We start from the raw sequence: 50,543 nt of genomic DNA, 5'->3' as shown, positions 1-50,543 counted from the left end.
TGAATATGAAAATTTAACTTCTTAGCGTTTTCTTACCCTTACCTAAAAATATAAAAATGAAGTGACAGAAAAATTATAAACATATGAAAAAAATAACTACGATCTTATTTTTTGCGGCTATTATATCCTGCATATATTCTTGTGGGGTGCGTGATTCCAGCAGTGATGGGGATAGTCTCTATCGGTTTAGAGAGTACATTAGACACCATACTTCTGGAAGGCAATCGGTAGTAGACCCTATTGTAGTTGAATTGGTTAAGCCGCTGGATCAATTTGATTTAACACAAGAACTGCCTGCTGATTACCTGAAGATTTCTCCTAAAACATCAGGGAAACTGGTTATAGAGAACGGGACAAACCTGATGTTTGTGCCGGATAAAAAACTGGAGTCCGGCACAGAATATACTGTCACCCTGAAGCTGGACAAGCTCTACGATGATCTCAGCAAGGAATTCAGATCATTTTCTTTTAGTTTCAAGACGCTTGCTCCAAATTTCAAAATCACTACAGAAGATCTACAGTCCTACTCGCAAGATTGGCAATACATCACGGGAACATTGGAGTCCAGCGATATCATTACACTGGAAGAAGCTACCGGGCTACTAGAGGTAAGCCAAAATAAACAAAGCCAAAAAGTCAAGTTTACTGAACCTCTTCCCGCTGCAAGACACTTCAATTTTGTTATTGACAGCATCAGACGCTTCGAAGAAGATTCTGAACTTCTCATCTCTTGGGATGGGAAGGCCATCAAAGCCAAAAACAAAGGAGAGACTGTTTTTCCTATTCCCGGTAAAAGCAATTTTTCTATTTTATCTGTAAGCGCCTCAATGGTACAGGGGACTTTTCTGAAGATTAACTTTTCCGATCCTTTGGTAATAAATCAAAACTTCAATGGATTGGTCAGCATTCAGGACAAGAATAACCTGAGGTTTGAAGTGAATGGAAATCTCCTCAGCGTTTATCCCGAAGATAGGATTACAGGAGCCGCACTCGTAGAGATTTTTGAAGGGATTTCGAGTATCTACGGCTATAAATTGAAGAAACCATTTTCTGAACTAATCGCCTTTGAGCAATTGAAGCCGGCGTTGCGGGCGGTTTCCAAAGGGGCAATTCTTCCCGGTTCGGCTTCTACCCCCTTTTATTTTGAAGCGGTCAATCTCAATGCGGTGGAAGTAAGGATCATCAAAATCTTTCAAAACAACATATTGCAGTACCTGCAGTCCTCCACCCTAGGAGATCAATACTCCTATAATTTGAATACAGTAGGAAGAAGAATTGCCAAGAAAACTATTCAACTGGAAAGCAACGGATTGGAAAATGACGGTGTTTGGAAAGCTTATGGATTGAATCTGTCAGAGTATTTCAAGGCTGATCCGGGAGCAATCTACCGTGTGGAGTTGAGTTTCAAAAAAGAACATACTGTCTACAATTGTGAACAGGCGGTAGACAGTACTGCTCAGGATGAGTTTGAGGATGGTTATTATTACGATGAATACGATAGCCCCTCTCAGGATTTGGATGAAGAAGAGCGGGAAGAACAGTATTGGAACAATAAGATTTACCGCTGGAGGACTTATTCTTACAACTGGGAGCAGCGGGATAATCCCTGTCATGATGCGTATTACAACGAAGAGAGAGTGTTATCCAGTAATGTGCTTGGTTCGGATCTGGGATTCATTGCCAAGATTGGTGGTAATAAAACCTATCGTTTTATTACCACCAATCTCCTGACAACCAATCCTGAGGGAGGGGTGAAGATCTCATTGTACAACTTTCAGAAGCAGCTGATCCGTGAACTGACAACTGAAGCTGACGGTATGGTCTCGTATGAGGAGAAGCAGCAAATTGCATTTGCAGTAGCTCAAAAAAACAACAACTATGCGTATTTGAAATTGGACGACGGGAATATGTTGTCGCTCAGTAATTTTGATATCTCCGGAAAAGAGCTTCAAAAAGGCCTCAAGGGATATATTTACAAAGATCGCGGGGTTCATAGACCCGGAGATACAATCCACTTGACATTTGCGCTGAACGATTTGGCAAATCCATTGCCGGCGGGGCACCCGGTGACACTGGAGGTATCGGATGCGCAGGGTAAAGTCGTGCAGAAAACCGTAGCACAGGGCGCTGAATCGAACCTCTATTACTTCCCCATTAGTACTGAGGCGGAATCACCAACAGGTAACTGGAGAGCAACAGTTCATGTAGGAGGAGCCAAATTCACAGAGGTGCTGCGAGTGGCTACTGTCAAGCCTAACCGCTTAAAAATCAATCTGGATTTTGATGGAGAAGTGCTTTCAGCAGCTAAACCCATCAAAGGGACTGCCACGGTAAACTGGCTGCACGGTGCAGTGGCCAAAAATCTGGATATAGAAATGGAGGCGACGATCAGAAGTACATCGACCGCCTTCAAGGATTTTCCGGATTATGTATTCACAGACCCAATCAGAACTTTTGAAGAAACAGAGGTGTCAATCTTAAAAGGGAAAGTGGATGATGCCGGGAAGATTGCCATCCATAAAGAGTTGGAACTTAATAAAAATGCTCCGGGAATGCTCCGAGCCAGTATTCTCACTAAAGTTTTTGAGGGTGGGGGTGACTTTTCTTTGGATGTGTTTACTAAAGACATAGCCCCGTTTAGCCACTTTGTGGGACTCAAGTCACCTAAAGCGGAAGGATATGGATCGTACTTCACTGATGAGAGTACCCGTTTTGAAGTAGTTTCTGTGGATGAACAGGGAAAGCCTGCAGGTCATCGCGATTTGCAGGTTAAAGTCTACCGTATTGAGTGGCGCTGGTGGTGGAGCCGTGGCGGTGACAATCTCTCAACGTATGAAAATGCAAGTTTGCACCGGCCATACAAAGACATCAACGTCAGTACCGATGCAAAGGGCAAAGCAAATTTTGAATTAACTATTCCGGAGGAAGAGAGCGGACGTTACCTCATAAGGGTCATAGATCCTAACAGCGGGCATGCTACGGGACGGGTTACCTATTTCTATAGAAACTGGTGGGCAAGTGCAGGTACTGCTGATGCGGAAAGTGCAAAAATGCTGATATTCTCAGCTGACAAAGAAAAATACAGTGTTGGGGATAAAGCAGTCATTAAATTTCCTTCGGGAGCCGCAGGACGGGCATTGCTGAGTATTGAAAATGGCACTGAAGTCCTTGCTACGAAATGGGTGGAAACACAAAAGGGTGAAACCCAAACTACGCTGGAAATCACCAAGGAAATGGCTCCGAATATCTTCGTGAATATTTCCCTACTTCAGCCCCATGAGCAAACTGCCAATGACCTTCCAATACGTCTGTATGGGGTTATTCCCATTTTGGTAGAAGATCCTTCTACGGTCTTATCCCCTGTGCTCGAACTGCCGGAAGTACTGAAGCCTGAGGAGAACTATGTGATTAAAGTCTCGGAGAAAAACCGAAAGCCTATGAGCTATACCATAGCCGTGGTAGATGAAGGACTATTGGACTTGACACGTTTCCGGACTCCGGAGATACATAGTGCATTTTATACCAAAGAAGCTCTTGGAGTGAAAACCTTCGATATGTATGACTATGTGATCGGGGCATATTCCGGAAGTGTGGAAAATATCTATGCCATAGGGGGAAGTGACGATGCTGCCGGAGCCAAGAATAGGAAAGCAGACCGGTTTAAGCCGGTAGTCACATTCTTGGGACCGTTTACGCTGAAAGCAGGAGAGAAGGTTTCGCATACACTGAAGATGCCAAACTACGTCGGTTCAGTACGCGCTATGGTGGTAGCGGCTGACAATTCCAATGCCGCTTATGGTTCGGCAGACAAAACTGTACCCGTAAGAAAACCGCTCATGGTCTTGGCTTCGCTACCCCGAAAGCTTTCCCCGGGGGAAAAGGTGACCTTGCCGGTGACTGTTTTTGCTATGGAAAACAAGGTAAAACAGGCGAAAATAACAGTGAAAACCTCAGAAGGATTGAAAGCTATCGGAGGAAACAGTAAGACGGTAAGCTTCTCTGCTCCGGGCGAGCAGATCGTAAATTTTGACTATGCCGTCAATGATGTCGGAATCCAGACGATTGAAATAAATGTATCCGGATCCGGTGAAGAGGCCAGCTATCAGGTAGAAATAGATGTGGAAAACCCAAATCCTGTTACTCATTCAGTAAGAGATCTGAATCTGGAACCCAACGCGACCCAGACCTTCTCGTTCAAGACATTTGGAGTGGAAGGAAGCAATGCTGCTTTTCTCGAGTTTTCCACACTTCCTCCGATGGATTTCACCAGAAGGATGCAGTATCTTATCCAGTATCCGCATGGCTGCGTAGAGCAGACCACTTCTGCTGCATTTCCCCAGCTGTTTCTGGCAGATGTATTTGATGTGACACTAGACCGGAAGCAGCAGATCCAGAAAAATGTGGAAGCCGCTATCCGTAAGTTAAACACTTATCAAAACCCTGATGGCGGACTAAGCTATTGGCCGGGAGCCAGAGAGGCAGATGAATGGAGTACCAACTATGTGGGACATTTCATGCTGGAAGCTAAGCGAAAAGGATATGCATTGCCGTTGACTTTCTTAAGTAACTGGCTGCGTTTTCAGCAGAACGAGGCAAGGCAATGGCGGACAACCAGTAAATCGTACAATACAACCCTCATTCAGGCATACCGTCTTTATACGCTGGCTTTGGCAGGTCAGCCGGAGCTTTCTGCAATGAACCGGCTACGGGAAGTTGATGGATTGAGCAATGATGCTAAATGGAGGTTGGCGGCCGCTTACGCACTGGTAGGGCAGGACCGCGTAGCAAAAGAACTGACATCTACCGCTGTTGTTGATTTCCAGCCGTCAACATATGATTATTATACCTATGGGTCTCCTTTCAGAAACCGTGCGCTGGCTTTGGAGACAATGGTGCTGCTAGGGGATGCAAAACAGCGGGATTTGGCTACCTCTTTGGCAAAGGAACTGTCCTCTTCAAGATGGTTCAGCACACAGGAGACTTCCTATGCGCTGATTGCCTTATCCAAGATGGTAGAAAAAAATGGTGGAAAAGATCTTGAAGTCAGTTTCGTTCAAAACGGTAAGACTACCGCCGTTAAGACATATCAGGCTATCTCACAGCGGGAGCTGATAACGTCCATGGGAGAAAATACAATCACGGTCAAAAACGCCAAGGATAATCTTGTCTATGTACGGTTGATCCAATCCGGAAAACTTCCGTTAGGAGAAGAGCTGGATGAGCGCCGCAAGCTACAGGTTGTCGCCACCTATCTCGATGGAGAGGGGAAGAAGATGGATCCTGCTTCTGTCAGACAAGGAACTCAGATCATAGCACAAATTCGGATAGAGAACACTTCGGCTGATTTTATAGATAATGTAGCCTTATCACAGCTATTTCCAAGTGGCTGGGAAATTGTCAACACCGACTTCACCGAGATGGGTGGAGGAGCTACAGGCAGTGCCAGGTATACCGATATCCGTGACGATAGGGTTTATTTCTATTTTGACCTCAGCAGCAAAGAGAGCAGAACATTCACTGTCAAATTGAATGCTTCCTATTTGGGTAGATATTATTTGCCGGGTTCCCAGGCGGAAGGAATGTATGACAATACGTATTTTGCCAGAACCAAAGGTCAATGGGTTGTTGTGGAAAAGTAAATGATTCGTAAAAAGGAACAACTCCCGGCGTTTTTGGTAGCGCACAAAGTAAAAGTTTTACTGGGGCTTCTGATTTTCCTGAGTTGGCTTTTTTGCTTGCCTAAACCGATTTTTGATGCCCCTACTTCCACCGTGGTGGAAAGTCGTGAGGGAGCACTTCTCGGTGCGCGCATCGCTAAAGACGGACAATGGCGTTTTCCTGCGCAGGATAGTATTCCGCGGCGATTTGAGTTAGCCATCCAATATTTTGAAGACGAGTATTTCTTTCGCCATCCGGGGTTCAATCCGGTGGCTATGGGGAAGGCAATCCATGGTAATCTGACGAGTGGCAAACGCCGGGGGGCAAGTACCCTGACGCAGCAAGTGATCAGACTCTCCCGGAAAAACAAAAAGCGGACTTATTTCGAAAAACTACTGGAGTTCTTCCAGGCTACCAGACTTGAAGCGGGGTATAGCAAAAGAGAGATTCTTAATCTGTATGCTTCACATGCACCTTTTGGAGGAAATGTGGTGGGGCTGGAGGCCGCAGCCTGGCGCTATTTTGGGACATCTTCGGAAGATTTGAGCTGGGGACAAAGCGCCGCCTTGGCTGTCCTTCCAAATGCTCCTGCACTGATATACCCCGGAAAAAACGAGATTCTGCTCAAGGAAAAACGAGACAGGCTACTTCTTAAGCTTTATCAAAAGGGAGTGATTGATGAGATGACTTATGAGCTGGCACTTTTGGAATCCTTGCCGGGCAAACCTTTGGCTTTGCCCGATGCAGCAATGCACTTTACTGAAAAAGTGAGGAAAAAGGATGAGGGAAAGCGGATAAGATCTACGTTAAACTCACTGCTGCAATCCAAACTTAATCAGGTCACCCGGGATCACCATTACCGCCTGAAGCAAAACCAGATCCACAACTTGGCCATCGTGGTGCTTGACGTACACACACGGCAGATCATCGGGTATGTTGGCAATACTCCTACAGAAACCGAGCACGAAAAATATGTGGATGTAGTAGATAAGCCAAGAAGTACAGGCAGTCTTCTAAAGCCCCTGCTTTTTGCCTCAGCGATGCATGCTGGGGAGTTGCTACCACAGACACTGCTTGCCGATGTGCCTACACGGATCAATGGATACAGTCCGCAAAACTTCGACAAGAAGTTTAATGGTGCAGTCAGTGCCGGCAATGCCTTAGGCAGATCCTTAAATGTCCCTGCCGTGAGACTATTGCAGAACTATGGACTGCAGCGGTTTTACAACCAGCTACAAAAAATGAAACTGGGCTATGTGACTAAGCCTGCTGATCACTACGGGCTCACTTTGATTCTGGGAGGAGCGGAGAGCAGTCTGCTGGAAGTGACAAAGGTCTATGCGGGATTGGCTTCCACGCTGAATGGGTATACCGCCAATTCCAGTCAATATCGGGCTGAAGAATTTATGTCACCCATCTATAAGTTGGGGCAGGAGGTGGATTTTGGCAGAACACAGTTTGATCCTCCGGTGCTCGGAGCCGGGGCAATTTATAAAGCATTTGAAAGCCTTCGGGAGACCAATCGTCCCAATGCAGATGAATCCTGGGGCTTTTATCAAGATGCCAGACCTATTGCCTGGAAGACAGGGACGAGCTATGGATTCAAAGATGCCTGGGCTGTGGGAACCACGCCTGATTATGCTATCGGTGTTTGGGTAGGCAATGCAGACGGAGAAGGGCGTCCCGGACTCACGGGGGTTCTGGCAGCAGCTCCGGTCTTATTTGATGTGTTAAAAGAATTGCCTACAAAAAAACTATGGTTCGACATGCCCTATGATGATTTGGTGCAGGCTGAAGTGTGTTCGCTCAGTGGACATCGTGCCGGATTGTATTGTGATGTGACTACGACGGAATGGCTGCCGGCCCAGGGTATCAAAACAGCTGCTTGTCCCTACCATAAGCCGGTTTTTCTGAATGCCTCAGGGACTTATCGGGTTAATTCTTCCTGCTATCCTATGGATGATATGCGGGCGGTCAATTGGTTTGATTTACCTCCGGTGATGGCCTATTACTTTGCTTCTCTCAACCCACAATATAAACTATTGCCGCCCCTAGCTCCAGATTGCGCTGCAGAGGATGAACCCTTGATGGCATTTATCTATCCTCGTAGAAATGAACAGGTGATTTTGCCGAAGAATTTTGATGAAAACGTCAATGATGTCGTATTCAGATTAGCTCATCGTAATCCCGACACCAACGTATATTGGTACCTCGACGAGACCTTTATAGGAAAAACAAAAACCTTTCACGAACTGGCAGTTGTGATCGCTCCAGGAGCTTATTTACTGACTGTCACGGATCAGGAGGGACATTCCATAAACGGGAATATTGAGGTGATCCAAACACATTAAAGCTTGTATTTTGGGCTAAACCGCTGTTACGCTTCCTGCCTGGATTCTTAGTAGCCCAAAAAACAATATCTCCACCCACCGATCTCTTCACACCATCAATAAACCGGAAATTCCCCTCAACAATAACTTGACTATGCCGATACGGGGTTGATAGCAAATACATCCCATACAATACCCTTTCACAGCGGATAGAGTTTTATGGCTAAATGAAGCTTTTCCGATTGAAGAGTTTTTAAATTTGAGTAATTCTGGAAATAAGCGGAGAACTAAAAAAAATGCCTGATTTGGTAGGGGTAAAAACGGTTGAATATGATTGACAAACAACTCACAGCATCAGATATTCAAAGTATCGTCCAAGCGGGAGAAGGGTATAATGCGGAATTTAAAATCCGTGTTCCCAATAAGCTCAAAGAGATCAGTGAGGAAATCTGTGCTTTTGCGAATGCTGCGGGAGGGGTATTGTTAATCGGCGTAAGTGATGATAATAGAATTCATGGAGCTGAAATAGATAATAGCAAGAGATCAGCCATTCAGAATTCCCTAAATGAAATAAGTCCCCATGTTCCGGTTGCCTTATATCCTGTGGAGGTTGGGGAGAAGACTGTTTGGGTGATTGAGGTTAACACCGGGTCTCAAAAGCCCTATGTATTATCCGGTGCCATTTATGTCAGACAAGGTTCCAATACTCAAAAACTTACGACTGTGGAGCAGATGCGTGATTTTTTCCAACAGTCTGACCGCATCTATTTTGATGAAGCACCCTGTATTGATTTTGACCTGAATTCGGATATTGACCTGAATTGGTTTATGGAGTTTCGGACGATGAGCGGACTTTCGCAGGCTGTAAGCCAGAAGCAAATCATTCATAACCTACAGCTTGTTTTACCGGATGGAATCATGAAAAATGGGGGAGTTTTATTCTTTGGTTCCGCACCCGAAAAGCTTGTCGAGACAGCTATTGTTCGCTGTATTTCTTTTGAGGGCAGTACTAAAACCCAGATCATTGATGATAAGTTATTTGGTGGTCCGCTGATGAAGCAATACGAACAGGCCATGAATTGGCTAAAAGGCAAGCTTGATGTACGGTATGAAATTGAAGGGGGTGGTCCCAGAAAGGAAATATGGGAGATTCCCGAAACGGTTTTGAAAGAGACTATCATCAATGCGCTCTCCCACCGTGATTATTACGACAAGGGAGCCAAAATAACTGTTGAGCTTTTCAAAGACCGTGTGGAGGTTAGTAATCCGGGTGGATTGACCAGCGCTGTCCCATTGGTCGATTTTGGTACCAAAAGCCATAGTCGAAATCCTTTGATTTTTGGGTTATTCGTCCGTATCCACATGGTGGAGCAAGTTGGCTCAGGTATCGGCCGCATTAGGGATCTGATGAAATCCGCCAAGCTTCCTGATCCTGTGTTCAAAACAGAAGGGATGTTTTCAGTTGTTCTCCGCAGGACCGTGGAAGAAACTGTGGAAGAAACTGTGGAAGAAACTGTGGAAGAAACTGTGGAGATAATTATAACTGCGATGAAATCAAACCCTAAGATTACATCAAAAGAGTTACAACTGATGACAGGCTTGACAAGAAGAGGAGTTGAATATCAGATCAGTAACTTGAAAAAGGAGAATAAAATCATCCGGGTTGGATCTACAAAGGCAGGTGAATGGAAAGTTTTAATTTAAAAGTAACAATACACCATTATCCACTGACAAACTCGCCTTTTTCGCGGACAACCCGGTTTCCCCATTCGGTAATTGCTTCTAGAATGGGGACAAAACTTTTTCCAAATTCGGTCAGACTGTAAACGACCTTGATAGGAGGCTTTTTACCATAGACTTTTCTCGATACCAAACCGTCTTTCTCTAATTGTTTAAGCTGCAGACTTAACGTCATTTCGGTGACAGACGGCATCTCTTTGTGAAGTTCGCTATATCTTTTCGGTTCGTCTTTTAAATGGTAAAGGATAACCGCTTTCCATTTTCCGCCAACCAAATCCATCGTAAGACTTACTGTGCAAGGGTAAATTTTCCCTTTCAGCTTCACATGCTCGCTAAGACATTCTGTTTTCATTTTACTGTTTTTTTGACCTATCAGTTTGGATAGTTATTGTAAATGTAATTGACTAAGAATAGTTTTGCAACTATAATATTTATAGTATGACGTTAATTATTCTTGCACACCCCACTTTTGATGAGTCACTGGCCAACAAAACTATTGTCGAAGAATTGCAGAAAAGCAACTTAGCTATAGAAATCCGAAATCTGCATGAGCTCTACCCTGACTTTCAAATTGCCTCTCAGACAGAACAGGAAGTATTATTGAGGCACAATACCGTCGTGTTTCAGTATCCGTTTTATTGGTATAATATGCCTGCAATTTTAAAACAATGGTTTGACGTGGTCTTCGAACAGCATTTTGCTTTTGGTTCAAAAGGAGATAAACTGAAAGGCAAAAACTTTCTGGCGAGCTTTACAGTAGGCGGGAAGGAAAAGGATTATACCACATTGGAAAAACATCATTTCCATGTGTATGAATTTTGCAAAAACTTAGAACAAACGGCTTATTTCGCACAAATGAATTTTGTGGAACCGATTTACACCTACAGAACCTCCTTGGCTGATGGTTTTACAAAAGATGAAATAAGGAATGTAGCGAAAGAGCACTCAAAAAAGCTGATAAATCGACTAATCGAAATGAATCTATATAATTATCCGCAATGATGCCTGTAGCCATATTCTCTTTGGTTTACGGGAGGGAAGACAGTAGACGGAAGACCGAAGTGGCCTTGACGATAAAGTTCACCAAATCCTTTGATGCTTTAATTTCTTTAGTGGTAGAAAAGCGGATATACATATAAATCTAGTACTACCGGTCGAATAAAAACCCCAATCCATTGGGGGTATCTCTCAAAGTTTCTAACTAGGGCTTGCTGAAAAAGTCTCAGTTATGCCAGCCCTGCCTGTCCGGCAAGGCAGGTTCAAGGCGGCCGAGTGAAGATGTATGCTTATGCCTCGAATGAGGCCAACGTAGAAGATGGTATGGCTGAGGCTAGCTTGAAAATCCCGATTTTGGGATTTTCTGATGCATGGATAAATACCTATTGTGGTCAATAAGCTTGCACTTGCTGAAAAACCGTTCGCATCAAAAATGGATTAATCATTTAAAATGATAGCTTTTGATCTATTACTGGCGTTTTTCAGCATGCCCTAAAAAACCGGGCTCTTGTATGGGATTGGGAATTCCGGTTCACTATAAGGACTGGAAGAAAAACACCGGCTTTTATCATCCCTTGGACTCAGTACTGCTATCCCAATTGATACGGCTCCACCTCTAAATCCTACATTTCCAGCCGTTTTTTTAACGGTTCGCAAAGATATATTTTCCGGTGATCCTACGGCGATCCATATTCACGGTATCAATTCCGGGAATGCCATGTCGATTTGGAACCGCCAATATACGCTAGTCATACTTTTCACATTAAGTTCTTTCTTCCCTGTATCAGGGCAGAGCCTGTCTTTCAGTTCTTGGGCTGAGGTTTATGAATATGCAAAAGACCATCAACCGGATTTCCTGATTTGGGAGAAGACGGCTGATCAGCAGACCTATGGAGTACGTAACGCAAAGGGAGGGTTAATGCCTCTTATTAAGGCGTATGGGAATTATGATAATTTCCTTCAGCTTCCCGTTCAGTTGATACCCTCTGAGGTATTTGGAGGAGAGCCCGGTACTTTTACCGAAATACAGTTTGGCACCCAATACCAATTGGATGTAGGGCTGGAAGCAAGTCTCCCCTTAGTCGATACCAAAGCATGGAACCGGGTAAAATCAGCCAAGCTGGAAAAACAACTCAGTAACGCTGAATTACAATCCGCCCGTCAAAATCACAAAGAACAACTGGCCCGTGCCTATTATCTGGCCATACTTAGTCAGGAAGCTTTGGAGCTCAGTGAAGCCAACTACAAAGCTGCTGACAGTATCCATCATGTTGCAAGACAGCAATTTGATCAGGGAGTTATGGAGCCTCTTCCTTACCGGCGTCTCAAGGCAGCTGCCTTCCTGGCCAAGTCCAACTATCATCGGCAAGTCTCCTCAACTTCTTCTAACTATAACAAATTAAAGTATCTAATGGGATTGGATCAGGAGGATTCTATTCACCTGACTGAGACCATTGTCTTTCAGGCCAGGCAGGAGGATATCCCCGGTTACTCCTTGGAAACACAGCCAGACTATCAGAAAGCCGCATCTTCATTGGAATTGGCCGAGCGGGACTTAAAAGCATCCCGGCAAAGACATCTTCCTACGCTGAATGCTGTCGGAAGGTATTCCCAGCAGGCCTGGTCTGATGATATGAGGATGGGGAATTATACATGGTTCAGCACGGCGATGATCGGATTGAGATTGGAATGGAGCATTTTCGGAGGTAATCTCACCCGGAATCAAATTAATTCAACAAAGCTGCAACGTGAGATTTCGGAAGCCGGACTGCGTCAAACTCAACAAAAGCTTGTCCAAGAGCGACATGATCTATCCACTGATCTCGCCCAAAATCTCGAAATACTAAAAAATTATAGAGAAACTTATTCTGTATATGAAGATAATTATCGCCTCGCCCGGATCCAGCTCCGGGAAGGGGAGATCAGTATAGACGAACTGCTTCAGGTACAACAGGAACTTTGGGATAACCAGCGGCAGTACCTAAACAGTCTGGCAGATTATCTGATCGCAAAAGCATTGATCGAAATTAAATCAGAATAATCAAATGAACAGTAAATTATAACCTTGTCCATAATGCATAATCTGTCCAATAAAATTACCTCTTGGGGATACCTGATTTTTCCCGCTTTGGTGTCATGTGGCAACGGAGAAACATTGAGTCCGCAGATCAAACCCCTAACGGAGGCGGTTTATGCTTCAGGTTATATCCAATCGAGGGGAGAATTTGAACTTACTGCCCAATCGGAAGGAATTCTGAAGAGGCAGCTTGTGGAAGAAGGGGATTATGTGGATGCAGGTCAGGCTCTATTTGAAATCGCCGGTATAGCCCAAGAAGCAAGATTGACCAACGCTCAAAACCTATATGATCTGGCAAACAAGAATTCGGGCAGCAACAGCCCATTACTGGCAGAAGCCCAAAATGCAGTTGGGCTAGCCTGGGAGCAATATCAGGCGGATTCGATCAACTATGTACGCTATACCAATCTGTGGAATGAAAAAGCAACTTCCCAAGCGAAATATGATGCGGCTGTCACTGCCTTCAATTCTTCCAAACTCTCTTGGGCCCAAGGCAAAAACAACCTGGAAAACAGGTGGGATCAACTAAAAAACGAACGGGATCAAGCTTATCAACAATTGCTGTCAGCAAGGGAAGAATCGGGTTTTTATACGGTGCGGGCCGAGCAGCCGGGGACTTTCTTCCAGCGTGGAAAAGAAGCCGGAGAAGTCGTACGCAAAGGGGACTTGCTGGCTGTGCTGGGGCTGGAAGGTGGATTTATCGCCAATCTGAAAGTAGATGAACAGGATATATCCCGACTGGAAACAGGTCAAAAAGTGCTGCTAAAGATCGATGCTTATCCTGATGGCATGTATGAAGCCAAACTGGAAAAAATCTACACCAAAGTGGATACGCGCGACCGGATGTTGCGGGTAGATGCTGCTGTGCAGGATCAGCTGCCCGGAAAATATACCGGATTGGCACTGGAGGCAAATATAGTGACCAGGGAAAAAGATTCTGCACTGGTTATCCAACGGAATTTACTGATGCAGGGAGACAGCGTCATGGTAGAAAAAGATGGCGAAGAAAAGAAAGTAAAAGTAGAAATCGGGCTAAGGACCCTTAGTGAGGTGGAGATTTTATCCGGAATTGACAGGGACACAAAACTTATTAAACCATGAGGGTGATTCTCTCCATAGCTAAAACCCATCTGCTGGCTAAACCCAAGCAGTCTCTGGTGGCTATGCTCGGGGTGACTTTTGGCATAGGCATGTTTGTGGCCATGGTCAGTCTGATGAGCGGACTTAATAATTTTACAGAAGAACTCACGATGACTTCCTCTCCGGATATCCATATTTACAAGGATATCTCCGAGCCCCAAGTTGCAATTATAGAACAGCTCAATCCCGAAGGGGTCAATTTTGTACATCATCCCAAGCCCAAAAATGAATCTCAAAAAATCCGGAATGCCTTTCAGATAGCAGAATTGATCCGACAGGACCCGGATGTTCTGGGAGCCGCTCCACAGTTGTCCAGCCAGGTATTTTACAATTTCGGTCCCATACAGCTCAATGGGAACATTGCGGGAGTGGACATACTGGAAGAGGACAAGTTGTTTGACCTTTCTTCCAAAATGAAGGGAGGAGAAATCGCCGGGTTGCTCACCACCACCAACGGCCTGATCATGGGAAGCGGACTTGCCAAAACACTTTCCCTCTCGGTTGGCGACAACGTAACCGTCACCACACCGGATGGGGTGACTATATCACTTAAAGTGGTTGGAATATTTCAGATGGGGCTTGGAGAAATTGACAATATCCGTAGTTATGCAAATATATCCACTGTTCAGAAGATTCTTGGCAAAGACCAGGCATACATCACTGACATCAATGTGAAGCTGATAGATCTCTATCAAGCAAAGGCCAAAGCCGTGCAGATACAGTCAATTTTCGGATACAAAGCTGAAGATTGGGAAACAGCAAATGCGACGTTTTTGGCAGGGGCGGTGATCCGTAACATAATGACCTATTCTGTATCTATTACTTTATTGATTGTGGCCGGTTTTGGGATCTACAATATTCTGAATATGACCATTTTCAGTAAGATGAAAGACATCGCCATTCTCAAGGCGACAGGGTTTGCCGCAAAGGATGTCACCGGCATCTTTATGACCCAATCGTTGGTTATAGGTTTAGTGGGAAGTGTATTGGGGCTGATACTTGGGTTTGTTCTTTCCTATTTACTTTCTCTGGCTCCGTTTGACGGGGGGGATGTGATTGCCATTGATGCATTGCCGGTGAGTTTTGATCCCCTGTATTATGTAATAGGGATTGTATTTGGAGTATTCACGACCGCCGTGGCGGGTTATATGCCGTCCCGCAAAGCCGGCCACGTGGATCCAATTGAGATTATCCGTGGCATCTAGCCATGCAACTGCTAATTGATTTAGAATGAAAGAGATTATATTGGAGACAAAGGGAATCAACAAGTATTTCCACGAACCACAGACCTTTCAGGTGCTCAATGACATCAACTTGAAAGTATTTAAAGGCGAATTTCTCAGTCTGGTGGGTAAATCCGGATGTGGGAAATCTACCTTAATGTATCTGTTGAGTACCATGGATACCGATTATAAGGGTGTACTGGAAATCAGTGGGGAGAATCTTACCGGAAAGCGTGCCGACTACCTGGCCGGTTTTCGAAACCGGCACATCGGGTTTGTATTTCAGTTTCACTTTCTCCTACCTGAATTTACAGCCTTACAGAACGTGATGATTCCTGCGCTCAAGCTCAGGAAATATCCCGAGTCCCAGATCAGGAAACGGGCAATGGAGAAGCTGGAAATGCTCGGTATTGCGGATCAGTCAAATAAAATGTCCTCCAAGCTTTCAGGTGGGCAACAGCAACGTGTGGCGATCGCCCGTGCGCTGATCAATGATCCGGCCTTGATCATGGGAGATGAACCTACGGGTAATCTGGACAGCACCAATTCAGCTATTGTATTTGATATATTTAGAAAGCTGACACGTGATTTTGGACAGACAATCATTGCTGTCACCCATGACGATGATTTTGCAGCCAATTCAGACCGTATAATTGAGATGAGTGATGGAAAGATTGTCGGCTAAACATCCTTTAACTCCTAAAAAAGAGAGTCAGGATACCCGGATCCGAAGAGAACTATATTTTCTTAAATTTGAAGATTGTGTAAAACAATTGGACAAAATGGAAAAAGAGTTGCACTCATTTTACCCCGAAGCCCCACATGTTTAAGCGGAAATATTTTTGGCTCGAGTATGGGATCATTTTGACCTTCACCACCATAGGAAGCATCATAAGATATTTTATATGGGATTTTTTGGAGCTGAAAGGTGGGATGACACTTGAGGTTGTTTTGATTTCATTTATCTCTGTTGCGATTGCGTGGGAAGTCTTCCGTGGGGTCAACAGCTACATGAACAAGATCATGCCCTTTGGGCAGGGAGTTGCCAAGCGGATTGGAATACAGCTGACAATCGGAGTACTCTTTATGACTCTGTTCGGCTCTATTATATTATCCTATGCAGCACAGTTTTTTGAAGGCCCAATGAGCAGGATGTTCAATATAACCGTCTATGCTACCTACATCATTTTATCCTTTTTGATCAACTGTGTATTTTTCGCAAAATTCTTCTTTGACCAGTGGAAAAAAGGGATACTAAAGGCCGAACGGCTTGAGAAAGAGAAAACCCAAGTACAGTTTGACAATCTTAAAAACCAACTCAATCCCCATTTTCTGTTCAATTCCATGAGCTCATTGAACAGTCTGATATATGACAATCAGGAATTGGCCTCGGATTTCCTCCAGAATCTCAGTAAAGTATACCGCTATGTGCTTCATAATGAAGGGAGAACATTAGTGCCTGTCTCTAGCGAACTCGATTTTATACATCATTTTATCTTTCTGCTGGAAACACGCTTTCAGAATACTATCCGGATCAGCGTAGAAGTACAGCACGAACTGGTAGGTTTGGGCATAGTTCCCGTCACACTTCAGGTTCTTCTCGAAAATGCCGTGAAGCATAATAAGATGGATGAAGATCATCCTCTCCAAATCAGAATTTATTCCCAACAGGACAAACTGATGGTAGTCAATTCACTTCTTCCAAAGAAGTCCGTTGAAAGTAGCAACAAAAAGGGCTTGAATAACCTGAAGTCACTTTATGCCTTCCTTACAGATATGCCGGTAGGGATCCGGTGTACGGAGGATTATTTCAGTGTAGAAATTCCTCTTCTGAGAATTCAAGACCGTGTTCTACCGGATTATAAAATTGTCAGTTAAATCATCAGGGAAATTGCTTTTAAAAGTCCCAATTGATATAACTCTTCAAGAGTTGATCTTATTGAAAGTAAGCATACTGATTTTGTTGATCTTTGACCTTTAAATTAAAAACTCTTGAAGGGTTTTGATATAAAAGCGATTCCCCGGTTAACTTGTGAAAAATGGAGTTTTTCTTTAGTACAACACCCAAAATACTGATTATAGAAGATGAACTGTTGGTGGCCAACGGGCTGATTAAAAGCATCAAAGCGCTTATTCCCGAAGCACATATTTTCCCCGTCCTCACCAGCGTGAAAAAGGCGCTGCACTGGTTTGATAAAAATGAAGTGCCCGACCTTATCTTTTCTGATATCCAGCTTTCGGACGGGATTAGCTTTGATATTTTTGAACACTATGAACCTGCCTGCCCCGTCATTTTTACAACGGCGTATGACCAGTACGCCCTGAAGGCCTTTGAAGTGAACAGTGTAGATTTTCTTCTTAAACCTATTGGAAAGGATGATCTGAGAAAATCTCTGGAGAAACTAAAAAAACGATGGGAATCCTATCGGCTGCCCAACTTAAATGCGAGCCTGAGACAGAGTGTTCAGGGGCAGCTGTATTTAGAGCGCTTTCTTGTGCAATATAATCAGGGGTATATGCCTGTGATCCAGGATGAAGTCGGCTGTTTTCAGAAAGATGAATTGATTTTTGCCTGGAAAAGGGAAGGGAAGAGGTACCTGACGGATTTTAATTCCATTGATGAACTGGAATTAAAACTTAACCCCTCGTTGTTTTTTCGTGCCAACCGTCAGTTTATCATCCGGATTGATAATATAGTGCAGATCAAATCAACACATAAAGGTATTGAGGTTCAGCTACACGTACCCCAACAGTTTATACTGGATGTAAGCCGCGAAAAAGTACCAATCTTTAAAAGATGGTTATTGGGGAGTTAGCAGCATAACTCTATATATCAAAGCTAATTGCGGTCATGGATTCGGTAATTATGGGTTTATTTTCTGATCTGAAGTGTTGACCGGGAGGGGGTAACAGTAGCATGATGCTGTCGCAAATCAACAGATTTAACAAAATCCTAAATTTGAAAGGTAAATGATATTATGAAAGAGTTTCTATACGACGGCAGGATATATTACAACCCTGTTGAGTTTGCAATGGCACATATAGGCGGTACTTGGAAAATCCCGATTCTGCTGTGTCTTCGGAACGGTTCTGTAAGATATGGCGATTTAAAAAAGTCCATACCCCACATATCAGACAAAATGCTTTTTACTCAATTGCGGGAATTGGAGGAAAAGAATATGCTTTCCAAACACAAATTTTTAGAAAAACCACCGAGAGTGGAATATCAGTTGACCGAAAAAGCTAAAAAAGCGCTACCTCTTATTGACCAATTAACTGAATACGGTATTTCTCTAATGAAAGAAGCAGGGATTGATTGATACTTAACAGGCTGTTTTTCAGCCGTAAATGCGAAACATATATTGTCTTACTCTTATTTTCCTTTATATACAAAAAGGTATATAAAAATGGCTGCACAATTCCCAGCAATTAGATTTGCAGCGAACGAAATTTTAGAAAAATGGAGAATATAAAGCATCAAAAAGAATGGATCACAATTCCCAGCCTACCTTGTATATCGATAGAAGAAACACTATCCTTTTGGCAAATGTTGGGGTTTGAAATCACCTATAAGCAGACCCGCCCTTATCAGTATGGTGTTGTGCAACGGGGCGGTTCCGAACTGCATTTTGGCCGTGTCAAAGGCATGGAGGCCGAAAGTAATTTAGACAGCGGCTGTCTGGTACAGATATCCGACATCGAATACGTTTATAAGGAATTCACCACAAGCTTCAAGGAGCATCTGGGTAAAGTTCCAAACTCGGGGATACCGAGAATTTCCCGGATGAAACCTGGGGCCACCCGGTTTTCACTGACGGATGTATCGGGCAACTATATTATTTTCATCGATCAGGAGAAAATGGAAGCAGACCAGAAAACCTATGAAAAAGCTGACGATAAAAATCAAAGTCCTTTACGGAAGGCCATTGCTACCGCAATAAGATTTCGGGACTATAAAGAAGATGATAAAGCAGCCGCTAAAACCTTGGACGTTGCATTGAAAAAAGCCGAAAACGAAGCTCCAACAGATATAGCGGAAGCATTACTTATACGCATAGACTTAGCTGGCAATTTGAACGATCCGATACGAGGGGAAGAATGTAAAACACTGTTGAGTGAGATAGACTTGCAGGACGAAGAAAGGGAACGTTTGACCCAAAAGCATAACAGCACCCTTTAACTTTACTATCAAAAGTATGGAATACCCTCATTCATCCCGCAAGGAATTCACCGGGTTGATGAGGGCTGTTTTGAGGGATTGGAAAGTAACAGTGAGCAGGGCTATACCTAGAAGTCCAATCACCGTGTAAAGGTAAACCCCTATTCCAAGTGTGGCATGGTAAGCAAAACCGGAGAGATAGTTTTTTGCCATATACCAAGCTATAGGGATTCCGATCAATAATCCCACTGAGGTTAAGATGACGAAATCCTTGCAAAGTAGGGTCCATAATTGGCCGGGTGATGCACCAAATACTTTCCTTATCCCCATCTCTTTGACCCTTTTGGCAGCGGCAAAGGAAGAAAGTCCAAAAAGCCCTAAACATACAATGAGCAATGCCACAATGGTGAAGCCCAATGATAATTTTCCCAGTACTTTTTCCATTTGATATTCCCGTTCATACGCTTCATCCAAAAAACTATACTCAAAAGGCTGGTCTGGACTGAGCTTTTTCATTGTTTTTTCAATGTGCGCCAAACTTTCATCCATCGTGTACCCTGACTTGGTTTTGATATAATAATGGAAGCCCACATCAGTAGAATACATAAAAACCATAGGCTCAATGTCTTCTCTCAGACTATTGTTGTGGAAATCTTCTGTCACTCCAATCACCTGCCCCAAACCATTCCATACATCCAGTTCCATACCAATTGCCTCTTCGGCGTTGATCCCCATCACTTCGATGGCTTTTTTATTAAGCATGTATAGTGGGGTTTTCTGCTGTTCCATGGAAAAATTCCTCCCGGCTACTATGGGGATATCTAAAGTCGGAAGGAAATCTTGGTCACAGCGTAAGAGTTTGAAGAAAACAGTACTGCTTTCCGGCTTTCCGGGCCATGATACCTCATCGGTTACGATAGGAATGGTCAAGATGTCGCTGCCGGCAAAACCTGCACTTTGTATGCCGGGATAATTCAGCAACTCCTGTTTGAAAACGGCTGGGTTTTTCAATACCTCTTGCTGAGGATCGACGATAATGACGTTTTCTTTCTCATATCCAAGGTCTTTCTTGGTGATGTATTCCAACTGGCTATAGACGGCCAAGCTACAGATTACTAGCGTGACCGATGCAGCCAACTGAATTACGACCAAGGACTTTCTCAACCTTGATCCTGTCAACATAGGCGTGTTGCCCTCTTTCATTATTGAAATAGATTTGAAAGAGGATAGAAAAAAGGCTGGGTAAGCTCCTGCCAGTAGGCCACAGACCAAGGTCAGCAGTCCCGCTCCAAGCAGAAATGTATAATCCAAATCCCTCCATGTGATGTTTTTTCTGGTAACCTCACTAAAGTAGGGTAAAAGGGAATTGACTAGGGCAAGGGAAATTACCAGTGCCATGAATGAAAGAATAGTTGATTCCATTAAAAATTGCAGCATCAGGCTGGATCTTCGGGAGCCAATTGCTTTTCTTACCCCTACCTCCTTGCCTCTGGTAGAAGCCCTTGCCGTGGCAAGGTTGGTGAAATTGATGCAGGCCATGACCAATATAATCAGGCCTATCAGACAGAAAAGGACCACGTTTTCTATCTTTCCCCCGGCCTCTTGACCGTTTTGGAATTTGGAGAATAGTCTTGATCGGGAGTATTGAAATAAAAATGGGTTACTAGAGCAGTCAGGACAGTTTTTGGACACCAATGGAGATAGCTTCAGGTTGGCTACTTCTACATCAATATCCCGGTGCAGGGCTACATAAGTACGTGTACCTCCGCTGGGCCAGTTATGTGACCAGGGATTTTCTGCCAGAAAAATTTCAAAGGGAAGGACAAAATCAAACTGAATGGTGGAATGTGAAGGGATATCGGCAAAGACGCTGTTTACTACCAATTGGTGCTGCTGGTTGACTTCCACGATCATCCCAATTGGATCTATATCAGCAAAAAGCTTTTCAGCCAGTTTTTCGGAGATGGCGATGGTATTTCGGTTTTCATTCAGTGTTTCCCTATCCCCTTTGAGAATGGGAAAACTGAAGATTTCAAAAAGGGCAGGTTCAGCATATATTCCATTTTCAAGGAAGGAATTCTTCTCGTGTTTTAGGAGCAGCTTTTCGTTCATGCTAGTCCGTGCGATCAGTTCCACCTCAGGGATTTCCTCTTCTATTGCTTCGGCCAATATGGAAGGAGTAGCACCGTGGGTCTTGATTTCTCCGTCAGGATAGGTGTTGTTGATCAGGACACTATAGATGCGGTCAGATTTATCGTGAAACCCGTCATACTTCCACTCGTCCATTGCCCAAAGCAGGATCAACATACATGTAGCAAGCCCCACTCCAAGACCTAGGATATTGATCAGGGTATAGCCTTTGTGGCGATAGAGATTGCGAAGCGAAGTTTTCAAGTAGTTTTTTATCATATCGAAAAGGCTAATATCCACATGTGTCCTATGCAAAATGGCATGAATACAAACCTTGAATTTTCGAATACCATGCCAACTACAATGTATTGATAATCAGTGCGTATTGATGCTCTTGTTTCACCGCCACGTTCGCTGGCGGGCTTTGGTATTCGCAAGCGGACAATGTTTGAATTACCGAATCTTGTTTTTTTAGGTTTCGGCAACTGAAATTACAGATTATTAGACTAGAGGTAGTTTAAAATGATTTGGCTAAAGCCGGAATCTTTGGCAGGTTTTTATCAACCTCCAGCTGAAGCAGGAGGGAATTGATGGGATTCTGCCAATTACCTGAAGAAACGAAAGAGGACATTCGAAATTCATCTCCATCAATAGGAATGCGGCTTTAGCCCGGTCCTCTGGAAATTATAATTCTAAACGGGGCTGGGCTTTAGCCAAATTCTCGGGCCATGAGGCGACATAATTCGCAAAATCCCGGGATAAACGATTTGGCTAAAGCCGGAAAGCTTTTGCCGTTTTTTATCTGCCTCCAGCTGAAGCAGGAGGGAATTGCTGGGATTCTCCCTATTACCTGAACACACCAAAGAGGCATTCGAAATTTTTCTCCATCAATAGGAATGCGGCTTTAGCCCATTCCTCCGGGAATTATAATTCCAATGGGGCTTTAGCCAAATTCTCGGGCCATGAGGCGACATAATTCGCAAAATCCCGGGATAAACGATTTGGCTAAAGCCGGAAAGCTTTTGCCGTTTTTTATCTGCCTCCAGCTGAAGCAGGAGGGAATTGCTGGGATTCTCCCTATTACCTGAACACACCAAAGAGGCATTTGAAATTCATCTCCATCAAATAGGAATGCGGCTTTAGCCCATTCCTCCTCCAGTAATTAAAATCCCAATAGGGCTTTAGCCAAATTCTCGGGCAATGAGGCGACATAATTCGCAAAATTCAGGGATAAATAATTTGGCTAAAGCCGGAAAGCTTTTGCCGTTTTTTATCTGCCTCCAGCTGAAGCAGGAGGGAATTGCTGGGATTCTCCCTATTACCTGAACACACCAAAGAGGCATTTGAAATTCATCTCCATCAAATAGGAATGCGGCTTTAGTCCATTCCTTCAGGAAGGAAAATACCACTAATCATATAATGCTCCAGACATAGGGCTGTCATAAGGCTATTCTAATTTTGCAGGAAAGAAAATACTTATTCAACGAGCAATCGTGGTGCTAACAGTTTTCAGTACAACCCTGTAATAACAGTAGTAAATCAAACGACAAAATCAGAAAGTAAAATGGACAACAAAACAGTTACAGACATTCTTGCTTCACAATATAAAGCAAGCCTTGGATAGTATGGGGAGTGAAATTCTATCCAGGAGCTAATCCCGAAAGTTATGCTCCTTTTGACAACGCTATTGAAGGTGCGGAAAGCCTTGGCGGTTCTCAAGATTGGGAAAACCCTGATGAAAATGTAAAAGTTGAAGGTTTTCATACAAAAGATGAATTACTTTCATTTATTGATGACATTGAAAGAACCTTAAAGCAAAAAAATGAAGCATTACCACTAGATAAATTATACGCCATTTTAATTCAACGCTATTTCCCTACCCAAAATGAAATACAGAGAAACAAAGCCAAGCGGATTTTTGACAAATTTCATCGAGAGTTTTTGGGAGTACGAAACTTTGGAAACCGGCCTTGGACATACCATTATTCCTGACGGATATTTTGACCTAATCGCAGAATTTGAAAACCACACACTAAAACTTGTAAAACTCACGGGAGTTTGGGCAAAACCAATTCACGTTCATATTCCTAAATCGACAAAAATATTCGGTATCCGTTTCAAACTTTTAGCAGCCGAATATTTGCTCCAGCACAAAATAAAATCCATTCTCAATACAACCGAAAATTTACCTTTAAACTTTTGGAATATTGACACTTATGAAAGTAGCGATTTTGAAAGATTTGTTATAGACATTTCCAGCCGTTTGGAGAACTCAATCAAACATCTGAAAGAAATAGACACCGAGAGGGGGCTTTTTGTACCAAGTACAGGTAGCTACTAGTCAGAAATTCCTAACACCCACCGGACATCAAAAGGATCCGTTAGCTCAATCAGTTTTTGGTCATCATGATTCCCGTCAAAAGGCTTTTTTTTGTCACCCGTCAGTTTTTCAATAAGTTCCCTTCTTTCATTCGTGTCTTTGCAGCCAAAAAAAATAGAAATATAGTTTCCCACCTTCCTTCCTTCGTTGTGCACCAGATCCGAACCGTGAATGGTTATTCCCTCCGCAAGCAGCGATCCACTCACTACAATTTCCTTATTGGCATGTAATTCCTTTTCAAAAGATTTCACTTGCAATACGCCCCCAAAGCAAGATTGGTAAAAGGTGAGTGCCCTTTTACAATTTCCGGAGAATGTTATAAAAACGGCACTCATTGCTTTGTAATTAGTATGTGCTATCATAGTTGATTAAATCAGGCATCAGGAATTTCAGGTTCAACCAGCTTGATCAATTTTTCCAGAGATTCTTGCCAGCCCAGATAGCACATTTCGGCTGGAATAACATCGGGAATTCCTTCCTGTAGCACGTTGAGCTCAGTGCCACATGAGACTTTTTGGAGTTGTATCGTGGTTGTTATTTCTCCGGGTAGGTTGGGGTCGTCAAATCTTTCGGTGTATTTAATAAGTTCATTGGGCTTTATTTCCAAATATTCGCCCCCAAAGGAATGTCCATTTCCCGTACTGAAATTAACAAAGGTCATTTTAAACGATTCCCCTACCTTAAAATTCATTTCCTGTACGGTGCAAAGAAAGCCATAAGGAGGAAACCAAAAGGAGTTGGCTATTGGGTCTGCAAATGCGCGAAATACCTTTTCTGGACTCGCCTTTATTACTCTGTGTAATGAAACTGTATTGTTTTGCATGATTTTAAAATTTAGGTGTTTGTTTACTTTTTGTTTTTAGCCATTAGTATAAACCTTGCGGTTATAGATATAGGAAACAGCAAGAATACCCAACACCACAATAGGCAGAAGCATATATGTAATGTTTTTGTCTACACAGGCGTGGCTAATAAATGCATAGATTAAACTAAAGGTCAAGCCTGCATATGCCCATTCCTTTAGCTTTGCGGGGATACTGGGTACCGAAATAGCTATTACTCCCAATACTTTACTGAAAATAAGAGCATAGGCAAAGTAATCAGGGTAACCCAACGGTTTTGTACCTGCATTTACATATCCCGGTGCAAAAAGCACAGTTCCGAGTGGCATTACTCCCTCCCATAGAAGGATGATGATAGTCGCCGTCCAAAAGATTATTTTATTTTTTTTCATAATGGATTATTGCTTAGTTGATTCAACATAGGTTACAAAATTGTTTAAAATAGCCTGCCATCCTTGTTTTTGAAATTCAGGGTCATTTTCGTTTTCCGCATCGAAGGTGGTTTCTACAAGGTTTTTCCCATTTTGTTCAGAAAACAATGTAGTAGCCTTTCTTCCATCCCCCATAGTATAGGTGATTTCCTTATGCAGTTCCACGGTATCATACGTGCCTTCAAAATCGAACCCGAAACTGCCATCTTTTGCTTCCATTCTATTCTTGAACTTTCCACCCACTGTCAGGTCGTTTTCACTACTTGGACAGTGCCAACTTGGATCAGGGCTATTCCATTGCATAATATCAGCAGGATTATTCCAAGCCTCCCAAACTTTTGCCATGGGAGCATTTACTGTGGCTTCTACTTTAATTCTTGTTACTTGTGTCATGTTGTTTAGTTTTTATTGTTTGATAAATTGTATGATTCAAAATTACAACAGGAGGGAGCGTTATATAGATTGGAAAAACGACAACATAAGGGGGGGATAATGACAAGGCAATTCTTACATTAGGTAAATCTTTAAATTTACATGCGATGAAATCGAGCATGCCGAAGACGGCACACAACTTGTCCCGAACCTGCTTCGGGAGAGGGATGATTATTCACCTAGCGAGATTCTCCCGATTCGCCGCGGCGGACGGGACAGGCTATCTGACCATTAAAAATCAAAATATAAACAGATGAAATGCCCATGAGAAAGTCTTCTCACACAGGGGGATGATTATCTAGGGCATTCCATCTGACCAAAAAAATCAAATTATAAACAGATGAAAATTTCAGTCTTTGTCCCTGAATATGGAGTAATAGAAGCGGTTACACCACCGTTCCGAAGTTTCAATACTGCCAATGAGTTTTTAACAACATTTGGGAAAAAGCCTGTTTTTCAGGTGGAATATGTGGGTTTAAATGAATATGTACCGGCAAACAATGGGGAATACACCATTAAAACAGATAGGTTGCTAAAGGATGTGACTCACACCGATTTACTCATTATACCCCCTACATTTGGCGATACAGATAAGGGGATACAGGCTAATTTGGAAGCAATACCTTATTTCAAAAAGTTGTATGCGGACGGAGCCCGCCTTGCCAGTTTGTGCATCGGCGCTTTTCTGTTAGCAGAAACAGGCTTGCTGAATGGTAAAAAATGCTCTACGCACTGGGCACATATTGAGGAGTTCAGGGGGAAATACCCCGAGGTGGAAGTAGCCGATGGAGCGATCATCACAGAGCACGACAATATTTACAGCAGCGGTGGTGCCAGTAGTTTATGGAATTTAATATTGTACCTGATCGAAAAGTTTTCTGACAGGGAAACTGCGGTAATGATTTCAAAATATTTTGCTTTGGATATGGGAAGGGATAGCCAATCGCAGTTTGCGATCTTCAGGGGCCAACGATCCCACGAGGATCCTGAAATCCAACTAGTGCAGGATTATATAGAATCGCACTATGAAGAAAAAATAACTGTGGAATGCTTGGCAAATTTAATCAGTACGAGCAGAAGGACCTTTGAAAGAAGATTTAAGGCCGCAACCAACAATACTCCCATAGAATATACACAAAGAGTAAGAATTGAAGCAGCCAAAAAATTCTTTGAAGCGTCCAGAAAGAATGTTTCCGAAATAATGTTTGATGTAGGCTATACCGATACCAAAGCCTTCCGGGATATCTTCAAAAAAATAACCGGTCTTACTCCCATTGAGTATAGAAATAAGTTTGCACGGGTGGGGTATGAGGTTTGATATCTTAGTACGATCTCCATCAATAGGAATGTGGCTTTAGCCCATTCCTCCGGAAATTAAAATCCCAATGGGGCTTTAGCCAAATTCTTCGGACAACGAGGCAATATGATTTGCAAAATTCTGCGATAAATGATTTGGCTACGCCCAGAGGGGATGAAAATAGGATTGGGAATGATATGGGAGACTTCCCCACAAACAGATTATTTGTAAGAGTCCTTTGAGGTATTCCCCATTTCTAATTCTAATTCACCTCCGGAAGTGATGGATTTCAATGGTATAAAAGGTTCATGTACTGTTTTATTGTTCAGCATAATTTTCTCAATGTATGTTCCGGCAGCTTTACCGGATTTTTTCTTGATAACAAACTCCTTTCCTTGGTAGTAGTTAGGATTCAAAGCGATTGTCACTTTATCAAATAAAGGGGAGGATAATCCCATTTTTGCATCAGGTTCTGTCAGCCCGCCTACGTCAAATAAACCTATTGCTCCCAAAACATACCATGCACCCAATTGGCCCTGATCTTCATCCTGTCCATATCCATATCCATGCACACCTTCGATTCCATAAAATTTATTGCAGATTTCCTGTACCCATTTCTGCGTTAAGGATGGTTTTCCGGAATAATTGAACAACCATGCCACATGCAGATTCGGTTGGTTTCCCTGATTATACATGCCTTCCAAACCACTGAATGCATCAATAGTCTTACCACCACCAAATTCTAAGGGTTCAGCTTTAATAAATATACTGTCCAACCTAGTGTTAAACTCATCCTTACCTATGGCATCGATTAACCCTTTGGCATCATGGGGAACATAAAAGGTGTACTGATAAGAATTACCTTCTTGAAATCCACGCCAAGCTTGGCGTGGATTAAAGTTTTCAATAAATGTCCCATCCTCAAATTTTGGACGGATTAATTTGAGCTGAGGATCAAATAAATGCTTCCATCCATTGGAGAGTTTAGTGAGTTTTTCATAATCTTCAATCTTACCTAGAGCTTTTGCAAATTGTCCTACGGCATATGAACTGAAGGAATACTCCAAAGTATGAGAGGCAGAAAACATCCATGATTCCTGCATTTCATTGTCTGATTCATCAATATGTCCGATAAAGCCATTCTTAACAAATCGATCCACATCCAGCTTTCCGGCACCACGAGGTCTATCTTTTCCATCCAGTTCATTTTTTAAAGCAGCTTCATAACCAAGGTCAACATCAAAATCCCTAATTCCTTGGAGGTAGGCGCTTGCTATTACCAAACTCACAAAATTGGTTCCTACACCGGATACATACTTGCTATTAGCAATTCCATCAGCCAGCCAGCCGGAATCCTTGTAAACCAACAGCTGGGAATTGACAAATTCTGAAAGGTATTCCGGATAGGCAATTGTCCAAACTTGTGTTAGGTTCCAAAATGCACCCCATACCGCATCAGTATTATAGTGATGATGAATTGGCTTGCTATTCTTATCCAATGCTATCTGACCTACAGAACCATCGTTTTTAGGATATGTTCCCGTGACATCACTTGCTAACCCTCTTCCCAATAGGGCATGATAAAGTCCGGTATAAAACTTCGTTCTGTCTTCTTCTTTTCCGCCTTCAACTTTTATTCTTCCCAACATGGAATTCCAGGCTTTTTGATTTCTACCCTTCGCAGAATCGAAATTTAAATCTTTAGCTTCTTCCAAGTAATTTGTTTTTGCAGCGTCCACAGAAGTATAGGATAAGCCGATTTTTATCTCAATTGCTTCATGATGATTGGTTGAATAAGTAAAAAATGCGCCACTTGATATTCCATTTATTTTTGTTGCATTTGTAGTAATCTGTTCTCCCTGGAATACCCCAGACTTCTGGGCCTTTTTGTCCGGAACGGCATAGAAATACATTCTGATATCGGCACCTGCATGATACTTCTCCACGTATACCGGAGCTGTAATCACATAGCCCTCAACTGTGCCGTCAGGATTGATTTTTACTTCAGCATCCTTTACCTTACCACTTTCACCCATCATATTTCCAATATCAAATAGGATGTGCGACTGTTCGTTTTTTGGGAATGTATAGCGATGAAATGCGACCCTTTCTGTGGAAGTGAGTTCGGCCTTAATTCCATAGTCTTTTAAAAGAACGCTATAATAGCCCGGTTCGGCAACTTCATCTTTTCTGTCAAAATTTGAGCGGTATCCTGAACTTGGATCATCCATATTTCCGGGAATGGTTTGCAGTGGACCGGTGGTGGCCATTAACGCTACTCCACCAATCTGGAACTCATGAAAATTCGGGAAATTTTCTATGAAACTATCACGAAAATCATATCCCGTAGCTTCCCATCCGCTTTTATTCCCTAAGCTTCCATTGGTAGATGGTGCAGGTTTAGCCATGCCAAAAGGCATAGCACCGGGGGCAAAATGAAAGTATCTTGCATGTGCGGTTCCAATCAGGGGATCTACCGATTTAATTGGTTCTTGGGCATTCACCTCAGTTAAAAAAGTAATGAAAAACAAAAAACTTGATACTGTTAGTTTTCTCATGAGTTTGTCTGATTTATTGATTTTTTAAGTATTGTGTCACTTAATTTCCCCTGTGTTTTTGGCTGGTATTCAAATCTTGGCCAGTTATAGCCGCCCTTCCACTTTTTTTTTCGCACAGCATCCGACCAATTGGATGTCCACAGATAGAACCTTTTTTACATTCTACCATGGAAAGTGCTTTTGTATCAGTTGACTTACTAAACTGAATTGCTTATTAAGCGAGTATAAGCACTGAATTTGAATTAGTCCTGTTTGGAGGTGTTTTCGAATTTATCCACCAAGTACAAATTGTTCTTTTGTGGGGATGTGGGGATTCTCATTAATTCATTGCCAGTTTAAGATTTTGAACAAGAATATTCTTTAGTAATTGGGTCAATCTTTTAAGTTTAAATGTTTAAACATATGAACTTTATGGTTAAAATCAAAATTCAAAATTGATTTGATTATTACCAGGGGAGGGGGATCCATGATAGAAATGAGCAGAGCGCGTATGAACTAAACAGAAGGGTATTGATAAAGGAGCATGGAATCCCATATCCTGAATTTTAATCCTATTGCCGTCAAAAGACCTTATTGAATGGGTAATCAAAGTTGCCAATTAGCCCTTTTTTCTAACTTTAGGAAGTGAAATCATATAGAACCAACTGCTTAAGTGATGCCAAACAACCTTGAATTCCTCCATTTTGATATTTTTTCGGCAATTATTTTGGCAGGCTCAGTACAAGGACTGTTTTTGTTTTTACTACTTATTACCAAGCAACAAAAGCAGCCTTATCACAATTTAATCCTTGCAATAGTAGTCCTATCCTGCTCTTTAATCCTTTTTGAGATTTTTTTAGGTTACAGTGGATTGATGTACCGGGCATTGTTTTTAGTAGACTATTCAGAACCTTTAATATTTGCAATAGGCCCACTGATTTTTCTTTTAGTCAGAAGTATGGGGGGCGAGCAGTACAGAAGGGTTGAATGGTTGCACTTTTTGCCTTTTATATTTTATTTCTTTTATCATATGCCCTTTATGTTGGAAAACGATGACGTCAAGCTCAATGCGTTCCTCTGGGCATTTCACCCTGAACGGGAACCAATAGACGCTGTGCACAAATTTCCATTTGACCCACTGCATATCAGGCGCAACCTGACCGTTGTCGCTCTTATTCATTTTATCCTGTATCTTTTTCTTACAGTGTACAAGGGGAAAAAACTCAGGGAGAGTGCACACATCAATCCATACTTTCTATCCTGGGTTAAGGCATTGTCAATATCACTTTTTGTTGTGGTTATGCTATACTTAGCTGTTAAGTCTAGCTTTGAAAATGATCTGGGAGATCACTTTCTAGCTTCCTTTCTCACTTTGCTGCTTTTCTTTATCAGTTATAAGATGCTGACAGATTCAGGTTTTTTTCAACCGCCGGCTCAATTGAAATATGAAAAATCCACCTTAACTGACGAAAGTAAATTGGCCATCCTCAATAAGTTACAAGAGCTAGAGCTGACAGGCTTTTTTCTTGAACCTTCCATCAGTCTTTCCGGATTGGCCAAACGGTTGAATACAAGCCCTCACTATTTGTCACAGGTGCTTAATGAGAGTATAGGCAAAAGCTTCTTTGAGTATATAGGACAACTCAGGATAACAAAAGCGCAGGAATTACTCTTGGATCAGAAAACCCGGCATCTGAAGATTGATGAAATTGCCGAGAGGAGCGGGTATCTTTCAAAATCAGCTTTTAGTGCGGCTTTTAAAAAACTGACAGGGACCACGCCGGGAGAATTCAGAAAAACAGGCGAAAGTTCCGGTGCTACCTTATAATGTAGCACTCCTAACTGATCGGAAAAGTTAATTGATTGCACTTGTATGTCACTTCTTTGTGAAAAAAGATATGACAACACAAATGAAATTAAGACGCTACGAATTGGATTGGCTAAGGGTAATAGCCTTTGCCCTGCTTGTTTTTTTTCATACAGGGATGTTTTTTGTCAATTGGGACTGGCACATCAAAAATAACGTAATCAGCGGGGCTATTGAATGGCCTATGATCTTTCTGAGTCAATGGAGAATGTCTCTCATTTTCCTGATATCAGGCGCAGGGGTTTATTATGCCATGGGATATAAAAGCCCAAAGATGTTTGTAATGGACCGTCTAAAAAGAATACTCATCCCTCTAATAGCAGGGATATTCCTTGTGGTACCGCCCCAGGTTTTTTTGGAACGTTTGGCTCAGGGTGCCGAATTTGGCTATTTTGAGTTTTATCTGACTTTTCTAAAATTTGAGCCTTACCCTAATGGGAATTTCAGTTGGCATCACCTTTGGTTTTTGGTCTATATACTGGCTTACAGCTTGTGTTTTTTGCCTTTGCTACATCAAATCCGTCAAAAGAACTTTTCATTTAATTGGGTAAGCAGTTGGATGATCATCCTGCTGCCGGGATTGTGGCTCGGCATAGGGGAGAGCTGGTTGAGGCCTCTTTTCCCTACCACCGGAGCATTCGTAGATGATTGGGCAAATCATTTTCTTTACATCAGCATTTTTATTTTAGGCTTCGTATTAATAAGCTCCGAATATCTACAGCAGAAAATCCAACGCTTAAGGTGGTATAGCTTTGGAGTGGCTTTTCTGCTGGTAACCATTCTCTACAGCCAGTTCTGGCTATCCAACAGGGGATTCGTTTTAGCCGGGGAAGTTGTGTATCGGTATATTATCTCACTCAATCGCTGGTGCTGGCTTATTGCCATTTTAGGGTTTGCGATTCAGCATCTCAATAAGAAAAGCCATTCTCTTAAGGTATTGAATGAAATGGTATACCCATTCTATGTTCTTCACCAAACCGTTATCGTTATTCTGGCTTATTATCTCAAGGATATGCCCTGGTCAGTAGGGGAGAAATTCAGCATTATCATCATCGGAACCTTCGCCACTTGTTATGTGCTTATTCGGTATTTGATTATGAAAGTCAATCTGTTAAGGCTTCCTTTTGGACTCAAGCCCTATCAGGAACCGAAAAATCGAAAAGGGAGCTTGGAAGCCGACAAGAAAGTGCTTCAAAAAACGGCCACAGGTTAGAAGCCAATTACAAATTGGTAAGGATGGAAAGACAGCAAATGTCCCCTTTGGCTTTAAGTATTTTACTAATTGAAATCATCACTTCCTGATAAAAAAGGCGATTCCATAAAATTAATCAAACCACTCCTTTCCCTCCTCAGTAAACACATATCTCTGCCCGGGACTATTTCGACTTTCCGGGTTGGGATTCCAGCCATGCTTTTTCCGGTACTAAATCAAGAGTTCTTTAAAATCCACCAGAGTTTCAGTTTTAAGGATATGATTGTTTTTTACAAAACTAATTTGTTTATATGATTATCCGCTTTTCTGCCAGTAAGGAAGCAAAAGCAACATAAGATTTGGTAATCCCGATAGCCATCGGGACATTGAGGTGATTTCTGTCTTCGGTCTCCCGTCTTCCTGCCAAATAAGCCAAGGCACTAAGGAGCCTGACATCATTGCGGATAATCACATTTGTTTAAAATTTCTTCTTCATACCGGCTTATCTTGGTTTTCATTTTCCTAATTATGCCGGCCATTATTCTTTTTCGTCCTAAAACTTTCAAATTATGACCTTACGAAAATTCATATTCGAGATAGAGGGATTATTCAAAGACTCCGGAGAAATAAAATTGGGCGATCCGTTGATAGGAATTCCCGCACCTAACCCTAATCCTATGGATTCCGAACCCGGGCCAAAGCCACATCCTGAGCCTGATCTAATTCCGGGAGATTTTGTTAACATCAAATCTCTTGGGGTGCAGCCGATCGATTCGCAGATAGAAGGCCTGACTTATCGGGGCAACTATTACGCCGGGCAGCCAATACCTGAAGGAGATGGTTTTTGGATATGTTATGACAATGGGGTTCAGATCATCAAGGTGCGGCATGGGGTCAGAACCGTCGAAACAGCAATAAGTTATATCGGAACAGCTGATTTCCTTAAGTTGGATTTGTCCGATACTAACCTTTATATCCCACGAGGCACTTACATCCAGCTTCAAGGTGCCGGTGTGAATACCCTATGGTACCAAAAGACCAAGAGCATTTCAGGAGAAGGCACATTGATCGGGATTAAGAATGACCAAAGCCAGACATTCAACAAGATTTCTACCAAGGTTCAAGGGTTGAGACTGATCAATATCATCGTGGACAGTGAGTCTAGCAGACATGCTGACCAGATTTTGAAAAGGCTTACTATCAATCTTGATCCGCTCGAAAAGAGCCGTAACCCGATCACAGTAGACAGCTTGAGCGCAAGCATTATTGCGGAAAAAGTAATCATAGATACCGTCGCTCAGTTGCGGTCCGGGTTTTACATTGATCACGCAAAAAGTGTCAGTATTAGAAATTCCGAAATAAACGCGAGCTATGCCGACAATGGGGTTCGTGTAAGTCGTGTGCAGGGAAAATGTGAGGTGATTGGCAATAAGTCCGGGAAAGGATTCAATACCGCTTTTCAGGCATCAGCAAATAGAGAGGCTTTGTCCGTAGGGTTTAAGTTTGATCTCAATATGGTTGATGCTGTCTTGGAGGAAGGAGTTGGGTTTGACTCTTATGCCAATTCCTTGGCGCTATTGCCTGTCATTACGAAGTTCTATATCTCGAAGATTTTCAAAGATAATGGGTTGACTGTGGTAGAGATTGAGAAGCTCTACTACATCGAGGAAGTACAAAGGGGCTCAGTGTATAGAAACAAAGAGGTGAATACCTCCCATTTTTTGAGCGATCCTTCAAACTACCTGTTTGTGATCGAAAGTGGTGAATTCTGCTATATGGATTTTAGGGTATTGAAATCTGAGACCTACAATCTCGGCGATTCTCTCAGGCTATTTCTTGATACCGATGTCGTGCCGTTGGCAGGAACAGAAGCGGCGTTGGTAACCGGATTCTACAAGTGTTCCGCCTCCAATAATTGGATCAATGGCGTAGTTCCCCGAACCAACCAACCGGGGCATGCATTGAGCCTATGGGGCGGCGGCTTTCATACTATCATTAGTGGCAACACAGTTAACGGAGGTAGGAGCGGTTTGAATATGGCCAGCCTCGGAGCTTTTGGGGTAGAAGCCCCCGATTACTTTTGCCATGCGATCGGCAATAGGGTAGAGAAAAACAAATTCTATAACACCCAAACTGCATTTAGAATAACGAGTGAATACAGTAGGACTAAAAAAGGATATGCCAATCAGTTTGTTGGCAATGAGGCATATGGCGGTGAATTTTTAATCAATAACCAACTGGAGTTCCTGATGCGGGAAAACACCCTGGTGGAGACTACCGGAACCATAGAAAACGTCTCGGGGGTATTTGAAGGAGGAAAATTAATTGACACGATTGTCACGGTGAAAAATTGTCCAAACTTGAGGATAGGGGACATTGATCTAGTCGGAAAATCGGATATTATACGAAAATAAGGTAGGCTTTTAATGAATTTTTATTTCCACCTCCTGCACTGACTCCTATTTCCGGATAATAATCCGAAGCAGGCCTGGCCGAAGGAGGAGATACTTTTGGCCAAAACTAAAAGTATCAAGAAAAACACTTCAACTTTATCGATATGGGTGAATAGAGAAATTGACAGTTTACACTGATTTGAATTCAAACCCCTAGTCTTTAGTTGTAAAAATCTACTCAAAATCTCCCTAGCCCCCTTTGACAATTACTATTTTCCATGACAATAATATGTGCAGAAGGGGGAGTTGCGCTAGTCTCCGGGCAAAAAAGCATATTACCACTCTGACTGGATTTCGATAATTGCAGTTTCCTGCCTGCAGTTTCTAATTAATATTCCGCCACAGTTTGCGTCGCCACGAACGGTTGGATTTCCGGTTGTAGCCTTCCGTGATGAGACGGTCGGCGGCACGGATTTGTGGCGACCCAAAATGCAGTGAGATATTACCCAACCAGCCGTATTCAAAACTTCACTTCCATTTAAAAGCAAAATATGAAGTCGGCTGATCGGCAGTATTACGAATACCATGGAGCAACTGGGACTCTATGAAATAAAAATCACCCGCACCGGCACTGTACTCTTTCCCATCTATAGTGATGGACGTATTTCCGGAAATCATAAGGATCATTTCCGTCTCCTTATGCACATGCGGTTCGTGACTCGGCCCCATGTTATCCAACGTCGTCACATGCATCTCAAGCCGCTCACACATTGCAGTAGCCCTATCAAAATAGGCTCGACTTCCCCCGTTGTTATTTGGTTTGAAAGCGAGTGAATCTGAATTGATCACCAAAGAATTTCCTGAGGCTATTCCTCTTTCTATATCCATTTTTTTCTTGGAGCGATACCGAATCACAAAATAAGTAAGGGGACTTTCTCCCACATTGGAAAGAGAATGCATCTGTCGTGGCATCAACGACACCACCCCATTTGCTCCCAAAATAGAACTTTGCCCTTCTATTGTCACCTCCATCAATCCTTCTTTCACTATAATGATCTCTTCAATATCTTCATTGGCATGAGCTGTACTGGGTTTGGCACCTGCGGGCTGTGTGGTAGCATGCATCTCCAGATATTCAAAGTGGGAGGAAATCCCTTCGAAAATCGGCCTTGCCACGCGATCTTCATTGGTAATTACCCGGTGATCATCCCATTTGTATAGTCCTGATTTTATTGGTTGGAGTTGTGCAAGTGCAGAAAGTGTCATAAGGAAAAATATGGAAGTGAGTCTAAGTTTCATGCTAAAAATTGTAGATGGTAGCTTGATAAAGATAAGTAATAGAAATTGAAAAAATGATTATACGACAATGAGAATCAATCCATAATACCAACTTTGGTTCAGGCTCTTCCTAAGAAAATCCCTCAGACAAGATAATGTGGAACGGGGTGGAAAATTGGTTTGCTGACCAACCGGGATTACACTTAACATCTTTTAAAGGCTAGCTCAGAGAATTAACCTTCCAAACTCCTCGTTGTAACACCGGAGAGAACCTTAACCCTTACAAGGTTTTGTGTGGAAAAAGTCAGAGGCAAGGCTGCATGGGTTTTAAGGAATAAAAACCACGCAGTCCCTCTGCACCATGCAAACGTGAAGTTAAGGGTTAAAAGGTTAAAGGTTCACATATAGTGTGTGGATAGAATTTAGATTGATTTATCTCCAAATCCCGAAGAAATTAAAGCCTGCCGTAGGTAGGCACTATTAGGTAGCCTAGGGTTTCAACCCTAGGTTGAATAAGGAAACAAGGCCATTGTCTTCCTCCTGCGGCGGACAAGCCTGACCTGGATCATTGTCTGGAAATGAGAGTCCATGCAGGAGGATGGAAAGGTGCATTTGTATTTATCAATCTTCAATCTTTCTATTGTCCCAAATCTATAGTATTGAGTTTTTCTCTTCCGTCCTTTTGGCTTGGCCCAAAAGGACCCCGCCCGTCGGGCAGGCAAAAAGCCAAGTCGCAGCAAAGCTTCTCCCCGCATACCAGCCGTCTGGCCCGCTGCTGCGACCACCTCCGCGCCCTCGCACTAAACCAAGGTGCCAAATCGATTATCTAGTGCAGTTGGCAGAGACAGAACGTCAGGTTAACACCATGCTGCCGTAAATACGAAGCAATGCCGGAGGCATGGCCGATTATATTGCCCAGCATTTCAATGCTGGGTTTAAAAAGTTCAAAGTCCATTGTCTCCTGCCCCGGATTATTAACCGGAAATCGGAGTCTGTGCAGGAGGTGGAAAGGTGAGTTGGTTATTTTTTATCTATCCTCAATTTCTTTATTTACCCTTATCGATAAAGTTGAAGTGTTTTTTCCTTGATACTTTTGAAGGCCAAAAGTATCCAAAAGCCTTTGCCAGAGTCTATGCTTCAAATCGGCTAAGAAATCACGAATACAAAAGATTAATGACCGATTTGATTTTTGGAACTTCTCGCTGCCTAAAAATCGGCGGATCTCCGAGGCAAGCTCGGAGCTAGCCGATTTTTTTAACGGCTGCTCCTGCGTCTCAAAAACCGCATGTACTCCATGGCCTACTCTTGACACTAAACTTAGCTACTAATTCTGAAGTATGTAGTGTAGGTGGTAGAGACGGAAGGTTTGGTAAGCATTATGCCGTCGTCCGTGTCATCACGGACGGCTAGAACAGGAAATTCTACCGTTCGGGATGTATCTCCAGACTCTGTAAATACGAAGCAATGCCGTAGGCATGGCAGATTTGTAGCACCGGGTTTCAACCCGGTTTAAAAAAGATCAAAGATCATTGTCTCCTGGCCACAGATTTTGTGGGAAATGAGCGTAAGTGCAGGAGGATGGAAAGGTGCATTTGTGTTTATCAATCTTCAATCTTTCTATTGCCCCAAATCTATAGTATTGAGTTTTTCTCTTCCGCTCTTTTGCCTTGACGCAAAAGAACCCCGCCGCGTCGGGCAGGCAAAAAGTCAAGTCTCAGCAAAGCTTCTCCCCCCCAAGCCAGCCGTCTGGCCTCCCGAAGCGCTTCGCTTTCGGGAACAGCCCTCCCCGCATTCACACTAAACAAAGTGCTAAATACAGTGTCTTGTGTAGATGGTAGTGACGGAAGGCCAGGTAAGCACTATGCCGCCTTTCGTATCATCACGGACGGCTAAACCTTGATATTTGAATAAAATTTCCAAAGGCAAATCAGCAAAATTCTAAGCCAACAAAAAAAGCCAATGAGTTCACACCCATTGGCTTGTTGCAATTAAAATTGGAGCTAGTTAAATCATCCAATTATATTGGCATCATCATCCCATTGAACAATGGTGCCCCGATCCTCCGGTTTAAGGTATTGAGGGATGTATTTCTCTTCCAACTTGAACCCATGCTTATCCATTACTTCTTGTGGCACACCATCCCAGGCGTTCGGAGTATTTCCTACATAGCCAATATACTTCCATCCGGCTGCTGTGGAGAAATAACCTGAGCAGGTAAGATTGCGAAGCATATTAAACCAACGTACAGCTCCTTCATACTCCGGGTTTGCCTTCTCAGGCCAGGCTACTTCATCTACAATCGTAATGACTTCAGACTCACTCAGTTCATTGAATGACTTGCCGAATTTCTCATCCGCTTCGAAATCCAACCACATCAGACCACCTCTCATACCTGTCTGGTTTGCCGGCTGATCTTTCATCATAAACTCCATGAAATCCACCACTCCCACTTCCGTGGCAGCAGGAGACTCATCATCTTTGGGCATGATGATATCGACTAGTGTACTAAGCTTCTTGCGCTCTTCATCTGTAAAAAAGGTATCGGAAAGCAACTCCTGATCCCGTTGTTTTTCTTCCTCAGTCCTTCCTCCTATGGTACCTCCGGAAAGTAAATCTTTCACAGGAAGTGCTTGCTGCTCCGGTGAACAGCCTGTCAGCATTAAACCTGTACCGACTGAGCCGGTAAAGAGTAATTTTAGATTTTCTCTTCTGTTCATGGGTTAGATATTTTTCTTTTTCAATTCTGAAACAATGTAATCGGAAGTTCTCCATGCCAAAGCCAAAATGGTCCATGTTGGATTTTTATCCGCTTGAGACACAAAAGGACCTGCATCTACTACGAACAGGTTGTCACAATCATGGGCCTGACAATTGGAATTCAACACCGAAGTGGACGGATTATCTCCCATTCGGGTAGTTCCCACTTCATGGATAATTCTTCCAGGAGCCAATAAGCCGTATTTGGTTTCAGGTCCCGGTTTGGAACCAAGCAATATACCACCCGCTTCTGTCAAGATTTCCTCAAAGGTGTCATGCATGTGCTTGGCCTGCTTTACTTCCTGATCGGTCCAGTTGTAGTTGAATCTCAAAACAGGTATCCCGTACTTATCTACTACATTCGGATCAATCTCACAGTAGTTGTCATACATAGGTACACTTTCGCCCCGACCTGACATTCCCAAGGTAGAGCCATAAAGTCTGCGGATGTCTTTTTTCAGTCCTACACCGTATCCCCCGTTTTGGCTTGGTTCGCCAAACTCATCCTTGATGTACTGACGCATGGAATTCATACTTCCACCACTGCCATAGGCAGGCTGGCTCATGCCACCCCAGTATTCTATGTGATACCCACGGGCAAAATCCAGTTTCTTATTATCACCCCACCAAGGCGTATACATGTGCATTCCGCCTACTCCATCCTCATTATAACGCTCACGATCCATTAGATTTGGCACAATAGCCATTCGATCTGATCCGGTAGAATCATGCAGGTATCTGCCTACCATTCCTGAGCTGTTTCCCAACCCATTCGGATGTGTTTTGGACTTGGAATTCATCATGATCCTGGCTGACTCACATGCTGAAGCCCCCAGAACAACTACTCTGGATTTCAGCTTGTATTCTTTCATGTCTACTTTGCTGACAAAGGAAACACCTGTAGCTTTACCACTGTCGTCGGTCGTTACCTTTCTTACCATGGAATGAGTGTAAAGGTCCACTTTCCCTTTTTTCATCGCAGGATGAACCAAACAGGTACCGGCAGAGAAATCCGCATATACCTGACAGGCTCTATTACACTGGCTACAGAAGAAACATACGCCCCGTTCTTCATTGATAGGACGGGTAAGCATGGACAGACGTGCCGGTATCATCGGCACACCGATTTTGTCAGCGCCTTTCTTCATATAGAGCTCATGCAGACGAGGCTTGGGAGGGGGTAGGAAAAATCCATCCGGCTCATTATAAATCCCCTCTTTGGTACCAAATACACCAATCAGTTTATCAACCTTATCGTAGTAGGGCTTTAAATCTTCGTATCCGATTGGCCAGTTATGGCCCAATCCGTCAATACTCGCACGTTTGAAATCATTGGGTCCAAATCGCAGGGATATACGCCCCCAGTGATTAGTCCTTCCTCCGACCATCCTTGACCGGAACCAGTCGAACTCAGTCCCATTCTTCTTAGTATATGGCTCCCCTTCGATATCCCAACCACCTATGGCCGCATCAAAGTCACCAAATGGACGAATCCGTGTACTTGCCCCTCTTCTTGGAGATTCCCATGGGGGTCTAAGTTGTGTACGATCTTCGTCCTTTGCCGGATCAAAATCGCCACCCGCTTCTACTACGGCGACAGAAAGACCTGCTTCAGAAAGAATTTTGGAGGCCATCCCACCCCCTGCTCCTGAACCTACAATAATTACATCGTAGGCCTCACCGGAATTTTTGATTTGAAAACTCATTAGATAGAATTTACTTTATTGCTGTGATTCAATTTTTTTTGGTAAAAGGTGAAGCGGATTTCCAAGTATCAATCAGCTCGACCCATGCGAACCTAAATTAACAAAATTATTTCCTCCCAAACTTGCTGAATTACCTATTCAGACTCAATCCAAAATACATGCATTGCTCTCTTAATCATTGCCCCAGCATAACTTATCCCCTTATTTAGCGAGAATGAGGCATTTAGGGTGGGTAAGATTGAATGAATATTCCTTTAACTAAAGAACTATACTTTCATAATTTTTTTATGAATGGGTTTTAGACCTTTTAAAAATTTCAAGTAAATCTGCCTATATAGGTCTAGAGGTGCAATCCGAAATACTGGGAAGGAAGCATATAATCACAAAAATGGGCAGTAGTAGCAAATTGCTGTCGGTATTCGTCTTAAGTAAACCTATCGTTTTGAAAATCATGATGAAAACAGTCCTCTACCTTCTTCTTTTAGTTTTTATTACTTCTTGTTCTGAAGAATCGGATCCCAACGGCGTGCAAATCAGGATTGAAAACAGCTCTAAAATTGATTTTAAAGATGTCTTGGTAAATTCCGGTTCTGGAAATATTAAGTTCGGCACTATTAAAGCAGGAAAAAAAACAGACTACAAAAAATTTGAGTCAGCATATCGATATGGGTTTGTGAGCTTAATCGCTAATGCTACAGAAATACGACACCAACCATATGACTATGTAGGAGAAACACCGCTTCCCATGGGGTACTACACCTACAAACTTGATCTGGACGTATCTGATCCTGTGCGATATAAGTTGACTCTGGTACTTGTACATGAGTAGGGTTTCTTAATCTTTGTTTTTTTTTCTAACCCCACAAATCTAAAACTCTCATTATCAATCCATTTATTCATCCTGTGAAAAGGGCGCATGCTTTTTTTCATAATGATTGAAAAAATACTGTTTGCCAGAAATAAATTTTGCTACATTTGCATCCGATTCAAGAACAAGTCAAGGATCGAATTAATGAAAGTTCGGGGTGTAGCGTAGCCCGGTATCGCGCCACATTTGGGATGTGGAGGTCGTAGGTTCGAATCCTGCCACCCCGACTTAGCAAGTCAAGCCTTTGGATGAAAATCCGAAGGCTTTTTTTTGTCCTGTTCGTAGGATCAGAATCCTTTACTTATCGTAACCGCATGAATAAAAATGTCTTGGCAAAGGGGAGGGCAGGCCTTTTTCAGTCAGGATTTTTCGGGGCTTGGGTGGGGTTATCCGGTTCAACCCGTCATTTTTGCCAACTTTTTGCTTCCCCTGTTGATACAGGGAGCGGTTTGACATTATTTGAAGATATTAACGACTGGACTATTCTTAAACAACAAATCTGTTAAAACTACAGCCAATCTACGTACTGAATTGGCAATCATAAATAAGATATCAGACTACCCTCTCCCAATCAGTTTCTTAGTAACAAATTCATCAAAGAAATACCTGCGGTATATGTCTCCGATGGGTATTTCACTTTGGCCAATGTACACTGTATTGTTGTCGAAAGAGGATATGTGCCGCACGTTGACAATATATGATTTACTGGTTCTGACAAAAAGCTGATGCGGTAATTGGTCATGGATAGTCTTAACATTCATGGCCGTTATAAGCTTCCTTTCTTCTGTATGCAATACGACATAATCTTTTAGTCCTTCGATATACAGAATGTCTTTGAAGAATATTTTGAAGGTTTTTCGGTCTGCCTTCACGAAGAAATAATCAGCTGCTATCGTTTCAATATTGTTATTCGAATGGTCAGCCTCAAGCAGTTTGAAACACCCTTGCGCTTTTTCCACCGCTTTTTGAAACCGGTCAAAGCGTACCGGCTTGATCAGGTAGTCGACTGCTTCCACTTCATAGCTGTCAAGGGCAAATTCACTATAAGCCGTGGTGAAAATAACGAGTGTTTTTTGGGATATGGTCTTGGCAAATTCAATCCCGGTGATTCCCGGCATCTGAATGTCCAGAAAAATAAGATCTACTATATGGTCGGCTAAAAATGCGGAGGCGGCATTGGCACTGCCAAAACTGTTCAGCAGTAGCAGATCTTTGGTTTTTCCCACCAATAATTGAATGGCTTCTCTTGCCAAAGGTTCATCATCTACAATAATGCAGGTCATAGGCTGATGGTTAATGATACGCTATATGTGTCGGTATTATCTTCTATCTGTAAGGCATGTTTTGCAGGATAAATCAATTCCAGTCTGCGCTTTACATTGGCTAATCCCAATCCTCCCACTTCCGTTTTTTTGGAAACAATGCGCGGTTTTGAGTTGATGCATTTAAAGAGCAATTGGTTATGGCTCACGTCAAAATACAGATGGACATAGGACTTTTTTTCTAAGTCCACATTGTGCTTTATGGCATTCTCCACAAAGGTGATCAAGAGTAATGGTGCAATCTGAACCCAGCTTAATTCCCCTTGCTTTGAAACAAGGTATTCAAAATTATCCCTTCTTATCTGCTCCAAATTTAAAAAATCTTCCAAAAAATGGATTTCAGCAGTGAGCAGCACACTGCTTCTGGCACTATCGTACAATTGATACCTAAGCAGATCGCTGAGCTTCATCAGTACTTGCGATGCCTTCACAGGATCCTTTTGCGTGAGTACGTTAGCATTGTTAAGCATATTGAACAGAAAATGCGGATTGATCTGGTTTTTGAGTTGCTCCATTTCAGATCTCAGTGTCGTTTTTTCCAGCTCGTTTATCCGCAGGCTATCTAGAACAGAGCGTTGAAACAATTTGATGGCAGTAGAAGCCATAGTCAGCATAAGGACTACAAAAGACACCGAAAGAAAACCTGCAGCTTCTCTATAGGCATCGGCCCTTCTATAGGAAGCCAAAATGTCCCAGCTGAAAAAATAGATGGCAGAAATAATGGCAATGGTGGAAATTACCGATAATGCATAGGCGAAATAGCGATCGGTGAAGAAAAAGCGGGGCACATACCAGTACATGTTCAGGTAAAACAGCAAAACAAAAACCAACACAAGTCCACTATTGATAATGGACTGAACCGGTTCAATAAATTGCGGTAGGCTATTGAATAAAACTAATGTGATGAATATAATCAATGAAATATGGCGTGCCAACCTGTAGTCGGAAGAAACAAAAAATCTATATACCCAATCTTTTTCCATCACTGAACTTTTTTCTGAATTACTCATAACATCTATTACCGGGTAGTTGGTCCAAGGAAATCGCTTTTATCTTAAAACCCTTCAAGGTCTTGCAAATTAGAGGTCAGAAATCGACAAAATCAGTATGCTTACTTTCAAGAAGATTAACCCTTGGAAAGTTCTACCAATTGGGAGTTTGATAGGCGATTTCCCCGATAGTAGGTAAAACTAAAACAGATTTGGGAACAAACACTTTTTTTTATACCAAAGCCTACACCTATTAGATGAAACCCTGTAAAACGATTGCCTGCATAGTTCGTTTATGATTGATTTTTTTGGCTAAGCAGATTTTGATTTTCGGGTTTAATAATCCGGGATAGGAACGGGTGACCGCCTGATTTTTTTTGCCCTTTTTAAATAGTGCCAGACAGTTCGTTTTGCTCAGAAACCCATTTGCTATAAAAGCTAGCCCATTTGGTATAATTCAAAAATGGGGTGTTGGAATGGCGGCTACTTTAGCACTCATCGAAAGCAAAATCCAGAAGCAAATAACTATAAGTACTATGAAGAGGACCAAACCATTACCACATCGAAAACCACATCCCAAGAGCTTGAAAACAAGCCGTTCACAAAGCCATCCAATGAGAAATACTGATTTTTCTTTAGGTCGTTTTTGGCTACAACATAAACGTTTTTGGCTAAACCTGTTCGGAAAAGGCGAGCCAATTTTGTTTCATCAATTGCAGGATATGAATTTACAAAAGATACGTAGCATGAATCTCTACAAACCAAAAGAAAGAAATTTTTATAGATCAGATAAAATACTGATAATGACTTTGTTGTTAAGTATGATGAGTATCCTGTCAGTTGCCCAGACTAGTGGAGGGCTTAAGGGGAAAATAATTGAACAAGCTACCAAGCAACCGCTGATTGGTGTGACTGTTCAGTTGGACAATACCCAACTGGGCGCCATTACGGATATCGATGGAAACTTTTCGATTGAAAACGTACCTACCGGATCCCATTCACTTACGCTTTCATTTATTGGATTTCAGACCAAAAAGGTTACTGATATAGTAATATCAACAAATAAAACCTACTATGCTGAATTCGAGCTGCTGGATGATGTGGGCCAGCTTGGAGAAGTGACTGTAGTCGCATTCAAAGGCGAGAACAATCCATCCACCCCAGTATCTGCATTTTCATATTCCAGGGAAGAAATATTTCGAAATGCCGGATCACAGGGGGATATCATGAGAGCGCTTGCCGTTTTGCCCGGTGTAGTAAGTGCAGGGGCTCAATTCTCGGCTATTGCGGCAAGGGGACAGGGCACACAGGACAATGTGTACATGGTGGATGACATGCCGATGTTCAATCTGTCACACCTGGAAGCTGAGGGGATCTCCTCAGGTTTCAATGATCCTAATGGGGGGAGGTTTAGCATTTTTGCTCCCCGTGTAGTGGATAATGTTCAATTTCAAAATGGGGGCTTTGATGCCACTTTTGGCAGGAAATCTTCCTCTTACCTTGGACTTGGTATCAAAGAAGGAAATAGAGAAAGCAGTTCTCTCAGCGCTCAATTGGAGCTTTTGGGGGTGACATTGATTTATGATGGCCCGCTTACCAAAAAGACAAGCCTCTTTACTTCTGCACGCTACCAGAATTTTGCAGGTGTGGCTAGCATCACAGGAGTGCCCAATATGGGATCGATATCGCTGGGCGATTATCTGGTAAAAACGACCACGGAGATCAATGCCAAAAATAAGCTATCCTTCATTGCCATGTACAATCCGGAGCGGCCCAACAGGGGTATTGATGATATCGAGGCAGGTACCTATATCAATGATGACAACAGTGCGGGACAGGTCCTCTATAACCATCGAGGAAGCAATACCTTGGTAGGTTTGAATCTGCGTACACTGACCAGTACATCCAGTTATTGGAAAAATGTACTTTATTTCCGCGCTTCTACCGTGGACAACAGATTCGGCTATTATACACCCTCCCTGGCTTCAGACGGTGAAATACTAAATCCGGCGTTTGGTGCATACAGGGATGATCTCCGAACTATAAAAAATGACCAGCAGGAGATAGGGTACCGGTCCATCTATACCAAGAATTACGATAAAGTCACCTTAACAGCGGGGATTGATGCCATTGCCGTCAATTTGGATTATGAGCGAAATCTAGCCCGAACCGATACGCTTTATACCTTTCGGTCTACGGATTTCCGTCCTGACCCTTCCCAATATTACCAGATTTTGGATCCGGCACGATACAATTCCTCCTTCGAAAATACGGCTTTCAACGGTTCGGCATATGTCAGCCTTTCTTGGAATGTTTCAAATCGATTGACCCTTAATCCGGGATTACGTTACGATTACACAGGCTTTGCGGAGCAGCACACTATTTCTCCAAGGTTGAGCGGTAGTCTGACATTGGGGGATAGACAGAGTATCAATTTTGCCACCGGTATTTATTATCAGGATGTGGCCTATTCCAATGTCGCCGCACAAAGTTTTGGTGAGGTAATCAAAAACGAGCGGACCATTCAGAATATCCTCGGCTACAAAATGCAATTCTCAGGGGATTTGAAATTTGTGGCAGAGGCTTGGCATAAGCAGTTTGATGATTTGATCGTACAGCCAAACCGTGCTGAGAGTTATCTGACAAATGACGGTACAGGCTATGCGTATGGTGCTGATTTCAGTTTGATCAAAAGGCTTTCAAAAAAATACTATGGCCAGGTAAGTTACTCCTATATGCAAAGTGTGAGGGATGATAATGATGGCTTGGGAGAATACGACTTTACATTCAATATACCCCATGTGTTCAGTGCCTTGGCAAGTTACAAGCCAAATCACAAATGGGTGCTATCCGCCAAATTCAGGTACTCCACAGGACGTCCGATTGATGATTTTATCGTACACGAGAATGTTTTTAATGACCAGAGCATGTTACGTTACTCACAGGAGTTAATCTCAAGAAACGGTAGGTTGTTGGACGATTTTGTGAGCTTTGATATCAGGGCTGACTACAATATACAGATGAAGCGAAGTGATCTGACCGTGTTTCTGGACATTACCGATATCCAAAATACTTTCAATGTGAATTTTGAACAGTTCATCCCGCTTTCCGGAGAGGTTTCACGCTCAGGACTTGGAATGTTCCCAACGTTTGGACTGAAAATCGAACTATAGTCCAAGCATTACGCACGTTCGGTAAAAACATGCCGTCTGCTTCTCTCTTCAAAGTGCATTTTGATACCGGAAAAATCTAATCATTCAGCTTAAACACCACTTTCATGAAGGTAAGTCTAATCATCAATGAAAAACCAATAGTATTGGAAGCCGATCCGGATATGCCCCTACTGTGGGCAGTGAGAGATCTGGCTAATTTAAAAGGCACCAAGTTTGGCTGTGGCAAAGTGCTGTGTGGTGCTTGCTCACTGTATGTGGATGGAGATTTGATAAGATCCTGTTCCTATCCGGTAAAAATGGCAGAGGGCAAACAAGTAACAACCATCGAAGGCCTTTCTGAAGACGAAGCCAATCTACATCCGGTACAACAGGCCTGGATGGAAATCCAAGTGCCTCAATGTGGCTACTGCCAGCCCGGGTTTATGATGGCAGCTGCCAAGCTTTTGGAAGAAAATCCAACCCCAACTGTGGAGGACATCAAGAACGGAATTTCAAATATCTGCCGCTGCGGTACCCATCCACGAATAATCAATGCAATTCTTCTGGCTTCTAAAATCAAAGCTCATGGATCGATCAAATAAGGGCTCCAAAAAGGGGATTTCCAGAAGAAAGTTTCTGAAAGGCGCCGGAATTGGCGTGTCAGGTACTATGGCCCTGCTTTATTTTGGAAGGTCTGTCATAAGAAGGGGGCTGAGTGGCTTTGTGGCAGAAATGGATATGCCGTCAGGAATTTCCGATTTTGGTCCACACTTGTGGTTTGAGGTAAATGTGGACAATACCATTACCTTAAAATCCCCTAAAGTAGAAATGGGGCAGGGTATTTTTACAGGCTTTGCCATGCTCGCGGCAGAAGAATTGGATATTGACTTGGATAAAATAAAAGTGGTTCATGCAACTTCGGCTAACGGGATTTTGGGAAATACAGGGGTCAGCAACAGTACTTCTTCGCTCTATGTAAATATCCGTGAAGTGGCTGCCACTTTGCGGGAAACCTTAAAGCTTGAAGCATCCAAATTATGGGGAGTTGGGCCTGATTCCATCGAAACAAAAGCAGGGGTTTTATATGGAGCAGGCAAGGAAGTAACCTATGCCGGCTTGGCAAAGCAAACTTCAAAATGGGAAACAGCCGAAACCCCTGCTTTGCGTCCCGCTTCAGCCTTTAAATACGTAGGAAAGGAATTTAATCGGATTGATTTGCCGGATAAAGTATTGGGAAAGCCTATTTACGGTATTGATACCACCCTTCCCAATATGGTTTACGGGGCGGTGATGTACAGCCCCTATATTGGTGGGAAACTAAAAAATGCGGATTTAAGTAGGGCTGAGAGCGCAGTCGGTGTCTTGAAAGTAGTGCAGGATAAAGATTGGATTGGGATAGTGGCCGGCACCAGATATGCGGCAGAAGAAGCCCTCGCTAAAGTAAAGGCAGCTTGGGAATATAATCCAAACTACAACACCAAAGATGCCATTGAAGCAGTCACGGTGGGTATTGGAACCGAAGTCAATATTCAAAAAGAGGGCAGTACCGGCAGGGTTCAATCCGAAGAAGTTAAAAGTGAATACCGAACGCCCATTGGTTTTCATGCCGGCATGGAGCCAAGTATTGTAGTGGCGGATGTGGTGGATGACAAGGTTACGATCTATACCTCCCACCAACATCTCCCTTTCATGCAGCAATCCATTTCAGATAGGTTGGGATTCAGTAGCAAAAACATAGTAATGGTACCTGTTTTTTTGGGAGGTGGGTTCGGTAGGCGGACCTTCAAACACAATGCTGTAGAGGCCGTCAAACTATCCCAAGCCGTAGGCAAGCCTGTACATCTGCTTTACAATCGACAGCAGGAGTTTCAAAATGGGTTTGTAAGGCCAAACACCCATCACGTCCTTAGTGGGAAATTGACTGATGACGGCAAAATTCTGGGAATGCAACATGACTTTGCCTCCGGTCCGATGGGTTTCATGGCCATGCCAAAATTTGTGGAGCCCATTTTAGGAGCTGACTTTGTTGTAGCTGGCCACGGTGCGAGGATAAGGTATGCTATTGAAAACCTAAAAACCACCATGTGGCAAAGCAGCCTACCTTTTGAAACGTGTATGTGGCGAGGGGTAGGCATGTTTGCCAATACATTTGCCATAGAGAGCTTTATGGACGAATTGGCCCATAAATCCGGAGTAAATCCACTCAAGTTCAGACTGGATCACTGTGGAGATACAAAGCAATTAAATAGAAGAAAAAAACTTCTGGAATTAATCGGGGAAAAATCAGGGTGGTATCGCCCAATAGCCGAAGATGTTGGAAGAGGAGTGGCCGTTTGTGATGACCATAAGACAATCGCTGCGGCAGTGGTGGAGTTAAAGATTGAAGAGGGGAAGATTGTAATCACTAAAGTTTACCAAGCGATCGATCCAGGTGTAATTATAAACCCCGCAGGGATCCGGCAGCAAGTCGAAGGCGCTACGATGATGGCTATCAGTGCAAGTTTACATGAACAGGGAACGATAGAAAATGGCCGGTTTGTAGAAACCAACTTTCATAATTATAAGGTTGCCACGCTAAAGGATACCCCGGAGATCGAAGTAATTATGTATGAAGGATCCGATAAACCATCCGGGGTAGGGGAACCCCCTATTTCTCCCATTGCACCGGCTATAGCGAATGCTGTTTTTGATCTGACTGGTAAACGATTACGGACTTTGCCTTTGCAGGTAGCCTTGGAAAATGAAAATAATTCTATGTGAGTACAGCTAAATGAGGTGGGTTAAAATCAATAGCATCCTTACGTATAAAACTCTTAATTGTGGGTATTTATAAGTGATGCAATCGGTTGTGAAAAATATTTTCGGCTACAGTAAAAGTGGTTTTGGCTAAGTCTGTGGTATCAAGTAATTGCATCTTTGCATATACAATAACAAACAAGAAAATGGAACTAAAAAACTAATAGTGGTTTGGGGAAGTGTGGATTCAGACCCCAAACTGAAATTTGAATTTTACAAATCAGGGGATAAATACTTTGGAAAGTTATTACATGCTTCAAATATGTATGAAGAAGACGGAAAAACCCCGAAAAAAGACTTCAAAAATCCCGATCTATGATTCTAACTTTAATACATACGCCTGCCCACTAATTCAATTATGAAAATCTTTAGCATAGTACTCTTATTCATTTCTGCATTCCTGAGTCTCAAACATGGATGGGACGCATTTCAACCTGCCAATGCCCAGCAGGCACAGATGATGGCTGAATTAGGAATATCCAAAGCCATCATGCCCTATTTTGGAATATTTTCTATTCTTATTGGCCTGATGTTGTTTTTCCCGCAAACATTTCTGCTAAGCAATGTTCTTCATGCGGTCACCATTGTGTTGATCATGGCGCTCTCACTCAATGCGGGTAATTACAAAATGGCATTGATGGAAATCCCGTTTTTGGCAATGCCATTGGTGATGATATGGTTAAAATACCCTTTCAAATCCTGAAAACCCTTACCTATGAAAAACGCTGCACCTTATAGAATAAAAACCATTGCAGAAGGCCATCGGTTGACAGGCTTGGAAATGCCAAAGCATCCATTGATCAGTTTGGTGGATATTTCCCAATTTAAAAATCATGCGGATGTGCATGCGG

The 50,543-nt window shown here is 42.8% G+C and carries 37 protein-coding genes and 1 tRNA gene (1 of these 38 only partly in view); 25 read left to right on the top strand and 13 right to left on the bottom strand.

Annotation, left to right across the window (positions count from 1 at the left end; translation table 11 throughout):
• Positions 1-83: 83 nt before the first annotated feature.
• The 3 genes from J2X69_RS20280 to J2X69_RS20270 all read left to right on the top strand — a co-directional run bounded on the left by J2X69_RS20280 (position 84) and on the right by J2X69_RS20270 (position 9,692).
• Complete coding sequence (locus J2X69_RS20280) at positions 84-5,639, top strand: MG2 domain-containing protein (RefSeq protein ID WP_310107468.1); 5,556 nt, start codon at positions 84-86, stop codon at positions 5,637-5,639.
• Positions 5,640-8,009: a penicillin-binding protein 1C gene (gene pbpC, locus J2X69_RS20275; RefSeq protein ID WP_310107467.1), complete on the top strand. Its 2,370-nt coding sequence runs from the start codon at positions 5,640-5,642 to the stop codon at positions 8,007-8,009.
• Between the two features lie 309 nt (positions 8,010-8,318).
• Complete coding sequence (locus tag J2X69_RS20270; protein ID WP_310107465.1) at positions 8,319-9,692, top strand: helix-turn-helix domain-containing protein; 1,374 nt, start codon at positions 8,319-8,321, stop codon at positions 9,690-9,692.
• Positions 9,693-9,708: 16 nt separating this feature from the next.
• Here the strand turns inward: J2X69_RS20270 and J2X69_RS20265 are convergent, their stop codons facing one another.
• Entirely contained in the window at positions 9,709-10,080 is a 372-nt protein-coding gene (locus J2X69_RS20265; protein ID WP_310107463.1) for a helix-turn-helix domain-containing protein, read from the bottom strand.
• A gap of 86 nt (positions 10,081-10,166) precedes the next feature.
• Here J2X69_RS20265 and J2X69_RS20260 point away from each other — a divergent pair, with 86 nt between their 5' ends.
• From J2X69_RS20260 to J2X69_RS20220, 9 genes are all read left to right on the top strand, one after another.
• Positions 10,167-10,730 (top strand): NAD(P)H-dependent oxidoreductase, encoded by a 564-nt coding sequence (locus J2X69_RS20260; protein WP_310107461.1) that lies wholly within the window; start codon positions 10,167-10,169, stop codon positions 10,728-10,730.
• Positions 10,731-11,442: 712 nt separating this feature from the next.
• Positions 11,443-12,765: a TolC family protein gene (locus J2X69_RS20255; protein ID WP_310107459.1), complete on the top strand. Its 1,323-nt coding sequence runs from the start codon at positions 11,443-11,445 to the stop codon at positions 12,763-12,765.
• A gap of 33 nt (positions 12,766-12,798) precedes the next feature.
• Positions 12,799-13,902: an HlyD family efflux transporter periplasmic adaptor subunit gene (locus J2X69_RS20250; protein WP_310107456.1), complete on the top strand. Its 1,104-nt coding sequence runs from the start codon at positions 12,799-12,801 to the stop codon at positions 13,900-13,902.
• The gene (locus tag J2X69_RS20245) at positions 13,899-15,146 is read left to right on the top strand and encodes an FtsX-like permease family protein (RefSeq protein WP_310107453.1); all 1,248 of its coding nucleotides are present in this window, start codon (positions 13,899-13,901) and stop codon (positions 15,144-15,146) included. Before J2X69_RS20250 ends, J2X69_RS20245 begins: the two co-directional genes overlap by 4 nt.
• 25 nt (positions 15,147-15,171) lie before the next feature.
• Positions 15,172-15,849 (top strand): ABC transporter ATP-binding protein, encoded by a 678-nt coding sequence (locus tag J2X69_RS20240; RefSeq protein ID WP_310107450.1) that lies wholly within the window; start codon positions 15,172-15,174, stop codon positions 15,847-15,849.
• Between the two features lie 137 nt (positions 15,850-15,986).
• Positions 15,987-17,042 (top strand): histidine kinase, encoded by a 1,056-nt coding sequence (locus J2X69_RS20235; protein WP_310107447.1) that lies wholly within the window; start codon positions 15,987-15,989, stop codon positions 17,040-17,042.
• A 161-nt stretch (positions 17,043-17,203) separates the two neighbouring features.
• A complete protein-coding gene (locus J2X69_RS20230; protein WP_310107444.1) occupies positions 17,204-17,980 on the top strand; it encodes a LytTR family DNA-binding domain-containing protein in 777 nt (258 codons plus the stop codon).
• 162 nt (positions 17,981-18,142) lie between these two features.
• Positions 18,143-18,484 (top strand): helix-turn-helix domain-containing protein, encoded by a 342-nt coding sequence (locus J2X69_RS20225; protein WP_310107442.1) that lies wholly within the window; start codon positions 18,143-18,145, stop codon positions 18,482-18,484.
• A 140-nt stretch (positions 18,485-18,624) separates the two neighbouring features.
• Entirely contained in the window at positions 18,625-19,344 is a 720-nt protein-coding gene (locus J2X69_RS20220) for a hypothetical protein (protein ID WP_310107439.1), read from the top strand.
• Between the two features lie 27 nt (positions 19,345-19,371).
• Here the strand turns inward: J2X69_RS20220 and J2X69_RS20215 are convergent, their stop codons facing one another.
• Complete coding sequence (locus J2X69_RS20215; RefSeq protein ID WP_310107436.1) at positions 19,372-21,732, bottom strand: FtsX-like permease family protein; 2,361 nt, start codon at positions 21,730-21,732, stop codon at positions 19,372-19,374.
• 1,353 nt (positions 21,733-23,085) lie between these two features.
• Here J2X69_RS20215 and J2X69_RS20210 point away from each other — a divergent pair.
• Both J2X69_RS20210 and J2X69_RS20205 read left to right on the top strand, forming a co-directional pair.
• Positions 23,086-23,445 (top strand): hypothetical protein, encoded by a 360-nt coding sequence (locus J2X69_RS20210; protein WP_310107433.1) that lies wholly within the window; start codon positions 23,086-23,088, stop codon positions 23,443-23,445.
• Positions 23,411-23,794: a DUF6597 domain-containing transcriptional factor gene (locus J2X69_RS20205; protein WP_310107430.1), complete on the top strand. Its 384-nt coding sequence runs from the start codon at positions 23,411-23,413 to the stop codon at positions 23,792-23,794. Before J2X69_RS20210 ends, J2X69_RS20205 begins: the two co-directional genes overlap by 35 nt.
• On the opposite strand, the gene J2X69_RS20200 is transcribed toward J2X69_RS20205, so the two are convergent.
• From J2X69_RS20200 to J2X69_RS20185, 4 genes are read right to left on the bottom strand one after another with little or no spacing between them, the layout of a single operon-like run.
• The gene (locus J2X69_RS20200; protein WP_310107427.1) at positions 23,791-24,195 is read right to left on the bottom strand and encodes a hypothetical protein; all 405 of its coding nucleotides are present in this window, start codon (positions 24,193-24,195) and stop codon (positions 23,791-23,793) included. The two genes, J2X69_RS20205 and J2X69_RS20200, sit on opposite strands and share 4 nt — an antisense overlap.
• An 11-nt stretch (positions 24,196-24,206) precedes the next feature.
• Positions 24,207-24,656 (bottom strand): SRPBCC family protein, encoded by a 450-nt coding sequence (locus tag J2X69_RS20195; protein WP_310107424.1) that lies wholly within the window; start codon positions 24,654-24,656, stop codon positions 24,207-24,209.
• Positions 24,657-24,692: 36 nt separating this feature from the next.
• The gene (locus tag J2X69_RS20190; RefSeq protein WP_310107421.1) at positions 24,693-25,067 is read right to left on the bottom strand and encodes a DoxX family protein; all 375 of its coding nucleotides are present in this window, start codon (positions 25,065-25,067) and stop codon (positions 24,693-24,695) included.
• Positions 25,068-25,073: 6 nt separating this feature from the next.
• Entirely contained in the window at positions 25,074-25,499 is a 426-nt protein-coding gene (locus tag J2X69_RS20185; protein ID WP_310107418.1) for an SRPBCC family protein, read from the bottom strand.
• Between the two features lie 379 nt (positions 25,500-25,878).
• Here J2X69_RS20185 and J2X69_RS20180 point away from each other — a divergent pair, with 379 nt between their 5' ends.
• Positions 25,879-26,856, top strand: coding sequence for a helix-turn-helix domain-containing protein (locus J2X69_RS20180; protein WP_310107416.1), 978 nt, complete (start codon positions 25,879-25,881; stop codon positions 26,854-26,856).
• Positions 26,857-27,056: 200 nt separating this feature from the next.
• Here the strand turns inward: J2X69_RS20180 and J2X69_RS20175 are convergent, their stop codons facing one another.
• Positions 27,057-29,393: a GH92 family glycosyl hydrolase gene (locus tag J2X69_RS20175; RefSeq protein ID WP_310107412.1), complete on the bottom strand. Its 2,337-nt coding sequence runs from the start codon at positions 29,391-29,393 to the stop codon at positions 27,057-27,059.
• Positions 29,394-30,048: 655 nt separating this feature from the next.
• Between J2X69_RS20175 and J2X69_RS20170 the strand changes: the two genes are divergently transcribed.
• Entirely contained in the window at positions 30,049-31,200 is a 1,152-nt protein-coding gene (locus tag J2X69_RS20170; protein ID WP_310107408.1) for a helix-turn-helix transcriptional regulator, read from the top strand.
• Positions 31,201-31,270: 70 nt separating this feature from the next.
• The gene (locus tag J2X69_RS20165) at positions 31,271-32,452 is read left to right on the top strand and encodes an acyltransferase family protein (protein ID WP_310107405.1); all 1,182 of its coding nucleotides are present in this window, start codon (positions 31,271-31,273) and stop codon (positions 32,450-32,452) included.
• A 286-nt stretch (positions 32,453-32,738) separates the two neighbouring features.
• Here the strand turns inward: J2X69_RS20165 and J2X69_RS20160 are convergent, their stop codons facing one another.
• Entirely contained in the window at positions 32,739-32,903 is a 165-nt protein-coding gene (locus J2X69_RS20160; RefSeq protein WP_310107402.1) for a hypothetical protein, read from the bottom strand.
• Positions 32,904-33,000: 97 nt separating this feature from the next.
• Between J2X69_RS20160 and J2X69_RS20155 the strand changes: the two genes are divergently transcribed.
• Positions 33,001-34,845 (top strand): hypothetical protein, encoded by a 1,845-nt coding sequence (locus tag J2X69_RS20155; protein ID WP_310107397.1) that lies wholly within the window; start codon positions 33,001-33,003, stop codon positions 34,843-34,845.
• Positions 34,846-35,352: 507 nt separating this feature from the next.
• Here J2X69_RS20155 and J2X69_RS20150 read toward each other — a convergent pair.
• The 3 genes from J2X69_RS20150 to J2X69_RS20140 all read right to left on the bottom strand — a co-directional run bounded on the left by J2X69_RS20150 (position 35,353) and on the right by J2X69_RS20140 (position 40,565).
• The gene (locus tag J2X69_RS20150; protein ID WP_310107393.1) at positions 35,353-36,123 is read right to left on the bottom strand and encodes a cupin domain-containing protein; all 771 of its coding nucleotides are present in this window, start codon (positions 36,121-36,123) and stop codon (positions 35,353-35,355) included.
• A gap of 1,988 nt (positions 36,124-38,111) precedes the next feature.
• On the bottom strand, positions 38,112-38,819 hold the full coding sequence (locus J2X69_RS20145; RefSeq protein WP_310107390.1) for a gluconate 2-dehydrogenase subunit 3 family protein: 708 nt from the start codon (positions 38,817-38,819) through the stop codon (positions 38,112-38,114).
• A gap of 3 nt (positions 38,820-38,822) precedes the next feature.
• Complete coding sequence (locus tag J2X69_RS20140; protein ID WP_310107387.1) at positions 38,823-40,565, bottom strand: GMC family oxidoreductase; 1,743 nt, start codon at positions 40,563-40,565, stop codon at positions 38,823-38,825.
• A 451-nt stretch (positions 40,566-41,016) separates the two neighbouring features.
• On the opposite strand from J2X69_RS20140, the gene J2X69_RS20135 reads away from it, so the two are divergent.
• Positions 41,017-41,394 (top strand): hypothetical protein, encoded by a 378-nt coding sequence (locus J2X69_RS20135; protein ID WP_310107384.1) that lies wholly within the window; start codon positions 41,017-41,019, stop codon positions 41,392-41,394.
• Between the two features lie 192 nt (positions 41,395-41,586).
• A tRNA-Pro gene (locus J2X69_RS20130) sits at positions 41,587-41,660 on the top strand.
• Positions 41,661-41,990: 330 nt separating this feature from the next.
• On the opposite strand, the gene J2X69_RS20125 is transcribed toward J2X69_RS20130, so the two are convergent.
• Complete coding sequence (locus tag J2X69_RS20125; protein ID WP_310107380.1) at positions 41,991-42,716, bottom strand: LytTR family DNA-binding domain-containing protein; 726 nt, start codon at positions 42,714-42,716, stop codon at positions 41,991-41,993.
• The gene (locus J2X69_RS20120) at positions 42,713-43,765 is read right to left on the bottom strand and encodes a histidine kinase (RefSeq protein ID WP_310107379.1); all 1,053 of its coding nucleotides are present in this window, start codon (positions 43,763-43,765) and stop codon (positions 42,713-42,715) included. Before J2X69_RS20120 ends, J2X69_RS20125 begins: the two co-directional genes overlap by 4 nt.
• A 701-nt stretch (positions 43,766-44,466) precedes the next feature.
• Between J2X69_RS20120 and J2X69_RS20115 the strand changes: the two genes are divergently transcribed.
• From J2X69_RS20115 to J2X69_RS20095, 5 genes are all read left to right on the top strand, one after another.
• Positions 44,467-46,917, top strand: a complete 2,451-nt coding sequence (locus J2X69_RS20115) for a TonB-dependent receptor domain-containing protein (protein ID WP_310107378.1) — start codon at positions 44,467-44,469, stop codon at positions 46,915-46,917.
• Between the two features lie 104 nt (positions 46,918-47,021).
• Positions 47,022-47,498 carry a 2Fe-2S iron-sulfur cluster-binding protein gene (locus J2X69_RS20110; protein WP_310107376.1) on the top strand — a complete coding sequence of 159 codons (477 nt, stop codon included), beginning with the start codon at positions 47,022-47,024 and terminating at the stop codon, positions 47,496-47,498.
• A complete protein-coding gene (locus tag J2X69_RS20105) occupies positions 47,482-49,656 on the top strand; it encodes a molybdopterin cofactor-binding domain-containing protein (protein WP_310107374.1) in 2,175 nt (724 codons plus the stop codon). The genes J2X69_RS20110 and J2X69_RS20105 overlap by 17 nt, the downstream gene beginning before the upstream one ends.
• A gap of 394 nt (positions 49,657-50,050) precedes the next feature.
• Positions 50,051-50,395, top strand: coding sequence for a hypothetical protein (locus J2X69_RS20100; protein WP_310107371.1), 345 nt, complete (start codon positions 50,051-50,053; stop codon positions 50,393-50,395).
• Positions 50,396-50,407: 12 nt separating this feature from the next.
• Positions 50,408-50,543: the beginning of a helix-turn-helix transcriptional regulator gene (locus J2X69_RS20095; protein ID WP_310107368.1), read on the top strand. The gene runs 773 nt beyond the window's last position; 136 of the gene's 909 nt are visible here — the first part of the coding sequence; it begins with the start codon at positions 50,408-50,410; its stop codon lies beyond the right edge, outside the window.

Origin of the sequence: Algoriphagus sp. 4150, assembly GCF_031457395.1 — a bacterium.
Lineage (GTDB): Bacteria > Bacteroidota > Bacteroidia > Cytophagales > Cyclobacteriaceae > Algoriphagus.
The sequence above is the reverse complement of the archived record's forward strand: the minus strand, read 5'-3'. Positions and strand labels throughout refer to the sequence as shown.

What these genes read in the sequence shown, in the direction of transcription:
- J2X69_RS20280 (WP_310107468.1), top strand. Translation starts at nt 84, where the DNA reads ATGAAAAAAATAACTACGATCTTATTTTTTGCGGCTATTATATCCTGC.
- pbpC (WP_310107467.1), top strand. Translation starts at nt 5,640, where the DNA reads ATGATTCGTAAAAAGGAACAACTCCCGGCGTTTTTGGTAGCGCACAAA.
- J2X69_RS20270 (WP_310107465.1), top strand. Translation starts at nt 8,319, where the DNA reads ATGATTGACAAACAACTCACAGCATCAGATATTCAAAGTATCGTCCAA.
- J2X69_RS20265 (WP_310107463.1), bottom strand. Translation starts at nt 10,080, where the DNA reads ATGAAAACAGAATGTCTTAGCGAGCATGTGAAGCTGAAAGGGAAAATT.
- J2X69_RS20260 (WP_310107461.1), top strand. Translation starts at nt 10,167, where the DNA reads ATGACGTTAATTATTCTTGCACACCCCACTTTTGATGAGTCACTGGCC.
- J2X69_RS20255 (WP_310107459.1), top strand. Translation starts at nt 11,443, where the DNA reads ATGTCGATTTGGAACCGCCAATATACGCTAGTCATACTTTTCACATTA.
- J2X69_RS20250 (WP_310107456.1), top strand. Translation starts at nt 12,799, where the DNA reads ATGCATAATCTGTCCAATAAAATTACCTCTTGGGGATACCTGATTTTT.
- J2X69_RS20245 (WP_310107453.1), top strand. Translation starts at nt 13,899, where the DNA reads ATGAGGGTGATTCTCTCCATAGCTAAAACCCATCTGCTGGCTAAACCC.
- J2X69_RS20240 (WP_310107450.1), top strand. Translation starts at nt 15,172, where the DNA reads ATGAAAGAGATTATATTGGAGACAAAGGGAATCAACAAGTATTTCCAC.
- J2X69_RS20235 (WP_310107447.1), top strand. Translation starts at nt 15,987, where the DNA reads ATGTTTAAGCGGAAATATTTTTGGCTCGAGTATGGGATCATTTTGACC.
- J2X69_RS20230 (WP_310107444.1), top strand. Translation starts at nt 17,204, where the DNA reads ATGGAGTTTTTCTTTAGTACAACACCCAAAATACTGATTATAGAAGAT.
- J2X69_RS20225 (WP_310107442.1), top strand. Translation starts at nt 18,143, where the DNA reads ATGAAAGAGTTTCTATACGACGGCAGGATATATTACAACCCTGTTGAG.
- J2X69_RS20220 (WP_310107439.1), top strand. Translation starts at nt 18,625, where the DNA reads ATGGAGAATATAAAGCATCAAAAAGAATGGATCACAATTCCCAGCCTA.
- J2X69_RS20215 (WP_310107436.1), bottom strand. Translation starts at nt 21,732, where the DNA reads ATGATAAAAAACTACTTGAAAACTTCGCTTCGCAATCTCTATCGCCAC.
- J2X69_RS20200 (WP_310107427.1), bottom strand. Translation starts at nt 24,195, where the DNA reads ATGATAGCACATACTAATTACAAAGCAATGAGTGCCGTTTTTATAACA.
- J2X69_RS20195 (WP_310107424.1), bottom strand. Translation starts at nt 24,656, where the DNA reads ATGCAAAACAATACAGTTTCATTACACAGAGTAATAAAGGCGAGTCCA.
- J2X69_RS20190 (WP_310107421.1), bottom strand. Translation starts at nt 25,067, where the DNA reads ATGAAAAAAAATAAAATAATCTTTTGGACGGCGACTATCATCATCCTT.
- J2X69_RS20185 (WP_310107418.1), bottom strand. Translation starts at nt 25,499, where the DNA reads ATGACACAAGTAACAAGAATTAAAGTAGAAGCCACAGTAAATGCTCCC.
- J2X69_RS20180 (WP_310107416.1), top strand. Translation starts at nt 25,879, where the DNA reads ATGAAAATTTCAGTCTTTGTCCCTGAATATGGAGTAATAGAAGCGGTT.
- J2X69_RS20175 (WP_310107412.1), bottom strand. Translation starts at nt 29,393, where the DNA reads ATGAGAAAACTAACAGTATCAAGTTTTTTGTTTTTCATTACTTTTTTA.
- J2X69_RS20170 (WP_310107408.1), top strand. Translation starts at nt 30,049, where the DNA reads ATGCCAAACAACCTTGAATTCCTCCATTTTGATATTTTTTCGGCAATT.
- J2X69_RS20165 (WP_310107405.1), top strand. Translation starts at nt 31,271, where the DNA reads ATGACAACACAAATGAAATTAAGACGCTACGAATTGGATTGGCTAAGG.
- J2X69_RS20155 (WP_310107397.1), top strand. Translation starts at nt 33,001, where the DNA reads ATGACCTTACGAAAATTCATATTCGAGATAGAGGGATTATTCAAAGAC.
- J2X69_RS20150 (WP_310107393.1), bottom strand. Translation starts at nt 36,123, where the DNA reads ATGAAACTTAGACTCACTTCCATATTTTTCCTTATGACACTTTCTGCA.
- J2X69_RS20145 (WP_310107390.1), bottom strand. Translation starts at nt 38,819, where the DNA reads ATGAACAGAAGAGAAAATCTAAAATTACTCTTTACCGGCTCAGTCGGT.
- J2X69_RS20140 (WP_310107387.1), bottom strand. Translation starts at nt 40,565, where the DNA reads ATGAGTTTTCAAATCAAAAATTCCGGTGAGGCCTACGATGTAATTATT.
- J2X69_RS20135 (WP_310107384.1), top strand. Translation starts at nt 41,017, where the DNA reads ATGATGAAAACAGTCCTCTACCTTCTTCTTTTAGTTTTTATTACTTCT.
- J2X69_RS20125 (WP_310107380.1), bottom strand. Translation starts at nt 42,716, where the DNA reads ATGACCTGCATTATTGTAGATGATGAACCTTTGGCAAGAGAAGCCATT.
- J2X69_RS20120 (WP_310107379.1), bottom strand. Translation starts at nt 43,765, where the DNA reads ATGAGTAATTCAGAAAAAAGTTCAGTGATGGAAAAAGATTGGGTATAT.
- J2X69_RS20115 (WP_310107378.1), top strand. Translation starts at nt 44,467, where the DNA reads ATGAATTTACAAAAGATACGTAGCATGAATCTCTACAAACCAAAAGAA.
- J2X69_RS20110 (WP_310107376.1), top strand. Translation starts at nt 47,022, where the DNA reads ATGAAGGTAAGTCTAATCATCAATGAAAAACCAATAGTATTGGAAGCC.
- J2X69_RS20105 (WP_310107374.1), top strand. Translation starts at nt 47,482, where the DNA reads ATGGATCGATCAAATAAGGGCTCCAAAAAGGGGATTTCCAGAAGAAAG.
- J2X69_RS20100 (WP_310107371.1), top strand. Translation starts at nt 50,051, where the DNA reads ATGAAAATCTTTAGCATAGTACTCTTATTCATTTCTGCATTCCTGAGT.